The sequence below is a fragment of the Streptomyces sp. NPDC057137 genome (assembly GCF_042670825.1).
In the GTDB taxonomy this organism is placed as follows: domain Bacteria; phylum Actinomycetota; class Actinomycetes; order Streptomycetales; family Streptomycetaceae; genus Streptomyces.
On record NZ_JBHUUW010000039.1, the window covers coordinates 1 to 56,978 of the forward strand.

A 56,978-nucleotide genomic window follows, 5' to 3' on the forward strand; every position below is an offset into this window, starting at 1 on the left:
CTCCGGCGCCGGCGGCGTCCCCTCCTCCGGCTCCCACGCCAGGAACGCCTCGCACGAAGCGCAGAACTCCCGCCCCGGCGCGTTCCGATGGCCGCACGTCTCGCAGATCACTCCTCAGCACCTCCCGTGCCCGGCGGCAGCAGTTCCAGCGTGAACCCGACGTGCGCGGGGACCTCCGTGGCGATCAGCTCCTCCAGCCGCACCCGGTCGAGCCGCTGCCCCTCACCCGCCCTGACCCGGATCGTCACCCATGGCACGGCCTGGCCCGGCAGGGGTGTGTTCGGGGTCGTCGACCAGATGGTGCCGCCGCTCTCGACGATCTCCGGCTCCGCGCCGCCGGTCTCCAGCCGGACCGCTTCGGTCAGTCCGCCGAGGGTCCCGCGCCGCGCGTGTCTGGCCACGGCTCCGCGTACCTCGGCCCGCCGTTGGTCGGCGGGGCTGTCCTCGTGCGGCTCCACCGCCACCCATCCGGCCAGCCAGTCCAGGAAGTCGTCGGGCGCGCTGCGGTGGTCCAGATACGCGGGCACGTTGTCGATCGTCAGCAGCACCGGGGCCAGGACGTCGTCGAGCGCCGCGAGGAAGCGCCGCAGGAAGTCCTGTTCCAGGTAGACGGCGGGCAGTTGCTCGATCAGGGGGTGCGGGGTCGGCAGACCGGGGACGTCGGCACGCATCGGCTCAGGCTCCTCTCACCCGGAGCTGGTGTTCGTAGCTGAAGACGAGCGCGTGGCGGTCGAGCGGGATCTTCGTGGTCGCGTCGGTGCGTTCCCCGGTGACCGGGTCCGCGCGGTAGAGCCGTACGTCCTCCACCAGGTCCACCCCCGGCACCCGTTGGAGTACGGCGAACGCCTCACCCGACTGCACCGGCCGGCCGAACGGCCAGCCCTGTCCGCCCGGCCCGCCGGTGAGCGGGTTGAAGTACCCGTACAGGGCGGCCAGCGCCGTCTCCCGTACCTTCTCCGCGACCGCCCCGCGCTCGGTCTGGACCGACGCGACGACGGTGACGCCTTGGTAGAAAGGCGGCTGCACGGCGAGTCGGGTACCGATCGGCCGCCGGGCGTCCAGATGTTCGGCGATCAGGGCGAGCGTGTGCTCGGGCGGGACGAGTTCGTCGAACTCGATCCGTCCCCGAGCGTCGCCGCGCCCGGCGGGCACGATGAGCAACCGCACTCCGCCCGCGTCGACCCCACTCGTATCGCCACTCGTATCGCCGCCAGTACTGCCGCGCGCACTGCTCCCCGTATCTCCTCCGGACTCGGCCGAGGCATCGGCGCCGGCGCCGGACCCGCCGTCCGAACCGGCCCTGATGCAGTGCACGCGCGCCGCGTCCGGGGCGATCTCGCGCGCGAGGAGTTCGTAGTCGTGCGGAACGACCGCCCGGTGCAGGGTCCGCAGCGTCATCGGCCCGCGCACCCGCGCGCTGTCGACGCTCTCGCCGTCGACCCCGCCCAGCGCGGGCCGGCGGTTCTCGACCCGGGCCACGTACGGGATCGCACCGCGCAGGACCCGCAACGTCGAGCGGGCGACGTTGCCGCGCAGCCCGCCGCCGGTGCGGTAGGAACGCACCCGGACGGTGGCGCCCTTGGCCGGGACGCGGCCGTAGTAGCGGATTCCGCCGTCCCGCTCGCGTACGGCGGGACCGAACTCGACCCGCCCGGAGTTCGCGTCCAGGGTGACGTGCCGGTCCTCGGGACCGGAGTGCGCGAAGTCGTCGACGCGGGACCACCGTTCGGCGTCCGCCCCCGACCCGGGACCGGTCACCTCGACCACGAACTCACCCGGTACGACGGGCGGTCGGGCCAGCGTGAACGCCTGGCCGGGCACCCCCTCCGCCTGTCCCAGCACCTCGTCAGTGACGGTCTCCGCGTGCTCGGCCCGGACGGTCGCGCCGATCGTGAACGCCGTGATCCGGCGGACCACGGGAGGCGCCATGTACGTCGGCTGGCCCGGCTCCGCCTCGATCAGGCGGCAGCGCAGCCAGCCGCCGTTCTGCCGTACAACTGCCGCCGGGGAGTGGGTCTTCGGCAGGTGCAGGATCAGTTCGCCGGACCGGTTGAAGCCGCCGGTGTCGTCCTTCTCGATCTCGCAGACCGTCCAGGCACCGCCGTCCCACGCCTCCCACAGCACCGGTGGCCGCCGCGGGTCGACACCGACGCCGTCCACCGTGCAGTCCAGCCGCAGTACGAGAACGCCCGCCGGTACGGCGGCGGACAGGCCCACGTACAGACAGTCGCCGACGGCGGGAGTGGCCCCGAAGCACGGCACCTCCCGGCCGAGCGCCAGCTCCTCGGTCCGGTCGGCGGCCTCCCCGGACGACGGCCGGGTGGCGAGGTGGGCGAAGGCGCACGGCACGATCGACAGCGGTTCGGAGGTCGTGAAGACGACCGCCTCCTCCGTCTCCGTACGGACCGTGGCGACCTCCGTCCCGGCGCGCACCACCACCGGGTCCGGGCGGGGCGCGGACAGCCGGAACGTCACGTCGGTGTGCGCGGCCGTGGGCGGGTGGAGTCGTACGCCGATCAGGTCGAGGAAGGCGAGATAGTTCTTCTCCGGCACCCGGTTCACCCGGTAGACGAGCTGGTCGACCATGGTCGCGAACGCCTCGATCAGCGTCACCCCGGGATCCGAGACATTGTGGTCGGTCCACTCCGGGCAGCGCTGCTGCACCCGGCGTTTGGCCTCGTCCACCAAGCCCTGGAAGGTGCGGTCGTCCAGATGCGGACCGGGCAGCGTCACGCGCCCGCCTCCTCGTCGTCGGCCGATTCCTCGGCGTGCTGCGGGATCACGTAGAACGGGAAGACGAGGTTGCGCGGGTCGTTCGCGCCCCGCACGGTGTAGCCGATGTCGATGTAGAGCACCCCGTTGTCGGCCTCGTCGAACCGGACGACGACCTCGGTGACGTCGATCCGCGGCTCCCAGCGCTCCAGCGCCAGCCGTACCTCGTAAGCGAGTTGACCGGCCGTGCCCGCGTCGGCGGGCGCGAACACGTAGTCGTTGATGGCGCAGCCGAACTCCGGCCGCATCGGCCGCTCACCCGGCGACGTCGCCAGGATCAGCCGGATCGACTCCTCCAGGGCATGCCGGCCGCGCACCAGGGCGATGGACCCGGTGGCGTCCGTACGCGGCGGGAACGCCCAGCCCGCACCGATGAATTGCTGTCCCATCCGGCCGCTCACCCCCCGATCAGTACGGTCGCGCAGCCCGACACCACCGGTGAGCCGCAGCCCGCCAGGTCGCCGACCCGGGCGGCCGGTCTGCCGCCGATCAGCACGCTCGAACTGCCGGGCGGCGCGATCGTTGACGGCGGATGGGCGGTGGGCGACGCGCAGTTGTGTACGGTGCCGACCGTCGCGGCCGGCTTTCCGCCGATCAGCACGGACGGCACACCGGGCGGCCCGACCGTGCCGGGGTGCCCGGTGGGGTCGCCGACCCGGGCGGCCGCTGCTGCTGCCGACATGCGGTGCACTCCTGTTCGTCGCCTGTGACGCTTCGTCAGTTGAGCTTGATCATTGGGGCGTTGACCGACACCGAGCTGCCGCTCTTGATGTCCGTGCGCCGCGTGCCGTCGACCGTGACCTGGCCGCCGCGCAGCTCCACCGAACCGCCGCTGGAGAGTGCGACCTTGCCGTTCCCGCCGTCGACCGCGACACCGCTGCGGGACGTCAACGTGACGCTGTCCCCGGCGAGTTCGAGGGCCCCGCGCCCGGCGTCGAGTGCGACGCCGCCGGGCGCCTTGATGGAGACCCGCTCCTTGGCCTCGATCGTGACGCTGCCGTCGCTGTTGATGACGATGGCGGTCTCGGTGCGGTCGAGGTCGATCGTGAGCTTGCCGTCGCCGGTGCGGAGTCGTACTCCTTGCGGGCCGTTCGCCGCGTCCAGCAGCTCCAGTTGGTTCCCGCTCCTGGAGGCGAAGGCGCGGCGGTTCACGGCGCCGCTGGTCGGGTCGACGAGTTCGTCACCGCCGCCTGGAGCACCGGGAGCACCGGGAGCGCCTGGAGTACCTGCAGCACCTGGGGCGCCGGCTCCTCCAGCCGCCCCGCCTCCACCGGAACCACCGCCACCCGGCCGGTCCTTCCCGTTGTACAGCCCCGCCAGGACGTACGGCCGGTCCAGATGCCCGTGCTCGAAGCCGACCAGCACCTCGTCCCCGACCTCAGGGATGAACGCCTCGCCGCCGCCCGTCCCGCCCGACTGCGCCGTGCGCGCCCAGTCGCTCGCGTACTCGTCCGACAGCCACGGGAAGCGGACCTTCACCCGCCCCGAGCCCTCCGGGTCCTGAGTGTCCGTCACCGTCCCGCTGACCAGCCCCGCACACCGTCCGCCCCCACCCGAGCCTCCCGAGCCGCCCGGTCCCGGAGCGCCGCCGGTCAGCCCGAACAGCGAGCGCTCCTGCTGCCCGGAGACCGTGATCCACGTCTCGTACCCGCGTACGGCGTCGAAGACATGGCGCGACGACGTCACGGTGTACCGGCCCTCGAACGGGGCGCCCACCGCGTTCAACGCCACCGCGCTGCCCGCCCGGACCGCCGGATTCCCCCGGATCACCGCCTCCAGCTCCGCGAACGACCCGGCGATGCGTTCCGCCAGGGCCTTGGCCGCCTGGTCCACCTGGGCCTGCGTGCCGTACGCCGCGTCGGTCACGACGAACCGAGCCTCGCCGAACGGGGCCGAGACCTCCGCGGCCGACACCCCCAGCTCCAGCGTCGACGAGGTCCCCGCCGGCGCCTTTCCCACGAGCGGCTCCTTGGCCTGGACGTCCCAGCCGCGCACCTCCACCTCGGAGACCTGCTCGGCGGCGGACACCCCGGCCCGGCAGCGGAGCAGATTGCCGCCCAGTTCCAGGACGAGGGGATTGCGGTCGGCGCGCGCCGAGCCGTCCGGTGCCGAACTCGCCTCGGCGGGGCGGGTGATGTGCAGCTGCCCGTCGCGTACGTACGCCTGGGCCCCGGCCTCCTCGGCGAGCCCGCGTACGAACTCCCAGTCGGTCACGTTGGGTTGGGCGATGTGTTCCAGTACGGGTCCGGCGACGTCCACCGTCCCCGGCTTCAGCCCGGCGCGCTGGGCGACCTGGCCGCAGATGTCGGCGAGCGTCATGTTCTGGTAGCTGGCCACCCGCCGCCCCCGGAACAGCCGGTGCGACTCGTCGAGCCCCCGTACGACGGTGAACGTGCCCGTCTCGTCCAGCTCCACCTCCAAGGCGGTGACCACGCCGTCGAGCAGCGGTTTCGGTGCCGAGTCGCCGCCGGCGCGAGCCAGCAGCCGGGCCTCGCCGCCGATCTTCAGTCCGGTCTGCTCCAGCAGCACCCGGTCGGGGTCCCGGAACCGCAGCAGGAACAGGTCCGGCAGCGTACGGCTGTCGTCCACGTACCCCTCGACCAAGGTGTTCGCGAACTTCGGCGGCAACGGTATGCCGCCGAACTCGACCACCAGCGCGGTGGCGACGCCCTGTTGGGACATCAGCCCCGCCTCCCGACGCCGTCGGCTACGGCGATGTCGTAACCGCCAGGGCCCCGGTCCGCCCCGTCCCGCAGCCGGTTCAGCTCGTCCAGGGCGGGCAGCAGGAGTTGGGTGCCTGGGGTGAGGCGCATCGGGTCGTCGATACCGTTCGCCTCGGCGATCACGCGCCAGGCGCCGGCGTCCCCGTACTCCCGGTGCGCCAGCGACGGCAGCGAGTCCCCGGCATCGACGCGGTGCACACGGCGTGCGGCGAGCGCGCCGGAGGTCGGGTTCTGCCCCGGCGTCTCCCCGCTGATCTCCTCCATCGCGACCTGGCAGACCGCCCGGATCGGCACCCCGGAGGTGGTGAACAGGGTGTATTTCGCGGCCACTTGGCTGACATAGCCGGGAAATCCCGTGAGCCCGCCCCAGTGGAAGACCACCCACGGCGGCGAGGCCCGCTGCTGCTGCCGCGTCTCGTTCGTCGGCACGCAGCACGCGAACAACTGCTCGACCGAGGTCACCACGCGGGTGTCCTGGGTGTCGCTGGCGTCGAAGAACATCTCGACGGTGAGCTTGCTGGGCTGCGAGCCCTGGTACTCCGGCGGGCCCGAACTCTTCGCCCCCTTGGCGGGAGTCCGCTTCCACGACGCGGCCTTGGTGAGGCTCAACTCCTTCGGGTTGAACTGGAAATCGATCCGGCCGCACGGGCCCCCGGGTGTCAGACCACCGCCGGTGGGCGGCGTCCGCAGCTCCAGATAGGCGTGCTCCAGCTTGGGCCGGGCCGATCCGCCCTTCGCGGCCGAGGCCACCCCTGACGTACCGGCGGCGCTGAAGGCGATCGGTCCCGCCGCGCACATGCCGCTCAGCCCTCCATCACATAGCCGTGATGGGCGATCTCGATCGTCTCCATCGCGACCTTCGGCGACTCGGGTGTGAACGAGGGCCCTGTCCAGCGCACGGGTACGACCTCCAGCAGCCCCCACTGGGCCACCTTCCGTCCGTCACCGGTGCGCGCCTCGATGTGCGCCGTCTTGCGGCTGAACCCGGTCGTCATCGTGGCGAACCAGCGCGCCACCTTCTCGGTCTCCCGGGTGAGCGGCCGGGACAGCTTCACGTTGGAGTACTTCAGGCGGGTCGGCAGCTGCCACACATGCCCGTTGTTGCCGCCCTCCTCCCTGGTTTCGAGCACCACTTCACAGCCCAGGCCGTCACAGGTGTTGAACGATCCGAGTTCGATGTCGTCGATCGTCACGACGAAGCAGACGCTGACGGCGGGATCGCTGTCCGGGGCGGTGGCCATGACACGTACCTCTCAGTGGCGGGTGTTGATGAGGAATCCGGCGCGTTCGCGTTCCAGCCGGAGGTCGGCCTTGAGGAGTCGGCTGAGCGGTGCGTACAGGGCCCGGACGAGTTCGTCGGTGACGGCGGGCGCGCCGGGCCGGCCGGGTGCGGCACCGGGGTGGGGCGGCGCTGGACTGCCGCCGTCGTCGGCGGAGGCGGAGGCGGTCTCGGAGGTGGGTTCGGGCTCGGGCTCCGGTCCGCCGGCTAGTGCGGAGTCGGGCGGCGGTGGCTCCTCGCTGAGTTCGGCGTCTCGCTGGATGACGGGCCGCGAAGTACCGGAGGAGGACGGGGGCGACGGTGCTGACGGGGCTGACGGGGCTGACGGGGCCGGCGAGGAGCCGAAGACGACGCTTCCGTCGGGCATCCGCTGGGCCACCCCGGCGGCCACGGCGAAGGCACCGGCTGTGGGAAGCCGGGCGCCACTGTCGGTACGAGCCAGGGACCCCGGCACCGGCGGCCCACCGACTGCTTGCCGTTGTACGGGGACGGCGGCCGACCGTTGTAGGGGCACGGGTACGGAGGCCGACGGCGACGGCGTCGCCGATGAGAGCGGACCGGACGTGGTCCACCGCACGGGTACGGGTACGGGTACGGGCCGGGGCGCAGGCGGGGGCTCCGTCTGCGGAGGTTCCCCGCCACCCCGCGTGGCACGCTGGACGGTGGTGGTACGGGGGGTCAACGGCCGGTCGCCGAGTAACGGGACGGTGGGCGCGGGTACGGCGGTCGGCGGAGGTACGAGAAGCGAGGTAGGCCGCGTCGCGGAGCCGACGAACCGCTGAACAGGCGCCTCGACGTCGCCCGCGCTTTCGCCTTCGGGCGCCGAACCCACCAACGGATCGTCGCCAAGCAACGGAGCGACCGGCGGCGGCACGCTCTCCACCTCGGGTGGACGCACGACCGGACCTGACGAAGCCTCCGGCGTACCGCTCCCCGGCACGGCCGCGGCAGCCTGCCGCTGAGCCGTCGGCGGCAGCCCGGCCAGCGGCGCCCCGAGTCCGGGCGTGCGCCGGGGCGGCGGTGCCGGCTCGGACGAAGGCGGCGCGGATTCCTGCGGGGGAGGGGTAGGGGGAGTGGGCATGGGTACGAGGGGCTGCTCGCCTACGAGTTGACGTACAGGCAGGTCGGCAACGGCCGACGTACCGGCGGAGGTCATGGACGAGGACGCGCGCTGTACGGGAACGGCCTCAGGTACGGACCCGGCCTCGGGCACGGACACGGGTGCTACGGCAGGCACCGCGGCAGGCACTGCGGCAGAAGGCCCACCCCATCCCGCAACCGTGGCCTTCCCGCCCGACGTCCCGCCCGACGTCCTCCGTGAAGGCATCTCGACCGACCGCTGAGCCGACGGCATGGGGCTCCCCGGCGCGGGACTGGTGATCCCGTGCAGCACTCCGGTAGGCGCGTCAGGGCTGACCAGATGCCCGAGCGGCGTACCGAGCGCGGTCGCTTGCCGGGTGGACAACGCCCCTTGGAACGCCACGGGGTTGATGACGAGGTCCTGCTCGGGCACGGTCCGCTGCATGGGCACCAGCCGATGCACATTGACCCGGTCGCCCAGGTCACCCCGCCCATCTGTCTCCCCGCGCCCAGCCGGAGCGTCACTGTCACTCTCCGAACGACCACCGCGCAGCCAGGACATCAACCCCATGGATCTCCCGCCCTCCCCGTGTCGTCAGTGCCCGTTGAGGCGAGCGACCTGCGCGACGAACTTCAGACGTTCCGGATGTTCCAGATCCAGCAGGTCGTCCAGCGGCCAGTGGAAGTGATAGGCGAGGTACGCGACTTCCTCGTACAGCAGGTCGGCCGCGTACGTCACGATTCCCCCAGGCGGCCACCGGCGAGATCCACCGTGAACTCCTCTTGGCAGGAAGGGCAGTTGACGGCGGCGCGGGTGTGCCCCTCCGCGTTGATCCGGCGGTAGAAGTCCTGGAGGAACGCCAGGTCGGAGGCGAACAGGTCCTCGATGACGCCCGGGTGGATGTCCTCGACGGTCCCGATTCTGGTCACGACCCGGGAGATGAGGACGACCGACAGGTACGCGGAGTTCTCGCGCACCCGGTCGTCCCGCAAGGGCACCAGTTCGTCCCGCGCGGTCGCGAGCCGCATCACGCCGTTACGGTGCACGGTGCCCGACTTGTCCACGTACCCGCGCGGCAGCTCGAAGCCGAACTCGGTCCGCAGCGGCTCGGGTTGGCGCGCCTGCCCCTGCCCCTGACCCGGCTGTGGCCCGCCCGTCCCGGGCGCGGCCCGGTCGGGTGCCTGGAAGTGAACGGTGCGGCGCATCAGCCGAGTTCCATGCTCTCGTACGTGATCGCCAGCTTCTCCGTCAGGACCGAGGTGTCACCGGCCTTGAGCGTCCCGATCTCCAGCGACTTCGGCCAGGCGTTGATGAGCGTGTAGCGCTTGATGGGAATGCCCTCGTAGTCGTAGACGATGACCGCGCCGTTGCGACGGGCGTCCGTCATACGGCCGAACCGGGAGTCCCTGATCCAGCGTTCGAAGCTGTTGTCCTCCGTGAGCCCTCGGGTCACGGTGACCTCCCCGGCCTTCGGGCGGCCCGGCAGCTTCTTGATGGCGTACTTGCCGTCGGCGGTGTTCTGCTTCAGCTCGATGACGTCCTGCTCCATCTTCAGACCGCTGACCTCGGTGATCTGCTTGATGATGACGCTGTCGAATTCGAGGCCGAAGGAATGCCCGACGGAACTGTCGAGATCGGGAAGTGGCACAACAGACTCCTTACGCCGTACTCAGAAACGGACCGGACTGCCGTCGGTGGACCACTCGGCTCATTCGTCGATCCCGCCGCTGCCGCCGGTCAGTTGGGCGAGCCGGAACACCACGAACTCGGCCGGCTTGACCGGCGCGACCCCGATCTCGCAGACGATCTGACCGGCGTCGATGCTCTCGGGCGGGTTCGTCTCGCGGTCGCACTTCACGTAGAACGCCTCGTCCGGAGTCAGCCCGAACAGTGACCCCTTCCGCCATTCGTTCACCAGGAAGGCCGAGACCGTGCGCCGGACCCGGGCCCACAGCGCGTCGTCGTTCGGCTCGAAGACGACCCATTGCGTACCGGCGAGGATCGACTCCTCCAGGTAGTTGAAGAGTCGCCGCACATTCAGGTAACGCCAGGCCGGATCCGACGCGAGCGTCCGCGCGCCCCACACCCGGATGCCCCGGCCGGGGAAGGAGCGGATGCAGTTCAGCCCGATCGGGTTGAGCAAATCGTGCTCGCCCTTGGTGAGTTGGGTCTGGAGCGCGACCGCGCCCCGTACGACCTCGTTCGCCGGAGCCTTGTGCACCCCACGCGTGTCGTCGTTGCGCGCCCAGACGCCGGCGATGTGCCCGCTCGGCGGTACGAGGGTGGCGCGGCCGGAAGCCGGGTCCGCGACGCTGATCCACGGGTAGTAGAGCGTGGCGTACTTCGAGTCGAAGTTCGCCCGGTCCGTACGCCAACTCCGGGCCTGCTGAGGCGACAGGCCCGGCGGTGGATCCAGGATCGCGACTCGGTCACCCATCAACTCGCAGTGGGATATGACCCCTTGCTGAACGGCGATCACCGACTCCAGGTCCAGCAGGCCGCGTTGGTACGCGCTCATCAGGTCGGGCACGGCGATCATGGTGATCTCGTCGACCGCCTCCAGCCCGCCCAGCCCCGTCCGGCGGTCGGCGTCACCCACGTACACCTCGGGGGCGAGCGCACCGGCGCTGCCGGCGTCGGGGGCCGCGGGCGCGGCGGGTGCGAGGGCCACCGTCTGCGGCTCGGGCCGGGCGGGGGCGGCGCCGCGCCCCGGGTCGCGTATCTCGATCAGCTCCGACTTGGCGTTGACCCGGGTGGCGACGTTCTCCTTGCTGCGTTTCGTCGTCACGGAGGGGTACGTCTCCGTGACCTGTCCGTCGCGGCGCACGATGAGCTGGAAGGTGTCGGAGGGGGGATCGTCGCCCTCGGCCCCGGTCACCTCGACGCTGATCTCGCCGGCCACACCCGGCCGGGGCTTCACGGCGTAGGGCCCGACCTGCACTTCGGCTCCGGCCGCCAACTCCCCGGTCTCGCCGTCGCCGCCCACCGAGGTGCCGTCGCCGATCCGTACGACGTAACAGATGCCGCCGCCGTTGGAGAAGAAGCCGTAGACGGACGAGGCGAGGTACGTACCGTCGACGAAGTCGCCGAAGGTACTCACGTACTGGCTCCAGTTCGTGATCAGCGTCGGCTCGTCGAACGGGCCCTTCTGGGCGAAGCCGACGAAGGCGGCTATCGAGGTGCCCACCCCTTCGATCGGCCGGGACCCGGACTCGACCTCTTCGACGTAGACGCCGGGGGACAGGTACGACGGCATAGGTGCCTCTCTTCGACGCGCTCCTGGACTCGCCACTTCGGCTCGCTGCTCGGGCTCGCTGCTCGGGCTCGCTCCTCGACCGGGGAACGCCGGCCATTCTCGCCACTGAGCGGATCACCCGGAACGGATACTCGGCCGCCCTGCCGTGCACGGACGACTGCCCGAAGAGGCAACGCGACCCCTCCCGCCGTGCCGGCGAGGTCTGCCCCCACCCCGGTCCGCGCACCCTGCGCACCACGGGCGGGGGCGCCGCACCCTGACAAGTCACGTCCGAGAGCGCGGCCGAGGGCCGAAGGGGAGGGGCGAACGGATGAAGGCGGTCCCGGAGAAGGGCGACAGCCCCACCCGGCCCGGTTCACCCACCGCCTCCCGGGTGGACGTGTCCCGTACGCGGACGGCCCCCCCGCGTCCGGACCGCCGTAGCCTCCAACGTCTTCAGGGCGCGGTGGGGAACGCGGCGGTGTCCCGCCTCGTGGCCCAGCGCTATACGGCTCCGGTGAAGCCGTCGCCGGCCCAGGCGGCCGGTTTCCGCAAGGTCAAGGCGGACGTGGCGGCGAAGAAGACGAAGATCGCCGTCCACCCGCCGGCGGTGGGTGAGGCGAAGGCGTCGCAGGACGCGGCGGTGGCGCCGCCGGACGACAAGGAAGCCCAGGGCAAGGCCGCGAACGCCGAGAAGATGAACGCGGCGAAGCCGGGCGAGTTCGACAAGGAAGCCTTCGTCGACGCGGTGAACAAGGCGATCGACGCGCAGGCGCCGAAGAACCTCGACGAGGCGGACAAGTTCTCCAAGTCGGGCAAGGCGGACCAGGTCAAGGCGGAGGTCGACGGAAAGGTCACGGACGGCAAGGAGTCCTCGGCCGAGGACATCGACACCGCGACGAAGGCACCGCCGGACACATCGGCGGCCAAGGACAAAGAGGTCACCCCTCTCACCCCGGACCAGGCCCCCGGCAACCCGGGCGCCCCGTCGGCGGCGGACGCGATCCCGGAGAAACAGCCCGCCGCCGTCACCGACTTCTCGGAAGGTCCGGCGCAGAACGATCAGGCGATGGCGGACGCGGAGGTCACCGAGGAGCAGCTGGCGAAGGGCAACGAGCCGGAGTTCAACGAGGCGCTGTCCGCGAAGAAGACCTCCGAGGCCGATGCCGCGAAGGCCCCGGCGAAGGGCAAGGCGGCCGAGGACCAGCAGCTGTCCACGGCGAAGGAGGGCGCGGCGGCGTCCGGCGCCCAGGCGATGACGGCGCTGACCGCGACGCGGTGTGCGGCCGGGAAGCAGGTGGACGGCGGCAAGGGCGACACCAGGACGAAGGACGAGAAGAAGCGCGCCGAGGTCACGGCGAAGCTCCAGAAGGTCTACGACGGCACGAAGAAGGACGTCGAGGAGACGCTGTCCGGCCTGGACAAGAAGGTCGACACGGCGTTCACGTCGGGGGAGAAGGCGGCGCGGGACGCGTTCACGGCGGACCACAAGCGCCGGATGAAGAAGTACAAGGACAAGCGCTACTCGGGCTGGACCGGTAAGGCCCGCTGGGTGAAGGACAAGTTCACCGGGCTGCCGAAGGAGGCGAACGCCCTCTACCAGGAGGCCCGCAAGCTCTACGTCTCCCAGATGCGGACGGTCATCTCGTCGGTGGCGGACATCATCGGCGCCGAGCTGGGCCGGGCGAAGGCGCGTATCGCCAAGGGCCGCGCCGAGTTGAAGGCGGAGGTCGACAAACTCCCCGCGGATCTGAAGGAGTTCGGCGAGGAGGCGGCGAAGGACTTCGCGGGCAAGTTCGACGACCTGGAAGCCACGGTCGACGAGAAGTCGGAGCAGTTGGTCCAGGACCTGGCGTCGAAGTACACAGCGGCGCTGAACAAGATCGACGAGGAGATCAAGAAGCTCCAGGAAGCCAACCGGGGGCTGATCGACAAGGCGAAGGACGCGATCGTCGGCGCGATCAAGACGATCAACGAGCTGAAGAACCTGCTCCTCGGGATCCTCGCGAAGGCCGCCTCCGCGATCATGAAGATCATCAAGGACCCGATCGGTTTCCTCGGCAACCTGGTCAGGGCGGTCGGCGCAGGCCTGAACCTCTTCATCTCCAACATCGCCGACCACCTCAAGACGGGCGTCGTCTCCTGGCTGCTGGGCACGGCGGTCAAGGCGGGCTTGGAGCTCCCGGCGAGGTTCGACCTCAAGGGCATCATCCAGATCATCGGCTCACTGCTGGGCCTGACCTGGGACAACATCCGCACCCGCGTGACCCGCAAGGGCGTCCCGGACGAGGCGATGTCGGCGGTCGAAACGTCGGTCCCGGTGGCCCAGAGCCTCGCCCGCGAGGGCCCGGCCGGCGCGGCGAAGGAAATCCAGGCGGAGACGGGCGACCTGAAGGCGACGATCCTCTCCAAGCTGACGACCTACCTGATCCCGACGGTGATCGTCGCGGGGATCACCTGGATCCTCTCCCTGCTGAACCCGGCGTCCGCGTTCGTCCGGGCGGTCAAGGGAATCATCGACATCGTCACGTTCATCGTGACGCAGGGCGCGCAGATCATCGACTTCGTCAACGCGGTCCTGGACGCGGTGATCCAAATAGCCAACGGCGGCCAGGCGGGCGTCCCCAAACTGGTAGAAGCGGCCCTCGCGGCCAGCGTCCCACTCCTGATCGGCTTCCTCGCGGCGCTCCTGGGCATCGGCGGCCTGGCGAACAAGGTCAAGTCGGTCTTCCAGTCGGTCTCCCGCCCGGTGACCCGGGCCATCGACAAGATCGTCGACTTCATCGCCAGGAAGGGCAAAGCCCTCTGGGGCAAGCTCAAGAAGAAGTCCAGCAGCAAGACACCGAAGTCGACGTCGCAGGACAACAAGCACTCGGCCGGCGCTTCCAGGAAGGGAGATCTGGACGGAGGTATGCGCGCCGCACATCAAATAATTAAGCGGGGAGTTGATGAGCGTGAAATAAAGGAAAAATTCACATCCATTAGATCGAAATACGGGTTGGCTGGACTCCGGCTGGTGGTTGACCGTAGGGAATCCCTTTACGAATATGCTCATGCAGAAGGAACGGTGCAGCGGGCCCGTACCCCAGAGGAGCCGATTGAGCCGACTGACGAGGAAGTAATTGCTGAACTCCCAAGGGATGTGGAGGTAAAGTCGGATGGAGGTAAGGGGCAGTACTCGCACGAAGCGGGAGCGGCAGGGCGCCTCCTGAGCAAGCTACTCTCGTTCAGGGCAAGGATAAGCGAAGGAGTGAAGGCGGGGTGCCGCCTTCTGATTGCGACACTTCCAGGCAAGGCAAGTATCACCTTCAGGGAGCGTTCGCAACCGCCGGAGCTGCGTCAACACCTGGCCCATTTGGCGCAGATAATCGATAAAAAGGGCGCGTCCAGAGAAGAGCGCAGTGAAGTGATAAATGAACTACGCACACCAGATAATCAGTCTCGTGGAGAACTTGAAGGTTATGCGCTCGACAGCGTTTTGGCGGAGAATCAAAAAGCGGTAGCTCAGTTGATCGAGCAACTAGAAAGAGAGAATCATGACGTGATTGTCGGCATGGAAAGAGGGGGTGCGTTCGTGGGGGACGTGCTGGCGGCCGGGAGTCGACAGCTCGCTCCGAAGATCCAGAAGATCCCGGTTCATCGGGCTCCCAAAGGTGAAAAGAAGCGCAAGTTTGACCGTGAGGGCTTAATGCAGGGCGAGTTCAACAAGCTTATCGAGGGTGGCGCTCGAAGCATTGCGGTGGTAGATGTCTATATGGGGGGAAGAACCGCATCCTCGTTGCGGGATGAGATCTTTAAGCCGATCTTGACAGCCAAGCCGGATGTCTCATTTCGTATGTATTGGATACGTGAGACGTTGGGGTTCGAGGAGAAGAGCGAAGCTGGCGGTATTGTGTTGAAGCCGGAGCGAGGGGAGCTGAAGCAGAATAGCCCGCTTGCCGATCGGCTGAGCACCGTGACGCAATATGTGAGGCTCGCCCTGGGGGACGATATGGAGATTGCTTTCGATCCTGACTCGCGCACTCCGATTACCATATTCGACCGACAAGGGAAAATAGTTCGTAAGTGGACTCCAGGGCCAGGTCAGACTACTCGCGATCTCTTGGTGGATCTACTCAATCGGTCTGACTAGGATAGGTGAGAGCGAGCGTCATGCCCGCCCTGGAAAAGAGTGAGTTCAGCTCGGCATCTTGAATCTTTGGCCTTCCCGTGAAGTACGTCAGATTTACGTAGATTGCTGGTAGTCGGCCCAGCGTCACAGATTCAACAAGCTCGCGGTCGACATCCTCGTCCTCGAAATCGCCTGAATCGGTAAGGGCGACGACTTGGTACCCGGCAAGGGCTTCTTCCGCTTGCAGTACAGACAGCCGGGAGCCAAGATTCCTCATGAGGGCTACAGTCTCATCTTTGGTGTCGAATTCTCTTTCTGAAATGAAGATTTCGCAAGAAAGATTCATTCATTCCTCCAATGTCAATACCGCAAGCGTGAAGGACATCACTCATGGCAACCACAGTCAAGGTTGGACGGAGGTCGACACGTGCGTCAGGCGCGGTCGGTGGGAGTCGTCTCGTTTGCACGCTGTCATCCCACGGAATCAGGCTCGACCAGTGCAATGCCCGATCGGGAGCCGACCATGCTTGGTCTGGGTGCGAGAGTCGTCACGGATCCGCAACGGCCGGATGTTCCCGAGCGGTGATCCGTCGGCCGCCACGGTGTGCTGCTGGCCTTCCCGCGCGTCACTCATAGAACTTTTGTTAGAATCGCTTCGTGACAAATTCCGGCTATGCCCCCGGCGAGGGGCCTACTAAGTCCGTGTCCGTGTCCGTCCACGAGGGCACCATCGAGGCGGTGCGGGCCCGCGTGGGCAAGCGTGGAATCTCCGGGTACGTCGAGGCCGCCATACAGCGCCAGATCGAGCGCGACGGCCTCGCCGAGTTGATCGCCTCCAACGAGGCGATTCATGGCCCTCTTACACCTGAGGACGTTCAGGCGGCCGAGGAGAAGTTGTTCGGTCCCACCGACAGGGGCAGTGGCACCGCCGGGGCTGCGGCATGAGTGGAACGTGGGTGCTCGACAGTGAGGCTCTGTCCCGATACTTGCGCGCTGACAAGGAGATGACGGCGCTCTTGGCCGTGGCGGTCAAGCGGGACATCCGTGTCGTTGTCAGCGCGGTCACCATCGTGGAGGCTGACCCGAACGCCGCACACAAGGCCCGCATGTCCTGGGCTCTCTCCCGGCTCGTCGTAGAGCCTGTGACGAAGGAGACCGCTGCCCGCGCCGTCGAGATCCTCCGTGACGCGGGAGGGCTCGCGGGTCACAAGTACGCCATCGACGCGATGGTCGTGGCTACTGCTCTCCGTGAGCCCGGACCGGTAACCATCCTCACCTCGGATACGGAGGACATACTCATGTTGGGTAGCGCGGCTGTGGCAGTCATCAAGGTCTGACCTGACGGCGCGGCGCTCAGCCCTGCACCAGCCCCAGATACGGCCCGAACTCCGACGCCAGCGTCAGCCGGCCCAGCTTCTGGTACTCCCGTTGGATCGCGTGGATCAGCGTTGCCATCGTTACCGCCTCCCCCGTGTCCGCTGCCAAGTACGCCGAAGTCACCGCTATCGAGCGGATGTTGCCGCCCGCCAACTCGAAGTTGGACGCGCAGAAGTCCAGGTCCAGGTCCGTGCCCCGCGGCAGCAGTGGGCCCAGGCAGCGTTCCCACAGCAGTAGGCGTTGGTCCGGAGCCGGGATCGGGAAGTCGATTACCAGGTCCAGGCGGCGGGTGAAAGCGTCGTCCAGGTTGGCGCGGAGGTTTGTGGCCAGGATGGCCAGGCCGTCGAAGGACTCCATCCGCTGCAACAAGTACGCGCTCTCCACGTTCGCGTAGCGGTCGTGCGCGTCCTTCACGTCCGAGCGTTTGCCGAAGATCGCGTCCGCCTCGTCGAAGAGCAGCACGCCGTTCACGCCCGCCGCCTCCGTGAAGATCCGCTCCAGGTTCTTCTCCGTCTCGCCCACGTACTTGTCGATCACCGTCGCCAGATCGACCGTGTAGAGGTCCAGGCCCAGATCCGCCGCGATCACCTCCGCCGACATCGTTTTGCCCGTGCCCGAGTCGCCGGCGAACAGGGCCGATACGCCCCGGCCCCGGCCACCTCCCGGGCGCATGCCCCACTCGCCGAGCACCCGGTCGCGGTGGCGGGCGCGGGCGGTGAGTTCGCGGAGTTGGGCTTGGGTGTCGGTGGGGAGGACCAGGTCGGTCCAGGTCACCGTGGGTTCGATGCGGCGGGCCAGGCGGTCCAGGCCCGCCGCGTTCTGGGCGCGAGCCCCCTGGCGTACATGGTCGGGGGTGAGCACGCCACCCGCCAGGCGCGCCGTCTGGGCGGCGGAGCGGGCCGCGCCCGTGACCTGTTCGGGGGTGAGGAGGAACGGGGCCAGCAGGCGGTCCGCGTCGATCGCGGGCGGGAGCCGCGTCGGGGCCCACTGCTTGTACGCGTCCGTCCACAGCGCCCCGCGCGCCGACGGCTCCACCCGTGGGGCGTGCAGCAGCAGCGGGGGAGAGACGGACCACGACGCGTCCCACGGGGCCCGGCCCACCAGGATCGTGGGGACTTGAGTGGCCGTCAGAAGGCGTAGCAGGTGCGGGTGTTCGCGGAAGACCGCGTCCAGCGGGGCGCACACCAGGCCCGCGTTCGTCAGACGGGCCTCGCGGACCAGGGCACGTACCGCATCCGCCGGCGCCGGATCCTCGGCCAGCCGTGCCAGGTCCAGGCCCAGCACGCCCAGGCCCGCCAGCGCGAGCGCCGACGCGGCCAGCGCCGTACCCGCGCCGCCTTGGTCCTCGCTCAGGTACGCCAGTTGGACACCGTCGGCCAGCACCCCGGCGAGCGGGGCCGGGTCGCCGACGCCGCGTACCGCGTGCCACGGGGCCAGCAGGTCCGCCAGGCGCGGATCGGGGGTGTCGTCGCCCAGGAGGTGAGCCGTCACCCGGTCCGGGACCCGTAACGCGCGGCTCAGGAAAGGCCGTTCCAGGTCCTCGACCAGCAGCAGTCCACCGGCCCGCAGTGTGGATCGGGCCGCCAGCCGGGCACGGGCCGCGTGGTCCGCCGGGGGCGAGCCGCACAGGCCCAGGGCCAGGCCGATGGACGGGCGGCGGCGGGTCACGTCGTCGTTCAAGTAGCCGTAGAACGCCTCGAACCGGTCGTCCAGATCCGGCACGAGCGCGATGAGCAGGATCTCGACGTCGAGCGCGGTGAGGCCGAACTCCGTTGCCAGGGTGGTGAGTCGGGAGTCCGGCACCTCATCGATCAGCTGTCCGTCGAGGGGTGGGAAGGAACGGGCCCCCTCCTCGTCCAGCAGCCTCGCGACGTTCTCCTCCGTCAGATACAGGCCCCTGAACGCGTCGTCCGGGTCGGGGTCGACGCGTTGCCTCGCCTCCACCGCACGGCGGACACGCTGCTCCACCGTGACCGCCCTGGCGAGCAGGTGTCGCAAGCTCGTCATACGTCGGTTTCCTCCGGTGCCGTGCCGCGCGTCTCCGTGATGCGGACGGCGCCGGACGACCGCGGCGGCGCCGGGTCCCGGTGCGGCCGGCCGGGCCGCGACCCGTACACCGGCAGCCCCTTACGGCCCGGCTGGCCCTGTGTCTCGCCCTCGTCCCGCGCGGGTACGTCCCCGAACCGAGCCCGGAGCCCGTCGTCGCCCACCGGCGGTCCCGCCTCGTAGACCGGCGACGATGTCACCGGGACGCTGATCACCAGGTCCAGCGAGGGCTTCAACTCCCCGCCCAGCGCGCTCCACACATCGGCGAACGAGCGGTCCTCCGGCGGCGGCAGCGCGATCGACAGCGGTACCGCCGCCCCGATCTCCGCCAGGGACCCCGTCAGCCGTTCCGGCGGCAGCGCCTCGTACCGCAGCAGGCACGCCAACAGCGAGGACAGCAGCCGGTGTTCGTCCTCCGGACGCTTCGTCCACGCCGTGATCAGATACGACAACTTGAAGAAACGCGGCGGGCGGCGGCGTGCGACGATCGCGCCACGCTCGTCGTACTCGTTGTGCAGACCGCGCTCCCGCCGGCGCATGTCCTCGCGGATGTCGTAGAGATAGAGGTTGACCATCGGCGCGTTGACCTTGGCGGCCCACTCCCTCGTCGGCGCGTCGAACACCACCGCGATCTGGCCGCCTTCGAGGACCTCCGCCCGAATGAGGGCCCGCAGGACATCGTCCACCTCATGGATCATCCGGAGGCCACTCCCGTCGTCGGCGCTCCGCTCATGACCGGCCCGCGAAGTCCGGTGGCTGCAGGTTGCGTTGGACCACCAGGACCGGTTTCTGGAGCCGGGGCAGGTCGGTGGCGTCGGCCCGCAGCACGCGCGGACCGAGCGTGTCCTTGCGCAGCACCAGCATCTGCACCTCGAAGGTGCCGTCGCGGCCCACCCGGATACCGGACCTGTCGGCCGTGATGCCGAGGGACCAGGTGAGACGTACGGTCTCGCCGGGCGGATAGTCCTTGCCCCGCGCCAGCACGGGCTGGCCCGGTTTGGCGACCAGCGGGGTCACTTCGAGCGAGGGCTTCAGGACGCGCAGCCGGTCGGTGTCCCTGTTGTCGGCCGTACGGCGGTCGGGCAGCGTGCCGCGCACCGTGGCCCGTACGTCGCCCGTGATCGCCGCGCGGTACGTCGCCGTCTGCGTCACCTCGATACGGCCTCCGGCGAGGATCGTGCACGGCCGGGCCGCCGTACAGCGGTTCAGGGCCGGCAGCGTCCGGTCGGCGCTGCGGGACGGCGTCGGCCAGGTCGCCGCCAGCACGACACCCGTCGCCGCGTCCGGTCCCGCGTTCGTGACCGTGAACCGGGCGCGGGCCGGGCGGCCGACGTACGTACGGTCCGGGCTTACGTCGGCCCGCACCGCGAGGTCCGACGTCGGCGGCACGGGGGGCGCGGGCGGCACAGGGAGTTCGAGCACCTCGAACTGGGCAGTGTCCGTACCGGTGTTGCCCGCCAAGTCCGTGGCCGAGCAGGTGACCGACGTCGTCCCGACCGGGAAGAGCGCACCGGATCCGGGGTCGCATGTCACCGGCAGCGCGCCGTCCTGGGCGTCCGTGGCCGTGGCCGTGAAGGTGATACGCGCTCCGTCGTCGCCCGTCGCCCTCACCGTGCGGTCGTCCACCGTGACGACCGGGTCGTTGATGTCGTTCACGGCGATGCTGATCTTCTGCTGGAAGTCGGGATCCGGTACGGCGGCGGGGCCGAGCTTCTCCGTCCCCGGTACCTGGGCGCCGAGTTGGAGGAACTGCACCGTGCAGGTCAGGGTCGTGCCCTGGGGGGCGTCGGCCGACACATCGACGTTCTCGGTGAACTGCGCGGTTCCGCCGCTGCTGAGCTGCCTCGTCGGCGGGTCCAGTGTGACGCTGAGATGCGGGTCGCAGTCGTCGAGTCGGTGGCCGACGGTGGTGGGCAGATTGTCGAAGCCGTCGATGATCGCCTGGGCCGTCGCGTCCGGCTGGATGCCTTCCAGCAGTTGGCCACCGGTGGCCTGGATGATCCGGTTGGCCTGGCCGGGAGTTGTCGGCGGATCTTCGATCTGGCCCGGGAAATCAGGGTTGTTGGCGTTCCCGTTGCCGTTCAGGCCGTCCCCCCGGTCGCTGTCCACCTCGATACCGATCACCCGGACCCCCTTGTCCTGAAGGTCGGCGATCGTGTCGTCGATGGTGTGGCCGTTGCTCGGTGCGTGACTGGAGGCATCGCTGACCAGGACGACGACCGGGCTCGCGCCCTCACGGAACACCGTCTTGCCGTCCGCGCCGTTGGCGATCTCCCACAGGCCGTTGATCCAGTCCTCCGACGGGCCCATGCTGAATCCGCCGAGGTCTGTTCGTAGCCCGTTGACACCGGTCTGGACCAGCTCGATGTCTTCCGTCAGCTCCTGGAGTACCCGGAAGCCCGCGTTCGGCTCATCCACCTGCTGGTCACCGAAGGTCGCGACCGCGAAACGTGAATCAGGCTCCTCGGCCCGGATCTTGTCGGTGATGTCGGGCAGATTGTCCTGGACGCTCGTGATCGGCTCCTCCATGCTGGCCGTGCCGTCCACCAGCAGCACCACATCGGGCCTCGGCGGGATCGCCGGAGTTCGCACCTGTTTGGTCACACCCGTCGAACCGCCCGGGTCGAGCGCCTCGTCGAGCGTCGCCGGCGTGACCCACGGTTCGGGAGGTACGGGCACGGCCGCAGCGGTCCCGATTTCCGTAGCCGTAGCCGTAGCCGTAGCCGTAGCCGTCGCCGTCGCCGAAACCGCCGACGCGGGCGCGAGACCGGTGGCCAGGAGGAGCAGGACGAGACCCGCCGCGCGCCCGGCGCCGCCGTGCCGGGTCCGCGCGCGTGACCGCTCCCGAAGCCCCGGCTGAATCCACCGCACAGTGTTCCTCCCCGTCCCCGCGAACCGCCTCCGCGAGCCGCCTCCGCGAACCGTCTCGTACGTGCCGTCTCGTACGGCCCCGGACATGCCGCCGCGCCTGTACGGTCCCGTACAACCCCCGTACGCACAGCGGAAGTCGAGCCACTTCAACGGGAAGGCGCGGCTGCCCTTTGGGGCAATCCGCGTAGATCGATAAAGGCCCTGGAGATCAAATAAGGCCCTGGCGCATCGCGTACGCCACCGCGTGCGAGCGATTGCGCAATTGCAGCCGGGTCATCACGGAATGCAGCACGTTCTTGATCGTGCGCTCCGAATAGGCCAGCTTCGTCGCGATATCCGCGGTGTCATAACCCTCGGCGACCAGCCGCAGCACATCCACCTCACGCGCCGCCAGACCCGTGAAGTGCAGCCCGCGCGGCCCGAGCACCTGACCCTGCAGCCTGCCGACCTCTTCGAGGAGGCGTCCGAGCAGGTCGGAGGGGAGATGCCCCTCACCCCGCGCCACCGTCCCGATGACATGCACCAGATGCTCCGGCGTCGACTCCGACCGTCTGACCACGCCGGCGACGCCGCACTCCGCCGCGCTCACCAGCTTCTGCTCGTCGATGTCCGTCGTGACCAGAACGGTGCGGCAGTCGGCGGTGCGTTGGATGTGCCGCAGCGTTCTCAGCGCGTCCTCGTCGACCGCGTCCACGACGATGACCACGACCTGCGGCGAGACGTCCTCGTCGTCCCATTCCATGACACTGACCTCGGGACGGGCCCTCAACTGGCTGGCCACGCCCGCCTGCGATATCGGATCCTGGGCCCATAACGCGACAGTGGTGCGCTCCATGCGAATGCTCCCCCTGGGCAACAGCCGTAGGCGTCACAGGAAGGCACAAGCCTCACAGCTGTAATTGACTGCCCCATCCGTTGTGAGGCTGACTGAAGATTCCCGCGTTGCCGGACAAGGAAACGGAAAGGTTGCCACGGGCAGCGAATCTGCCCGAAAGTGTTCCTTCCCGGCCGATGTCACACCCGCTCACCGACTCTACGGTCCGCCTTATGAGTCTCACCGCAAGCCTCGACGAAACGTCCGTCGCCGCCGAGCCGGGCGAGGAGACGGCCCTTCCTCTGCAGGTCCTGAACTCAGGCCGGACCGTTGAGGAGTACCGCTTCGAGGTGGTCGGCGCGTGCGCCGCCTGGTCGGCGGTGGAGCCCGCCGTCCTGTCCCTCTATCCGGGTGACTCCGGGACCGTGTCACTCATGCTGCGCCCGCCCCGCGACTCGACGGTGCCGGCGGGCGAGACACCGTTCGGCGTCCGCGTGGTGCCGACCGGTGACCAGGGCGGGACCGTCGTGCCCGAGGGCCGGGTGACCGTCCTGCCGTTCACGGAGACGACGGCCGAACTCGTACCGCGCAGCTCGCACGGGTCACGGAGCGGAAGGCACCGGTTCGCCGTCGACAACAGGGGCAACACACCCGTCACCGTACGGCTCGGGGCCCAGCCCGGTACCGAACTGGCGCGGGTGGACTTCGCCGTACCCGAACTCCGGATCGAGCCGGGCCGCGCCGAGTTCGGGAAGGTGCGCGTACGGCCGGCCAAGCGCATGTGGCGCGGCGCGCCGGTCACGCACCCCTTCCAGGTCTCCGCCGCCCCGCAAGCGGCGGCCGAGGGCCAGGAGGCCCCGGAACCCGTCCTGGTGGACGGCTCCTACCAGCAGGAACCTCTCCTGCCGAGCTGGCTGCCCCGGGCACTCGTCGTGGCCGCCGTGGTGCTGATCGCGCTGGTCGGCCTCTGGTACGCGCTGCTGCGCCCGGCGGTGAAATCGGCGGCGCGGGAGGCGGTCACACCCGAGGCGGTACGGTCGGCGGTCGAGGCCGACCCGAGCCGGTCGGCGGACGGGGGAGACCCGGGCGGCGCGGACTCGGCGGGCGGCGACTCCGCGGGCGGCGACTCCGCCGGGGCGGGCACGGACGGCGGGCCCGGGGCCAGTACGTCACCGAGCCCCGGCCCCTCGGCGGACGACGCCGCCGCGAACGCCCCGACCAGCGCGCAGGTACGGGTCAGCGACTCGGTGGGCGGCGGTGCGAACACCGGGACGGCCCTGCGGGTACCGGCGGGCCAGACGTTCCAGCTGACGGACCTCGTCGTGCAGAACCCGCAGGGTGACGCGGGAACGGTCGTCGTCTCGGCCGGGCCCGAGACCCGCGTGCTCAGCCTGGGGCTGGAGAACTTCCGCGACTCCGACTACCACTTCGTGACCCCCATCGTGGTGCCCGCGGGAGGCACGGTCACGATGACCATCGACTGCCGGAGGATCGGCAGGCCGGTGGGGGCGCCTGCTCCCTCGCGGTGCACGGAGTCGCTGTTCCTGGGCGGGACGATGAGGCCGGCGACGGGAGGCTGAGGGAGCGGGCCGACGGTCCCGGCCGAGGGCAGGCGTCGCCCCCGAGCCAACGACGCTCTCACGGCATCACGCAGTCGGCGCCTCTTCCTCCTCCTCCGGGCCTTTCGTCTCGGCCCGCTGCACGAACGAGCCCTGGACGTCGGCCGGTTGCTCCTCCTCGTCCTCGGTGGCCGCTCGCTGTACGGCGGGAGCCGCCGGGGCGGGGGTCGGCGCGGCGACGGGCGGTTGGGCCGACGCCGGTGCCGGGTCGGTCAGTACCCGGTCCGCGTTCGCGACGGCCTCCCGCTCGAACCGGTCCGAGGGGTCGCTGACCCGGATGCCGCCGGGCGCCTCCGTGCCCTCCACCGGCCCCTCGCGCTGCTGGATCACATGGGTCAGCTCATGCGCGAGCGTGGTACGGCCCTGGGGCGAGGACGGGTCGTACGCGTCGCGCTGGAAGACCACGTTGTTGCCCACGGTGTACGCGTGCGCGCCGACACCCTTCGCCGACTCGTGGGCGGCCGAGTCGTTGTGGATACGTACGTCGGAGAAGTCCGCGCCCATCCGGCTCTCCAGATCCGTACGGGTCTCCGTGTCGAGGGGCGAGCCGCCGGACGACACGACATCGTGCACCGGCGAACGACGCTCCTCCTCGGCCTGGTCCGGCGCACCGCTGCGGGCCCGCTGGATCACCGGGCCGAGCGCGCCGTTGCCGACGGCCCGCTGGAGCACGCCCATCCCGGCGGTGCCGATCACGTCGGTACGCCCGGTGGCCGCCGCGCGGTAGAGATGGTGGGTCCGCTCGTCCGGGGCACCACCCGCCGGCGGACGGTCGTGGCCCCGATCGTGCTCGTGCTCGTGGTTGTGCGCGTTCTCGCGATCGCTCTCGTGATCGTGATCGTGATCGTGTGAGTTCATCACCGTCTCCCTGACCGCACCGGTCGCCCGTCTACCCGGCCGGGCCCGCGCCGCGGCGGTCCCGGCACTTCACCCTGACCGCGCGCCCGTTCCCCGTCCAGGCCGCGCACCGGCCCGACCGGGGCACCCGGCGGTGCCCCTTCGGGCAGCCAGAAGGGGCGGACGGCCGCGAGTTCGTATCCATGTTCTGGCGGTCCATGGTTGAGCGGAACCTGGATCGGGCCGGTCTCTGCGAGGACCCTGGTCACTGGGCGGAAACATGCCGTTGAGCAGGGAGTTCTCTGGTGAAGGCAGTGAAGACAGTGAAAGCGGTGAAGGAAGTGGCGGTACCGGATCTGGGAGGAAAGCTCGCCGTCGTGACCGGGGCGAGCGGCGGCGTCGGACTCGGGCTGGCCGAACGGCTCGCTCGTGCGGGCGCCGAGGTGGTGCTGGCGGCTCGGGACCCGGCCAAGGGCGCTGCCGCGCTTGAGCGGATCCGCGCGGGCGTACCGGGGGCCGAGGTTTCCACGCGCGTCCTCGACCTGGCCTCGCTGGACTCGGTCGAACGGTTCGCGGACACGCTGAACGGGGAAGGCAGACCGCTCGACATCCTGATCAACAACGCGGGGGTGATGGCGCCGGCCACCCGGCATACCACGGCCGACGGCTTCGAGCTGCAGTTCGGCACGAACCATCTCGGTCACCTGGCCCTCACCGGGCGGCTCCTGCCGCTGCTGCGCGCGGGCCGGGCCCGGGTCGTCACCCTGACGAGCAGCGCCGCGCGTGGCGGCGGCATCCACTGGGACGACCTTCAGGCCAAGAGGAAGTATGCCCCGGTACGGGCGTACAGTTTCTCCAAGCTGGCCAACCTGCTGTTCGCGCTCGAACTGGACCGCCGGAGCGCCGCGGCCGGGTGGCACATCGCCAGCATGGCAGCTCATCCGGGCAGCACGTTGACGAATCTCTACGCCTCCGGGCCCAACATGGGCCGTACGCGCCCCGCCCGCTACGAGGCGCTCGTCAAGCGGCTCGCCCGCTGGGGTGTGTTCGTGCAGCCCGTCGACGCGGGGCTGCTCCCGCCGCTGTACGCGGCCACGAGCCCGGCGGCGAAGGGCGGTCGGCTGTACGGCCCCGACGGCCCAGGTCAGTTCACCGGTGGCCCGAAGGAACTGACCGTCTACAAGTCGGCGCGCGGCGAGGCGGACGCCGCGCGGCTCTGGGAGATCTCGGAGAAGTTGACAGGGGTCTCGTACGGGGGAGCCTGACGTCCGCGAACTGGCGACCGGGCAGGCGAGTGAGCGGGCGAGCGGGCGGGCGCGCAAGTGACGGAAAGGGATCGAGGATCATGGACAGAGCCGGACTGGCCGCCTTTCTTCGGGCGCGGCGTGAGGTCCTCCAGCCGGAGGATGTCGGGCTGCCGCGTGGGCGTCGGCGGCGTACCGGCGGGTTGCGCCGGGAAGAGGTCGCCGCGCTGTGCGACATGTCGGCCGACTACTACGGCCGGATCGAGCAGCCGCGCGGGCCGAATCCGTCCGAGCAGATGCTCGCCGCGCTCGCGCGCGGGCTGCGGCTGTCCATCGAGGAGCGCGACCATCTGTTCCGGCTCGGTGGCTATGCCCTTCCCCGAAGGGTTCCGGGCGGTGACCACATCAACCCCGGCATCATGCGCGTCCTCGACCGGCTCGAAGACACCCCCGCCCAGGTCGTCAACAACCGTGGGGAGACACTGAGGCAGACCCGGATGGCTGTCGCGCTGCTGGGCGACGAGACGGCGTTCACCGGCCCGGCCCGGAGTCTGCACTACCGGTGGTTCACCGACCCGGCATCCCGGCTGCTCCGTCCCGAGAGCGACCACGCGGCGCACAGCCGCCTCCTCGCGGCGGACCTCCATGGGGCCTACACGCGCGACGGCAAGGACTCGCCGGTGGCCGAACTGGTGGAGGCGCTGCTGACGGCCAGCCCCGAGTTCGCGTCGCTCTGGCGCGAGCGCCCGGTGCTGGGGCCGTACTGTGCCCCGAAGCGCTTCGGACACCCACGACTTGGACTGCTTGAGCTGCACTGCCAGACCTTGGTGGACCCCGACCAGTCACAGACACTCCTGGTCTTCACCGCGGCGCCGGGCAGCGAGAGCCACGACAAGCTGCAGCTCCTCTCCGTCATCGGGGACCAGCTCGGGTGAGTGAGTGAGTGAGCGAGGGAGTGGGTGGGTGGGTGGGCGAGGGGCGCGGGCGTTCGGAACGTGCGCCGGGTGACGGCGGGAATGGCGTCGTGACGGGCCTCGGTGGGGGCTTTGCCTGGCGCGTGGGCGCATCCTGAGGGGGACGATCCACCACGGAGCCGGTCGGCCGTCGAGCGTCCGGCAAGCCCCTCGCCATCCCTCATCTGACCTGGCCTTTTGCTTAGACCGACCGTAGCGTCCTCATATCGGGAAGGGGATGTGATGGACCGGAACATACGTACCGTCGACGACGTGCTGAAGCTCCTGGACGGCCTGTTCGCGCCGGAGGCCGATCGATGGACGGCGGGTGCCGCCGACTGGTGGGACGGCTTCTACGGCGACCGCTCGAAATCCGTGCCGTTCTTCGTCGCGAAGCCCGACGAGAACCTGGTCTCCTATCTCGACCGGGGGCTGGTCGCTCCGCCGGGCCGGGCTCTCGACCTGGGCTGCGGGCCGGGGCGCAATGCCATCGAACTGGCCCGCGCGGGCTTCCAGGTGGACGCCGTCGACCTCTCCCCGACGGCCGTCGAATGGGCGGAGGAGCGTGCCAGTGAGGCCGGTGTCGAGGTCCGGTTCCGCTGTGGTGACGCCTTCGACCTCGTCGGCGGTACGGAGGCGGCGGGCCCGTACGACCTGATCCACGACTCGGGCTGCTTCCACCACCTGCCGCCCCACCGCCGTATCAGCTACCTCACCCTGGTCGAACGCGCCCTCGCCCCCGGCGGGCACCTCGCACTCACCTGCTTCGCGTCCGGAGGGATGGGCTCCGAACTCCCCGACTCCGACTTCTACCGCCGGTCCGGCCTGCACGGCGGTCTCGCCTACACCCCGGAGTCGCTGCGCTGGATCTTCTCGGACCTGACCGAGATCGAACTGCGCCGCATGCACGACGAACCGCCGGAGTCCCCTCACTTCGGCGAGCCCTTCCTGTGGACGGCGCTCTTCCAGGACCGTCGTCCGGCTGTCAGATGTGCGCCATGACCTGACGCACCGGTCGGCCGAGCGCGTCGGCCAGCGCGGTCAGTTCCTCATCGGTGAACCAGCCGCGTCCCGGATTCCAGACCGCGATCTCGAACCGGGCGAAGCCGCACGGCCAGTCGTACGTCAGTGTGTCGAGGGCCAACTCCCTTCCGCAGCAGGGGACTTGGGTCAGCAGCGTGGCCAGGCCGTCGTCCGCCCGCGTTTCCAGGAGGTCCGTCCACCAGCCGAGGTCGACCGATCCGCCGCAGCGCGGACACCCGATCGCCATCAGGTTCGCTCCGCAGTCCACGATCGTGATCGCGTCGTGCCAGCTGACTTCGACCTCGGGCTCGATGCCGTCCGGCGGCCCCGGGGCCAGCTCGGCCGCGATCGCGGCCGCTCGGTCGGCCGCCTCCGGGTCCGGCTGCCAGTGCGGGTCGGTCGGTATGACCGACAGGATGTTGTCGCTCACGTACAGGCTCGATTCGTCAGCGGAGTCAGCGGAGTTGGCGGAGTCAGCCAGGCCGACGGAGTCAGACGACGCAGAACTCGTGACCCTCCGGGTCGGCCATCTCCACATGGTCCGGCCGGCCGTTCAGCTCGTGCTCGCGCACCACCGTCGCGCCCGCCGCCGTCAGCCGCTCGACCTCGGCCAGCACCCGTGGCCACCGCGTCTCCCAAGGGATCTCCCGGCCGCCGCCGACCCGGAGGTCCAGATGCAGGCGGTTCTTCACCACCTTCGACTCCGGGACCTTGAGGAAGGACAGGCTGGGCCCGACGCCGTCCGGATCCGAGAGATATGCCCCGTCGTCCCACTCCTCCTCAGGAAGTCCCCAGTCGATGAACTGGGCCTCCCAGGAGGCGAAACCGGCAGGCGGGGGCGGCTCGGCATACCCCAGGGCGAGCGCCCAGAACTTCGCCAGCTTCCCGGGGTGCGCGCAGTCGATCGTCAGACTCCACTTGGTGGACACCGTGCCTCCTAGGTCGTGTCCACGAACCGTATCGGGCACCACTGACAACGCCGGAAAACCAGTACCGCCCCGCTCGCCCGGCCCGATAGCCTCACGCCCCATGAAGTGATCTCTCCGCCCACGACCGCGACCGCACGAATCCTCGCGAGGAGAGATCACCATGCCCCAACGCACCACCGAGCGCTCCGACTTCACGTCCTTCACCGACTTCGTCGCCCTGGCGTCCGCGTCCCCGGACGTGGTCGGTCTCGTCCTGAGCGGATCCCAGGCCCGCCAGGGCATAGCGACCGCCCGCTCCGACCACGACGTCTACGTGATCACCGCCGACGACCGCCCGGCCCTGCCGCCGGCCCTCACCGAGGGCCGGCGGTCGGCCGCGCTGGACGTCATGGCCCTCTCCCTGTCGGCGTTCCGCACCCACGGCCTGCCCGGGGACACGTACGCCTGGGACCGTTACGCCTTCGTCCACAGTCAGGTGCTCCTCGACCGGCTCGACGGCACGATCACGCAACTGGTCGAAGAGAAGGCCGTCCTCGAAGGTCTTGAGGCGCACCATCTGGTCCGCTCCGAACTCGACGCGTACATGAACTCCCTCTACCGGTCGGTCAAGAGCCACCGCGACGCCCGCCCCGCCGTCGCGCACCTCGACGCGGCGGAGAGTGTCCCGTATCTGCTGACGGTCGTGTTCGCCCTGCACCAGCGGGTCAGGCCGTACAACAAGTACTTGCTGTGGGAGCTGGAACACCATCCGCTGGGCGCTCCCCAATGGGCCGCGGACGTGCTGTTCCCGCAGCTCCGGCGCATCGTCGCCGACGGCGACCTCGCCACGCAGCGCGCCCTCTTCGCGACCGTGGAACGCGCCGCCCGACAGGCAGGCCACGCCACCGTCCTCGACTCCTGGGGCAGCGACATCGACCTCCTGCGCCCGAGCGCCTGAACCGGACGGACACCGTCAGCGCGCCTGACCGGACGGACACCGTCAGTCGAAGTCCACCGAGCGCCCCAGCTCCGCCCAGCGCGCGTCGCTGTCCGTCAGTGACTTCATCTTGTCGGCGACGTAGTCGACGGCGTCGCGGCCCAGCACGAGGTGGAGCGGCGGCTCGTCCAGCCGCGCGACGTCGAGCAGCACGCGCGCCACCTTCGCCGGGTCGATGGGCTCGTTGCCCGTCGTGGTCCGCAGGCGCTTGGCCATCGCGCCGACGGTCGCCTCGTACTCGGGCGCGATCTCCGGGATGTCCATCGACGAGCCCGCCCAGTCCGTCCGCATCGCGCCCGGCTCGGCGAGTGTCACCTTGATCCCGAGCGGCCCCACCTCGTCGTTGAGCACCCCGGAGAAGCCCTCGACCGCGAACTTGGCCGACTGGTAGGCGCCGACGCCCGGCGCGGTGCCGCGCCCGCCGATCGAGGTCACCTGGATGAAGTGCCCGGCGCGCCGCTCCACGAAGTGGGGCAGGACCGCCTTCGTCACATACACCGTGCCGTAGAAGACGGCGTCGACCTGCGCGCGGAAGTCGTCGAGGCCGATCTGAGCGAGCGGTACGAGGTTGGCGTAGCCGGCGTTGTTGACGACGACATCGATACGGCCGAAGGTCCCGACGGCCGTCTCGACCGTCGTCCGTGCCTGCTCCGGATCCGTGACGTCGAGACGGAGCGCGAGCAGCCGGTCGCCGTACTTCTCGGCGGGATCGGCGAACGCCTCCGGTCGGCGGGCGGTGGCGACGACGCGGTTGCCGTCGACGCCGCCCGGACGCTCGCGCTGCGTGAGGGGGGGTGCGGGCCGTCACGCTCAACGAGATCGCGGCGACCGCGGGCGTGCACGCCTCGGCCGTGCGCCGGTACTTCGAGTCGCGCGAAGAGATCTATCTACGGCTCGCCGCCACCGAGTGGGACGGCTGGGCGACGACGCTGGAGGACGAGCTGGACCGGGCGGGCGCCCTGTCCGCGCGGGACCTCGCCGCCGTACTCGCGCGGACACTCGCCGACCGGCCGCTGTTCTGCGACCTTCTCGCGCACGCCCCGCTGAGTCTCGAACGCTCCGTGTCCGCCGAGTCCGTCCGCACCTACAAATTCCGCGCGCTGGACGCGGTGGATTCCGCCGTCGCCGCGATCCGGCGTGCCGTCCCGGAACTGGACGAACGCGACGGGGTCGACCTGATCGCGGCCCTGACATCCATGGTCGGCACGCTCTGGCAGATCGCCAACCCGTCGGAGACCATGGCGCGCGTGTACGCGGAGGACCCCAGGCTCGCCCACACCGCCTCCGACTTCCTGCCCCGGCTCACGCGACTCGCCGAGGCGTTCGTCCTCGGACTGCTCGCGGACGACCCGGGCCGCCGCCGCCCGGACGCCCATGAGCGCCCCACCGGCCGTGAGCGCCCCGACAGCACTAGGTGACCGCCGGGTCTCCACCGTGCGCGGGGTCGCGTATCCGACTTCTGCCACCTCGGCATGTCCGTCTCCAACAGCCCTGCCCAGTCGATGAGTTCACGTCGCGGAGACTTCGACGTCCTGCACAGGCTCGGTGTGGCCAAGGCCCAACTGCGCGCGACCGCCGCCACCCTCGTACCGGCGCGAGTGCCGCTGCGGACCACCGGCCGGCGTGGTGGGGGAGCGGCAGGGGAAAGTAGGGGTTGATCGACGCGGACACGTACATATCCTTGTTCAATGCGCTACTTGCGGGCCCGTCGAGTTCGGAGCGATTGCCGGTGACCTATGAGATACGCGGCGCGACGCCACCCTCGCCCGCCGACCCGCCCCCGGCGAAGCCCGGACGACTTGTCGCGACGAGCGATCTGCATATCCGTTACGCGGAGAACAGGAAGATCGCGGACTCCTTGTGGCCCGAGTCGGAGCACGACTGGATCCTGGTGGCCGGTGACATCGGCGAGTTGGTGTCCGACATCGAGTGGACCCTGCGCACGCTGAGCGAGCGGTTCGCGAAGGTCATCTGGGTGCCGGGCAACCACGAGCTGTGGACCGCCCCGGACGACCCGATCCAGCTCCGGGGTGACGCCAAGTACCGCCACCTCGTGGAGATGTGCCGTGGGCTCGGCGTCGTCACGCCGGAGGATCCCTATCCCATCTGGGAGGGCGAGGGCGGCCCCGCCGTCATCGCGCCGCTGTTCCTCCTCTACGACTACTCCTTCCGGCCCCCCGGCACGGACTCCAAGGAATCGGCCCTCGCGGTCGCCGAGGCCGCCGGTGTCGTCTGCACCGACGAGTTCCTGCTACACCCCGACCCGTATCCCAGCAGGGAGGCGTGGTGCCGCGCCCGGCTCACGGCCACCGAGCGCCGGCTGGCCGAGATCCCGCCCGAGCTGCCCACCGTGCTGATCAACCACTGGCCGCTGGTGCGCGAACCCACGAACGTCCTGTGGCGCCCGGAGTTCGCGCTGTGGTGCGGCACGAAGGGCTCGGCCGACTGGCCGCAGAGATTCCGGGCCGCCTCGGTCGTGTACGGGCATCTGCACATCCCCCGGCTGATGTGGTGCGACGGGGTGCCGCATCAGGAGGTCTCCCTGGGCTATCCGAGGGAGTGGGGACGGCGCACGCAGGAGCCGGGCCGCCCCGTACAGATCCTGCCGTTGCCGGTCCGTGAGGAAGCGGGGCAGCCGCGGTGATCGAACGCATCGTGCCCGCCGGTACGGAGACGGCCGAGGCGTACGGAGACCTGCCCGGGGCCACGCTCCTCCCCGAGGAGGAACTGCTCGTGAAGTCCGCCGTGGCCAAGCGCCGCGGCGAGTTCACCACCGCCCGGCACTGCGCGCGGCAGGCCCTGACACGGCTGGGCGCGCCGGCGGGGGCGATCCTCACCGGCGAGCGCGGCGCGCCGCTGTGGCCCGAGGGGGTGGTCGGCAGCATCACGCACTGCGACGGCTACCGCGCGGCCGTCGTCGCCCGCCCCGCGCGGGTCACCTCGATCGGTATCGACGCGGAGCCCGCGCTGCCGCTGCCCTCCGGGGTCCTGGACGCGGTGGCCCTGGCCGACGAGCGGATCGCGGTCAAGGAACTCCTGGATTCCGCGCCGGGCGTGCCGTGGGACCGGCTGCTGTTCAGCGCCAAGGAGTCCGTCTACAAGGCGTGGTTCCCGCTGATGAGACGCTTCCTGGAGTTCGAGGGGGCCCGGCTCGTCTTCGACCCGGTGGACGGGACCGACCCGGTGGGCGGGACGTTCACGGCGCACCTCCTCGCGGGGCCGGCGAAGGCCGGGAGTCGCACCCTGCACACGTTCGACGGACGCTGGCTCGCGGAGAACGGCATCGTGCTGACGTCCGTCACCGTCCCCGCGTAGTGGTGTGACCGGGCCGTCCAAGTCCGAGGACGGACAACCCGGTCACACGCCACCGCGCGCGTCGCGCACCGCTCAGGCGATCGACGCCGACACGATCGCCGCCACAGCGATGTTGCACGACGCCGTGACCCACACCGCGGGGTGCGGCTCCGCCTCGACCAGCGTCGCGCCCAGCTTGCCCGGCGTCACCAGATCCACCACCAGGAACGCCACCGCCATCATCACGAGGCCGAGCACCCCGAACGCGGCCGTCGACGCCAGGCCCTTGCCGAAGTCGTCGTACGTCGTCCAGATGGACGTGAAGACGATGCCGCCGATACCCAGGAGCGCCGAGCTGAGCAGGAGCGCGGCGTTGCGGTTGCGCTCCTCCCAGATCTGCTTGCCGAGCTTCCCCGGTGTCAGCACGTCGACGAGGACGATACCGAGGATCAGAAGGACCACACCGAGCGCGCCGTAGGCGCCCGCTCGGCCAAGTCCGTTGACTATGTCGTTCATTGGGAAGCTCGTCTCCGGTGCTGAAGATGATCGTGGCAAAGGCGTCGCAAAATGTATCGCACGGTGTGCGAGCTGCGAGGGGGAGCCGGAAACCGCAGCCGAACCGCGTCCCGACCGTGGCCGGAAGCTCGTGTTCCCCGCCCGGATTATCGATCAACGTGCCTAAGCTCCTGCTTTGTCCGACTGTACGGAGCGCACAGAACAGGCACAGACATGCACCTCATGAGGCGGCGCACCCTGCTCACTACGATCGGTGTGACCGCCGTCGCGGCAGGCGCGCCGGCACGCGCGTCCGCCACCGGCGGCGGTCCCGCGCCCGCCACCGAAAGGACCCCAGTCGTGCAAGCCGCCACCCCGGCCAGCCAGACGGACAGCGCACGTGACAGCGCACCGGTCGACTCACCGGCCGACCCGCCGGCCAGGAACGATCCGTACGACCGGCCCGTCGCCGAACTGCTGGCGAAGATGACCGACGACGAGAAGCTCGGCCAGCTCCAGCAGTTCGCCTGGGCGGGTGCCACCGGCCCCGGCGGCACCCAGACCCGGGAGGCCGAAGAGGCAGCCCGCGCGGGCCTGTTGGGCTCCGTACTGAACATCCACGGCGCCAAGGAGAGCAACGCCCTCCAGCGGATCGCGGTCGAGGAGTCCCGGCTCGGCATCCCGCTGATCTTCGGCCTCGACATCATCCACGGCTTCTGGACCACCTTCCCGATCCCGCTCGCCCAGGCGGCGAGCTTCGACCCGGCGGTCTCCGAGCTGGACGCGTCGGTCTCGGCGGCCGAGGCGCGGTCCAACGGTGTGCACTGGACGTTCGCGCCGATGATGGACGTCACCAGCGAGCCGCGCTGGGGCCGGATCGCGGAGTCCGGCGGTGAAGACCCGTATCTGAACGCGGTGTTGGCGGCGGCCAAGGTGCGCGGCTACCAGGGCGGCGATCTGAAGGCGAAGGACCGTATCGCCGCCTGCGCCAAGCACTACGTCGCGTACGGCGGCGCCGAGGGCGGCCGGGACTACAACACCGTCGACGTGTCCGAGGCGCGGCTGCGCAATCACTACCTGCCGCCCTTCAAGGTGGCCGTGGACGCCCAAGTGGCCACCGTCATGGCCTCGTTCAACACCATCAGCGGCGTCCCCGCGCACGGCAACGCGCACACCCTCACCCGGATCCTCAAGCAGGACTGGGGATTTGACGGTTTCGTCGTCAGCGACTGGACCGGAGTCCAGGAACTCATCCCGCACGGCTTCGCCGCCGACGGCGAGGACGCGGCCCGCCTCGCGCTGGGCGCCGGTGTCGACATGGAGATGGTCAGCACCCATGTCGCCGACCACGGGCGGAAGTTGCTGCGCGAGGGACGGATCGACGCCGCGCGGCTGGACGACGCGGTGACGCGCGTCCTGCGCGTCAAGTTCCGCCTCGGCCTCTTCGACGAGCCGTACGTCCCCGAGAAGGCCGAGATCACCGGCCCGACGGAGCAGGCCCGGTCGGCCGCCCGCACGGCCGCCGCGCGCTCCATGGTGCTGCTCAGGAACGAGGGCGGTGCGCTGCCGCTCGCGAAGAGCGTCCGCTCCGTCGCCGTCGTCGGGCCGTTCGCCGACTCCGACGACCTCCAGGGCACCTGGGCGGGGCCCGGCGCGGAGAAGTTCCGCTCCGTCACGGTGCTCGACGCCGTACGGGCCGCCCTGCCGGACACCGAGGTGACCCACGCCCTGGGCATCGACGCCGCGGGCCAGGACACCGGCACACTCCCCGACGCGGTCGCCGCGGCGCGGGCCGCCGACGTCACCGTCGTCGTGGTGGGCGAGAGCCCCGCCATCAGCGGCGAGGCGAACTCCCGCAGCGACATCGGACTGCCGGGCCGCCAGGACGAGTTGATCGAAGCGGTCGCGGCGACGGGCAAGCCGTACGTCGTCGTCCTCGTGAACGGCCGCCCGCTCGCCCTCGGCGACTGGGCCGACCGCGCCCCCGCCGTACTGGAGGCGTGGCACCCCGGCATGGAGGCCGGGAACGCGATCGCCGACGTGCTGTTCGGCGACGTCGACCCCGGTGGCCGCCTCCCGGCGTCCTTCCCCCGTACGGTCGGCCAGCTCCCCGTCAACTACAACCACGAACGGACCGGCCGCCCCTACGACCCCGCCGTCCCGGACCAGCGCTACGTCTCCCGGTACCTGGACGTGCCGGACGGCCCGCGCTACCCGTTCGGCCACGGCCTGAGCTACACCACCTGCACCCTCACCGAGCCCTCGCTCAGCCGGAACACGATCGCCGCCGCGTCCCTGCGCGAGGGCGACACGGTCGAGGTCGCCGTCACCGTACGCAACACGGGCGAGCGCGACGGCGACGAGGTCGTCCAGCTGTATCTCCACGACCCGGTCGCGAGCATCGTGCAGCCGGTACGGCGCCTGCGCGGGTTCCGCCGGGTGAGTCTCACGGCCGGGGAGTCCACCACGGTGCGCTTCAGCCTCGGCGCCGAGGACTTCGGCTTCTGGACCAACGATCCGGACGGCCGGTTCGTGGTGGAGGAGGGCACGGTCGACATCTTCGTCGGCACCAGTTCGACGGCCACGGCCAAGGACACCCTGACGATCACCTGAGGACGGGCCCGGGGGCCGGGCCCACTTGCCCCACGAAGAGGCCCGCCGGATGATTCCGGCGGGCCTCTTCCTTGTACGGAGAGCACCCGGAGAGCGATTTCTCCGACGACCAGGGAGACGAACCCGCCATGGCAGAGATCGACATCCGCGACAACCGCGCGCAGGGCCGGCTGGAGGCGTACGAGGGCGACCAGCTCGTCGGCGTCGTCGGCTATTTCGTGATGGCCGGCGCCCCCGCCGCGCTCGTGGCCGTCCACACGGTGGTGGAGCAGGGCCACGAGGGCAAGGGCATCGCGGGCACGCTGGTGAAGGAGTTCTACGAGACGGCGGCCCGCGAGGGCGTGCCCGTCGTACCACTGTGCCCGTACGCGGCCAGGTGGGCGCAGCGGCACCCGGACGAGGTCGCCGTGGCACCGGCGGCCGACGAGGACACGGTGCGCGCCGCGGAGGCACAACTGAAGGCGGACTCCGGGCGCTGGTGAGGCCGGCGGGGGCGGAGCGCCGCGCCCGGGAACAGTGCGCCGGGCCGATCATGAGTGGACCCGGCGCGCGTGGGCACGCGCATCGGGAGACATTGGGAACGCACGAGTCCGTACTTTTGGAGGACTGGCATGACCCATCCGTATCCCGACCCCGTACCGCCGTCGCCCACCCCGACGCCGGGGCCGCCCGGACCCGAGCCGGGCCCCGCGCCCGGACCGCTGCCCGGCCCGGCGCCCGTTCCCGCGCCGCCGCCCGCGCCGTCACCGGACCCGATCCCCAGCCCGCCGGGCCCCGACCCGGTCCCGGACCCGGAGCCCCAGCCGGGACCGCTCGGGTGAGGCCACACGCGTGAACGGCCGGCGTGCGCGACCGGCGTGACGATCGGCACGAACCACACGCCTGAACCACCGCCGCGAACCACCGGACGCCGACGGGTCGACCCGTCGGCGTCCGGTCGTTCAGTGCGCTCCGGTCAGCCGGAGACCTCGGAGCGGTCGCCGCCCCACAGGGTGTGGAACGACCCCTCGCGGTCCGTACGCCGGTACGTGTGCGCACCGAAGAAGTCCCGCTGGCCCTGCGTGAGCGCGGCCGGCAGCCGCTCCGCGCGCAGCGCGTCGTAGTAGGAGAGCGCCGCCGCGAAGCCCGGTGTCGGCACACCCTGCCGCACCGCCGTCGCGATCACCTCGCGCCAGTCGTCCTGCGCCGCGCCGATCTCCTCGGCGAACTGCTTGTCGGCCAGCAGACTCGGCAGATCGCGCTGCGCGTCGTACGCGCCCCGGATCCGGTCCAGGAACGCCGCCCGGATGATGCAGCCCGCACGCCAGATCGCGGCGACGGACCCGAGGTCGATGTTCCAGCCGTACTCCTCGCTGCCCGCCTGGATCTGGTGGAAGCCCTGCGTGTACGACACGATCTTCGACGCGTACAGCGCCTGCTCGACCTGGTCCGCGAAGCGCGCGGCCTCGTCCTCGCTCAGCGCCGTCGCCGTCGGGCCCGGCAGCGTCTGCGAGACGTCCCGCAGCGCGGCGTGCCCGGAGAGCGAGCGCGCGAAGACCGCCTCGGCGATGCCGGAGACCGGCACACCGAGATCGAGGGCGATCTGCACCGTCCAGCGGCCGGTGCCCTTCTGCTCGGCCTGGTCGACCACGACGTCGACGAAGGGCTTGCCCGTCGCGGCGTCCTGGTGGGCCAGCACCTCGGCCGTGATCTCGATCAGATACGAGTCGAGCCGCCCGGTGTTCCACGTCCGGAACGTCTCGGCGATCTTCTCGGGGGAGTAGCCGGCGACCGAGCGCAGCAGGTGGTACGCCTCGGCGATCAGCTGCATGTCGGCGTACTCGATGCCGTTGTGCACCATCTTCACGAAGTGCCCGGCGCCGTCGGGGCCGATGTGGGCCACCGTCGGGGTGCCGTCCGGCGCCTTCGCGGCGATGCGCTCCAGCAGCGGGCCGAGCGACTCGTAACTCTCCTTCGAACCGCCCGGCATGATGCTCGGTCCGTGCAGCGCGCCCTCCTCGCCGCCGGAGATGCCCACGCCGACGAAGTGGATGCCGCGCTCGCGCAGCTCCTTCTCGCGACGCCTGGTGTCGGCGAAGTGCGCGTTGCCGCCGTCGATGATGACGTCGCCCTCTTCGAGCAGCGGGGCGAACTCCTGGATCACGGCGTCGGTCGCGTCGCCGGCCTTCACCATGATGACGAGGCGGCGCGGGCGCTCCAGCGCGGCGACGAACTCCTCCGCGGAGTCCGCGGGAACGAAGACGCCCTCCTCGCCGAACTCCTCGACCAGAGCGTGGGTCTTCGACGCTGTGCGGTTGTGCAGGGCGACGGCGAAGCCGTTGCGGGCGAAGTTCCGGGCGAGATTGCGGCCCATCACCGCGAGCCCGGTGACGCCGATCTGGGCAGTACCACTCATGCGTGTGCTCCTGGGTCTCCGTCGGATGTACCTCGTCCGGCGGTAGGGGTACGTACCGCCGGACAGGGCTGTTCATCGATCTTCAAGCCGCCCGCATTCTTCCGCATTCCGGGTCGGTCGCGTCGGGTCCGTTCATTTCTTGGTCAGAGGCGGCGTCCGTACGGACCGTCGTTCACCAACTCTTGACACTCTCTCAGCGTCGGCGTAACACTGGCCTGGCTTTGGAGAGCGCTCTCCCACAGTGATCCCGGTGTTCCTGACGGTCCCGGATCCAGGAACCGTTCTCCGCGGTGCACCGTCCAGTACCACTCTCTCCCCCCACCGCATACGGTCCGTATGCGGACGAAGAGCGGCATGGAGGTCCGCATGGCCGAAAGACTCCGCAGAACCACCCTGGTGTCCGCGTTGCTCGTGTTCACCGCCCTGGCCCTGGTGGCCATGGGTCTGACCGCGATCACGGACACCGCTACCGCCGACCCCAAGAACGACCGCGGCACCACGGCCGCGTCCCACGTGGGACACAAGATGCCCCCGGCCGTCCCCGTGCCCTCGGGCGACGACCCCGACGGCGACGGCTACATACCGGCGAACCCGCCGGTCACCGGCGTCGTACCGTCGGCCGAGATACCGCCGCACCGCTACTTCCACGAGTTCCAGGCGAACTGCGAGGTCACCCACACCAGGCCGGACGACCCGATCGTCTACCCCGGCCAGTCGGGCGCGTCGCACGACCACACCTTCATGGGCAACAGGACCACCGACGCCAACAGCACCACGGCGTCGCTGGACGCCGGCACCACGGCGTGCAAGGCGCCGGGCGACCGGTCCGCGTACTGGATGCCGACCCTGCTCAACGGGGACCAGCCGGTACGGCCCATCGGCCCGCAGGTCATCTACTACAAGGCGGGAGTCACCGACTACCGGACCGTCCGGCCGTTCCCGAAGGGCCTGCGGTTCGTGGTCGGCAGTCCCACCCAGACGGCCGAGCAGTTCCGTAACCACCCGGGCTGGGTGGAGGGCTGGGAGTGCGGCAATTCGTTCAACAACACCGAGATCCCGGCCAGTTGCCCGGCCACCCCTGATGTCCAGCTCAACCTCCGCTTCCAGGCCCCCAGTTGCTGGGACGGAAAGTATCTGGACACCCCGGACCACAAGAGTCACATGGCCTATCCGCTCGTCCAGGGCGCCAACCAGGACGTCTGCCCGACGTCGCACCCGGTGGCGCTGCCGATGGTCGAGTTCAAGATGGCATGGCCGGTGAACGGAGACATGTCCAAGGTGAGACTCGCGAGTGGGACGGGGCACTCCTTCCACTACGACTTCTTCAACGCCTGGGACAACGCCACGCTGGGCGCCATGGTCAACCACTGCGTCGTCGGTGGCCTCCAGTGCGACGCGCGCGGCTACGACCAGAACAATCCCGGGGCCGGTGCGGCCCTGAACGAGGACTACGAACTGCCATGACCGGGACCGCTCTCCCGTCGGGGTGTACTCCGCCCTGACGGGAGAGCGCTCTCCCAGCTGCTCCGCCGTGCTGCTCGCTCCCGCTTTCCATATCCCCGCCCGCACTCTCCCCACAGGTGACTCATGAGCGATACGAAACTCCTCCCAAGACTCGCCACCGGCCGGCTGCGCACGATGGCGTCGGTCGCCGCCACCGCGCTCCTCACCGCCTTCGCCGTGACCGTCCCGGCCGCCGCCCCCGCGCAAGCGGCCGGCAGCGTCGTCAAGGTCACCGGCTCCCAAGGCGCCTGGCAGCTGACCGTCGACGGGGCGCCGTACCAGGTCAAGGGCCTGACCTGGGGGCCGTCCGTCGCCGACGCCGGCACCTACATGCCCGACGTGGCCTCCATGGGCGTCAATACCATCCGGACCTGGGGCACCGACGGCACCACCAAGCCCCTCCTCGACTCGGCCGCCGCCAACGGCATCAAGGTCATCGCCGGCTTCTGGCTCCAGCCCGGCGGCGGCCCCGGCAGCGGTGGCTGCGTCAACTACCTCACCGACACGCAGTACAAGAACGACATGCTCGCCGAGTTCCCCAGGTGGGTGGAGACCTACAAGGACCACGCGGGCGTACTGATGTGGAACGTCGGCAACGAGTCCGTCCTCGGCCTGCAGAACTGCTACAGCGGTGACGCCCTGGAGCAGCAGCGCAACGCGTACACGACCTTCGTCAACGACATCGCCAAGAAGATCCACGCCGTCGACCCGAACCACCCGGTGACCTCGACCGACGCGTGGACCGGGGCCTGGCCGTACTACCAGCGCAACTCGCCCGACCTCGACCTGTACGCGGTCAACTCCTACGCCGACGTGTGCAACATCGAGGAGACCTGGAACGCCGGCGGCTACACGAAGCCCTACATCGTCACCGAGGGCGGCCCGGCCGGTGAGTGGGAGGTCGACGACGACGTCAACGGCGTGGCGTCGGAGCCCACCGACGTGGCGAAGGCCCAGGGCTACAAGGAGGCGTGGAACTGCGTCACGGGCCACGAGGGCGTCGCGCTCGGCGCGACGCTCTTCCACTACGGCACCGAGTACGACTTCGGCGGCGTCTGGTTCAACCTGCTGCCCGCGGGCCAGAAGCGCCTCTCGTACTACGCGGTGAAGGAGGCGTACGGCAGGAGCACCGCCGGCGACAACAAGCCGCCGGTGATCTCGAACATGGCCGTCGACGGCGCCACGGCCGTACCCGCCGGACGTCCGTTCAAGGTCACGTCGGACGTGACGGACCCGAACGGTGACGCCCTGAGCTACGAGGTGCTGGTCAACAGCAAGTACATAGACAACGGGGGCCAGTTGACCCCGGCGCAGTTCACCGCCGAGGGCAACGGGGACTTCACCGTGACCGCGCCGGACAAGCTCGGTGTGTGGAAGGTGTACATCAAGGCGTCCGACGGCAAGGGCAACGTGGGGATCGAGACCAAGTCCTTCAAGGTCGTGCCGCCGCCCGTCGACGGCACCAACGTGGCCAAGGGGAAGCCGGCCTCGGCGTCGTCCTTCCAGCCCGACAGCGTCGGCTGCCCCTGCCCGGCGTCCAACGCCGTCGACGGTGACTTCGGCAGCCGCTGGGCCAGTGACTGGGCCGACCCGCAGTGGATCCAGGTCGACCTGGGCGCGCGTACCGACTTCCGGCACGTACAGCTCGCCTGGGAGGCCGCGTACGCCAAGAGCTACACCGTCCAGACGTCCGACAACGGACAGGACTGGAACACCCTGAAGACCGTCACGGGGGGCAACGGAGGCATCGACGACATCGAGGTAACCGGCGCGGCCCGGTATGTACGGGTGAACGCGACCGAACGCGGCACCGCGTGGGGCTACTCGCTCTACGAGTTCGGGGTCTACAGCTGATTCGGGGTCCACAGCCGACCGTGCCCGACCGGGCCGACCCGGTCGCGACCGGCGGCTGATCGCTCCTGCCGCGCCGTGCCCACCCCGCCGGCGGCGCGGTGGTCCCGCGGCGGGTCACGGAAGATCCGTGACCCGCCGCGGGCTTCGGCGCGCCCGCCCGCGATCCCCCTCCGCCCGCCCGCATTCCCCGTCCGCGCGCCCGTATGTCGCCCGCGTTTCGGTCGCGTTCTGGTCGCGATTCGTACGTGGTCCGTACATGTTTAGTGCCCGTTTCGCTGACCGTTTTGGGGGGCCGGACGGGACGCAGCTCACGTTTAGACGGCCGATCCACGGAAGCCCGCCCACCGCTTCGGGCGCCGTTCGGTCATCGATCAGCGTCAATCGGTCACCGAACCGGGCGCCGAAGGGGGTTACACCCCGTGCGACCAGCACGTACGCTGCTGAGCAAACGGGCATGAACGGGCACACTCAAAGCTGCGTAGAGCCTGGCAGAGCCGGGGCTCTTGCTTGTACAAACGACCCATGAGCCCGAACGGGTGCTGAGCCGCAGCAGAGCAGGGAAGTGTGAGCCGTGGACACGGACGAGCGCCGACGAGAGATCCTTGAGATAGCCCGACGTGACGGGTCGGTGGAAGTCACCGCGCTCGCGACGAAGTTGAGCGTCGCCAAGGAGACCGTCCGGCGTGACCTGCACGCCCTGGAGGAGCACGGCCTGGTACGGCGTACCCACGGCGGCGCCTACCCCGTCGAGAGCGCCGGTTACGAGACGACCCTCGCGGTGCGGACCACCCGCCTCGTCCCGCAGAAGTCGCGCATCGCGGCAGCCGCCGCCGACCTCCTCGGCGACGCCGAGACGGTCTTCATCGACGAGGGCTTCACCCCCCAGCTCGTCGCCGAGGCCCTGCCCAGGGACCGGCCGTTGACCGTCGTCACCGCGTCACTGGCGATCGCCACCGGACTCGCCGACGCAGACAAGATCGCCGTACTGCTGCTCGGCGGCCGGGTGCGCGGCGGCACCCTCGCCACCGTCGACCACTGGGCGACCCGGATGCTCTCCGACTTCGTCATCGACCTGGCGTACGTCGGCGCGAACGGCATCTCGCGCGAGTACGGGCTGACCACCCCCGACCCGGCCGTCAGCGAGGTGAAGGCCCAGGCCATGCGCAGCGCGCGCCGCAAGGTGTTCGCCGGGATCCACACCAAGTTCGGCGCCGTGAGCTTCTGCCGGTTCGCCGATGTCGGCGACTTCGAGACGATCGTCACCGACGTCGGACTCCCGTCGGCGGAGGCGCAACGCTATTCGCTGCTCGGCCCCCAGGTCATCCGCGTCTGACGCGACGAACCCAACTCCCGGACCCCCGCCGCACCGGCCAGGGGGTGGGATCCGTACGGCCCCGAGACACCCCCGAGATCCTTTCCACCCCCCACAACCACCCAGCCGACAGTTACCGCAACCGAATGATCAGGAGATTCTCATGCCCCTCCAGCAGCGACGACGTGGAATAGGCGTACGTGTGGGCGCGGGAGCGGCCTTGACCGCACTCCTCGCCGGGTGCAGCGGCGCGGGAGGCACCACCTCCGACAGCGGTGACACGATCAACGTACTGATGGTCAACAACCCGCAGATGGTCGAACTCCAGAAGCTGACCGCCGCGAACTTCACCAAGGACACCGGCATCAAGGTCAACTTCTCGGTGCTGCCGGAGAACGACGTACGCGACAAGATCAGCCAGGACTTCTCCAACCAGGCCGGCCAGTACGACGTCGCCACCATCAGCAACTTCGAGGTGCCCTTCTTCGCGAAGAACGGCTGGCTGCACGCGCTCGACGACTACGCGCAGAAGGACAAGGCGTTCGACCAGGGCGACATCCTCAAGCCGCTCCAGGAGTCGCTGACGGCCGAGGACGGCAAGCTCTACGGCCAGCCGTTCTACGGCGAGTCCTCCTTCCTGATGTACCGCAAGGACATCTTCGAGAAGGAGAGCCTGAAGATGCCCGACAACCCCACCTGGCAGCAGGTCGCCGACCTCGCCGCCAAGACCGACGGTGCCGAGAAGGGCATGAAGGGCATCTGTCTGCGCGGTCTGCCGGGCTGGGGCGAGGTCATCGCCCCGCTGACGACCGTCGTCAACACCATGGGCGGCACCTGGTTCACCGAGGACTGGAAGCCGCAGCTGACCTCGCCCGAGTTCAAGAAGGCCACCAAGTTCTACGTCGACCTGGTGCGCGAGCACGGCGAGGCGGGCGCCCCGCAGGCCGGTTACGCCGAGTGCCTGAACAACATGACGCAGGGCAAGACGTCCATGTGGTACGACGCCACGGCGGGCGCGGGCTCGCTGGAGGCCAAGGACTCCCCGGTCAAGGGCAAGATCGGCTACGTGCCGGCGCCCGTCGACAAGACGGACAGCTCCGGCTGGCTCTACACCTGGGCCTGGGGCATGCAGAAGGCGTCCAAGAACACGGACAGCGCCTGGAAGTTCATCTCCTGGGCGTCCAGCAAGGAGTACGAGGAGCTGGTCGGCAAGGAGATCGGCTGGGCCAACGTCCCGGCGGGCAAGCGCGCTTCGACCTACATGAACGCCGACTACCGCAAGGAGGCCGGAGCGTTCGCCGACGTCACGTCGGAGGCGATCTCCAGTGCCAACCCGCGTGACCCCGGCACCCAGCCCCGCCCGACCGTCGGCATCCAGTTCGTCGGCATCCCCGAGTTCACCGACCTCGGCACGAAGGTCTCCCAGGAGATCAGCGAGGCCATCGCCGGCCGCCAGTCGGTCGACGACGCCCTCGAAGCCTCGCAGAAGCTGGCCGAGAAGGTAGCCGAGGAGTACCGGTGAGCACTTCTGTCAGCGACGCGCCGGCAGCCCCGTCGGACCCGTCCCCACCGGCCAAGTCCCGCCCCCCGGCGGCACCCCGGTCGGGGCGGGCCCGCGCCTGGGCCACCCGGGCGCCCCTTCTGCCGGCCCTCATCTTCCTGATCGCCGTCACCCAACTCCCCTTCGTGGCAACGCTGTTCATCTCGTTGTTCGACTGGAACTCGCTCAACCCGGACGCCCGTAGCTTCTCCGGACTTTCCAACTACGGCTCCGTCTTCACCGACGCGGACCTGCGTGACTCGGTCCTCACGACGATGCTGCTCACCGCGACCGTGGTGATCGCCAGCGTCGTGTTCGGACTGCTGCTCGCGCTGCTGCTCGACCGCAAGTTCATGGGCCGCGGCTTCGTCCGTACGCTGCTCATCACGCCGTTCCTGCTGGTGCCCGTCTCGGCCGCGCTGCTGTGGAAGCACGTGCTCTACAACCCCGAGTACGGTCTGCTGAACGGCGGTTGGGCCTGGTTCACCGGACTGTTCGGCGTGGAGAACGCGTCGCAGCCCGACTGGATCTCGGACATGCCGCTGCTCGCCGTCGAGGCGTCACTCGTCTGGCAGTGGACGCCGTTCATGATGCTCATCCTGCTGGCCGGGCTGCAGAGCAGGCCCATCGACATGATGGAGGCGGCGCGCCTCGACGGCGCCAACGCCTGGCAGATGTTCGCCTTCCTGACCCTGCCGCATCTGCGCCGCTACCTCGAACTCGGTGTCCTGCTCGGCTCGATCTACATCGTGCAGAACTTCGACGCCGTGTTCACCATCACCGCCGGCGGCCTCGGCACCGCCAACCTCCCCTACACCATCTACCAGACCTTCTACCAGGCTCACGAGTACGGACTGGCCTCCGCGGCAGGCGTGGTCGTCGTGATCGGCACCATCGTGATCGCGACCTTCGCCCTGCGCGTCGTCTCGTCCCTCTTCAGTGAGGAGGCGAAGCGCGCATGAGCACACTCTCCGCACCGAAGACCGACGGCGCCCCCGGCAAGGCGGCCAAGCCCGTACAGCACCAGGACAAGTACGGCCCCGCGGCCCGGCGCGCCAAGCGGCGCTCCACCGCGCTGGGTGTGCTGGCCTGGGTGGTCGGTGTCGTCTTCTGCTTCCCGGCGCTGTGGATGTTCCTGACGTCCCTGCACTCTGAGTCGGACGCGGCGACCAACCCGCCGTCCCTCACCGCGCCGCTCACCTTCGACAACTACAGCACGTTCTTCGGCACCGAAGGCGGGGCGAGCCCCTGGCCGCCGCTCATCAACTCGGTGACGGCGTCCCTGTTCTCGACCCTGTTCGTCCTCGTGCTGGCGCTGCCGGCGGCGTACGCGCTGTCGATCAAGCCCGTCCGCAAATGGACGGACGTGATGTTCTTCTTCCTCTCCACGAAGATGCTGCCGGTCGTCGCCGGACTGCTGCCGGTGTATCTCTTCGCCAAGAACGTGGGGATGCTGGACAACATCTGGCTGCTCGTCATCCTCTACACCTCGATGAATCTGCCGATCGCGGTCTGGATGATGCAGTCCTTCCTCGCGGACGTGCCGGTCTCCATCATCGAGGCCGCACAGGTGGACGGCGCTCGGCTGCCCACCGTCCTGATGCGGGTCGTGGCGCCGGTCGCCGCGCCCGGCATCGCGGCGACCGCGCTGATCTGTTTCATCTTCAGCTGGAACGAACTGCTCTTCGCCCGGGTCCTGACCGGCGTGACAGCGCAGACAGCGCCCGTCTTCCTGACCGGATTCGTCACCAGCCAGGGCCTCTTCCTCGCCCAGCTGTGCGCCGCTTCCGTCGTCGTGTCTCTGCCGGTGCTCGCCGCCGGCTTCGCCGCCCAGGACAAGCTTGTCCAGGGCCTTTCTCTTGGAGCCGTCAAATGAGGGCAGCGATCGTCGAAGGTGTCGGCAAGGTGTCCGTCACCACGGTCCCCGACCCGACCCCGGGCCCGCGCGACGTCGTCGTGTCCGTCTCTGCCTGCGGTATCTGCGGTACCGATCTGCACATCCTCCAGGGCGAGTTCGCACCGACGCTGCCGATCGTGCCCGGTCACGAGTTCGCCGGTGAGATCGTGGGCATCGGTTCCGACGTCACGGAGTTGGTGGTGGGCGACAAGGTCGCCGTCGACCCGTCCCTGTACTGCCACGAGTGCCGTTACTGCCGGGCCGGTCGCGGCAACCTCTGCGACCGGTGGAACGCGATCGGGGTCAGTGTCCCCGGCGGCGCCGCCGAGTTCGCCGTGGCGCCCGTGGCCAACTGCGTCAAGCTTCCCGACCATGTGGACGTACGGGACGCGGCGCTCATCGAGCCGCTGTCCTGCGCCGTACGCGGCTACGACGTGCTGAGCAGCACGCTCGGCGCCGATGTGCTGATCTACGGCTCGGGCACGATGGGCCTGATGATGCTGGAGCTGGCCAAGCGCACCGGCGCCGCCGGCGTCGACATCCTGGACATCAACCCCGAGCGCCTGGCCACCGCGTCCAAGCTCGGCTGTTCCCGGGCGGCCGCCTCGGCCGAGGAGTTCGAGCGGCCCGGCGGCTGGGACGTCGTCATCGACGCGACCGGCAACGCCGGTGCCATCCAGGACGGCCTCGGCCGGGTGGCCAAGGGCGGAACGTTCCTTCAGTTCGGCGTCTCCGACTACGCGACGACGGCGGTCATCGAGCCGTACAAGATCTACAACCAGGAGATCACCATCACCGGCTCGATGGCGGTGCTGCACAGCTACGAGCGGGCCGCCGCGCTGTTCGCCACCGGGGTCCTGGACCCCGCGGTGTTCATCAGCGACCGGCTGCCGCTGGAGCAGTACCCGCAGGCCATCGAGCGGTTCAAGGCGGGCCAGGGCCGCAAGATCGTGGTGGAGCCGTGACCGACGCTCCCGGCGCGGCACCGGACCCCGCACCGGGGCCCGGCGCCGTCCTGGTGCTGGGTGAGGCGCTGATCGACCTGGTGCCCACGGCCGACGACGCGGAGGCGCACCTGGCCCAGCCCGGTGGCGCCCCCGCGAACGTGGCCACCGGACTGGCCCGGCTGTCCACGCCGAGCTGGTTTGCCGGTGCCCTCGGGAACGACGGGTTCGCCCGGTCGATCGAGCGGCGGCTGGTCTCGGCGGGAGTCGAGCTCGGCCTCTGCGCCCGGCCGGACCTCCCCACGGCCCTGGCCGTCGCGGACCCGGGCCCCGAGGGCACCGGCTACCACTTCCACCTCCAGTCCACGGCGACCTTCCAACTGCCCCGGCGCACGGACGTCGAGCGCTTCGCCGCCGTGTACGTGGGCGGCCTCGCCGCCGTCGTTGAACCCGCGGCCTCGGCCGTGGCGGCGACGGCGCGCGCGGCGGCGGCCGGGAGCCCGCTGCTGGTGGTGGACCCGAACGTGCGCGAGGATCGCACGCTCGACGCGGAGAGCGGCCTGGGTCGGCTGCGCGAACTGTGCGAACTGGGCCAGGTCGTCAAGGCCAGCGACGAGGACCTGGCACGGCTGTGGCCGGACTCGACGCCGGACGAGACCTGCCGCAGGCTCGCCGCCGGCGGCCGGCTGGTCGTTCTGACCAGGGGATCGCGGGGGAGTACGGCCTACTCGGCGGGCTCCGGCGAGCCGGTGTCCGTGCCCGCCGAGCCGGTCGAGGTGGTCAACACCATCGGTGCGGGTGACGCCTTCACGGCTGCCGTGATCACCTGGCTGGTCTCGCGGGGCGTCCACACCGGCCAGGTACCGGAGTTCACCCCCGCGCCGCTCCAGGACATGCTGGGCTTCGCCTCACGGGTGGCGGCCTCCGTGGTCGCCCAGGCGGGCACCGAGCCGTCACTTCCGGCACCCGTCTGACACATCATCAGTTCGACTGAACACCTGTCCCCGGCAACGGCGTCGACCGCTGCCGGGGACACGTGCGTTCGGCTCAGGCCGCCTTGTGGTTCCGGGCCGCCGACTGCCGGATGATCTCCGCGTACCGGTGGCCGCTCGACTTGATCGTCCGCCGCTGCGACGCGTAGTCGACATGGACGAGGCCGAACCGCTTGTCGTAGCCGTAGGCCCATTCGAAGTTGTCCAGCAGCGACCACGCGAAGTACCCGGCGAGCGGCACCCCCTTGCGTACGGCACGCGCGCAGGCCTCCAGATGTTCCTCCAGATAGCGGGTGCGCTCCGGGTCGTCGACCGTGCCGTCGTCCCGCAGGACGTCCGGGTAGGCCGACCCGTTCTCCGTGACGTAGAGGCGCTGCGCGCCGTACTCCCTGGTGAGCCGGAGCAGCAGTTCCTCCAGGCCGTCCGCGTGCACCTCCCAGTCCATGCCCGTGTGGCGTACGCCGGGCAGATAGACCTGCTTGGCGTACGGCGCGGGCCCGGCCGGGTCGTCGGCGACGACCTGGCGGAAGTAGTAGTTCAGCCCCAGCCAGTCCAGCGGCGCGGCGATGGTCTCCAGATCGCCGGGGCGCTCCGGCAGCGCCACCCCGTACAGGTCGAGCATGTCCTGCGGGTAGCCGCGCCCGTGGATCGGGTCGAGCCACCAGCGGTTGGTGTGGCCGTCGGCCCGTACGGCCGCCGCCCGGTCCGCCTCGCGGTCGGTGGCCGCCTCGATCGGGCTGAGGTTGTTGACGATGCCGATCCGGGCGTCGGAGGAGGCCGCGCGGATGGCCTGGACGGCGAGTCCGTGACCGAGGTGCAGATGGTACGAGGCGTGCACGGCGGCCTTGAGATCGGTGAGCCCCGGCGCCATCCGGCCCTCCAGATGGCCGATCCACGCGGAGCACAGCGGCTCGTTGAGGGTCGCCCAGTCCTTCACGCGGTCGCCCAGGCGCTCGGCGACGACGGAGGCGTAGGCGGCGAAGTGCTCGGCCGTCTCGCGGGCCGGCCAGCCGCCCCGGTCCTGGAGCGTCTGCGGAAGGTCCCAGTGGTAGAGGGTGGCGAACGGGGTGATGCCCGCCTCCAGCAGGCTGTCCACCAGCCGGTCGTAGAAGCCGATCCCGGCCTCGTTGACCGGCCCGTCGCCGCCGGGCACGACACGCGGCCAGGCCAGCGAGAAGCGGTACGAGCCGGCCCCGAGGCGCTTCATCAGGGCGATGTCCTCGGGCACCCGGTGGTAGTGGTCGCAGGCGATGTCCCCGGTGTCACCGTTGTCGACCTTGCCGGGGGTGTGGGAGAAGGTGTCCCAGATGGAGGGTGAGCGGCCGTCCTCGGCGACGGCGCCCTCGATCTGGTAGGCGGCGGTGGCGACGCCCCAGACGAAATCGTGGGGGAGGGCGTTGAGGTCGTTCACTGACTGCCTTTCCGCAGAGGGCACTTGGGGAACGGGCTGACGGTGGATCACTTGACGGTGCGTCACTTCACCGCTCCCGCCGTCAGACCGGCCACGAGGTAGCGCTGGAGGAGCAGGAATCCGGCGACGACGGGCACGCTGACGACGAGCGAGGCGGCCATGATCTGGTTCCAGTACACGTCGTTCTGGGTGGCGTAGCCCTGGAGACCGACGGCGAGTGTGCGCGTCTCGTCGTTCGTCATCACGGACGCGAAGAGGACTTCTCCCCAGGCCGTCATGAAGGCGTAGACGGACACGGCCACGATGCCGGGGATCGCGGCCGGCACGACCACCCGGAACAGGGCGCCGAACGGGCCGCAGCCGTCCACCATCGCCGCCTCGTCCAGATCCCTCGGGATGGAGTCGAAGTACCCGATCAGCATCCAGATGGAGAAGGGCAGCGAGAAGGTCAGATAGGTGAGGATGAGCCCGCCCCGCGACCCGTACAGGGCGACGCCCGTGCTGTTGCCGATGTTGACGAAGATCAGGAACAGCGGGAGCAGGAAGAGGATGCCCGGGAACATCTGCGTGGAGAGCACCGTGACGGTGAAGACCCGCTTGCCCTTGAACCGGTAGCGGCTCACGGCGTACGCGGAGAACACCGCGATCGTCACCGACAGCACCGTCGCGGCGCCCGCCACCATCAATGAGTTCATGAAGTAGTGCGCGAGCGGGACGGTGTCCCAGATGTCGAAGTACGGGCGGATGGTGATCTCGGACGGGATCCACTGGAACTTGCCCGTCACGTCCTCCAGCGGCTTCAGCGAGCTGCTGACCATGACATAGACGGGCAGCAGGGCGAAGGCGGTGAGGAACGCCAGGATGATCCGGCGGGTCCAGAGGAAGGACGCCGGGGGAGCGAGTGGAGATCCGGCCTTGCCGGCCAGGGCCTTATGCGGCACCGGAACCCTTCCTTCCGCGCGAGGTGACCACCAGGTAGACCGCCGTCACCAGCAGCAGGAAGAGCAGCAGCAGGACGGACATCGCGGAGCCCGTACCGAAGTTCCAGGTGACGAACGACGACTGGTAGATATGGATCGAGATGAGGTCGGCCGCCTCGGGCGCCGAGTCGCCGAACAGGACGTACGGCGTGTTGAAGTCGTTGAACGTCCACAGGAACAGCACCAGCACCAGCACCTGGTTGACCGGGCGCAGCGACGGCAGGGTGATCTTGCGGATCTGCTGCCAGATGCCCGCACCGTCGATGGAGGCCGCCTCGTACAGCTCACGCGGGATGTTCTGGAGCCCCGCCATCAGCATGAGGAAGGCGAACGGCCAGGACTTCCAGACGGCCACGACGACGAGCGCGATGAAGCTGTTGTCGCCGATCAGCCAGAAGGACGGCTCGTCGGTGAGGCCGAGCTGGTCGTGCAGGACGTGGTTGATGATGCCGTTGTCGCGCTGGAACATGAACGCCCAGGTGATGACGGCGGCGTACACCGGCAGCGCGTACGGCGTGAGGAAGATGGCGCGCAGCAGACCCCGGCCGCGGAAGTTCTCCTGGAGCATGATCGCCGCGGCCATGCCGAACAGCCAGGACAGGCCGACCGTGATGACCGTGAAGACACAGGTGACGTAGAAGGAGTGGAGCAGCGACTCGCCGAGCGGGGCGTCGAAGTCGACGACGAGCTTGTAGTTGTCGAACGCCCGCCACGGCGCCTTGCCCCAGTTGTTGATGTAGAACTGCGTCAGTTCGCGGAAGCTCATGACGATCCCGATCACCATCGGGACGATGTGCACGAGCAGTTCGAGCAGAACGGCGGGAAGCAGCAGCAGGTACGGCAGCCCGCCCTGGCGGATCCGGTCGGGGATGCGCGGCAGACGTCGCCGCCGCGCACCCCCGTCGCCCTGGTCCGCACCGCTGCCCGACTTGGCGACGGGGGGAGTCACGGTGGACGTCATGGGCGGTGCCTCACTGCTGCATCTGCTGCTGGGCCTTGTCCAGCCGCTTCTTGACGGACTCGGTCGTCACGGGGGTCCCTGAGGCGGCGTCCGCCCACAGGTCCTTCACGGCGGTGCCGACGGCGGTCTCGAACTGCGACTCCTCGGGCACCTGGGGGAGCGGCGCCGCGCTGCCCGCGAGGGTGTCGCGCAGGACCTTCAGGTCGGGCGCGGCGAACGCCGGGTCGGCCTGGGCCGCGGCGACGGGCGGGATGGAGCCGTAGGTCTTGTTGAGCAGCTTCTGCTCGGCGTCGCTCGTCATGAACTTGACGAACTTCTTTGCGCCGTCGACGTTCTTGGTGTTCTTGAAGACGGCGATGTTGATGCCGGCGACCATGGAGTTGACCTGCTTGTCGGCGCCGGGCGCGCCGGACGGCACGGGCACCGGCGCCGCGCCCCAGTCCTCGGGCTTCATGCCCTGGGAGGCGAACGTCGAGGCGGCGGCCTGCCACAGCACCATCGCCGTCCTGCCCTTGGCGAAGTCGGTCAGCGACTGGTTCTGGGCGTACTCCGCGTTGCCCGGAGCGATGATCTTGTCCTTGGCCATGAAGTCGACGTACTGCTTCACGGCGGCCACGTTGGCGTCGGTGGTGAAGGTCGGCTTGCCGGACTTGTCGAAGAAGTCGTCGCCGTGCTGCTGGCCGAGCGCGAAGACCTGGTGGATGTTGTTCGACAGGTTGCCGCCCTCGGCGCCCAGCGCCCACTTGCCGTCCTTGGACAGCTTCTTGCCGTCGGCGACCAGCTCGTCCCAGGTGGCGGGCGGTCCGTCGATACCGGCGTCCGCGAACATCTGCTTGTTGTAGTAGAGCGCGTACGCGAGCGAGTACAGCGGTACGGCCGCCGGAGGCTGGCCCTCCGCGCCGGCCGAGGCGACCGCCGAGTCGACGAAGCGGTCCCGGCCGCCTATCGCCTCGAAGTTCTTGTCGTCCCACGGCAGCAGCGCGCCGGTCGCCTGGAGCGAGGACGACCAGGTGTTGCCGATGTTCAGTACGTCGGGGCCCTGCCCGGAGGTGGTGGCGGCCAGGATCCGGGTGAGCAGGTCGGACCACGGCACCACTTCGAGCTTGACCTTGATCCCCGTCTCCTTCTCGAACTTCTTCAGCTCGGGAGTGAGGATCTTCTTGTCGGCCTCGATGTTGGGGCCCTGGTTGGACGCCCAGTAGGTGAGCGTCTTCGGTGAGTCGTTGCTGCCGCCCTCGTCGGTGGACGTACCGCCGCCGCATCCGGTGACGGTGGCGGCGAGGGCGGTGGCGAGGGTGACGACTGCTGCGGCTCTGATTCTGCGCATGGATGGCCCCTTTCCGGGGTGGCTGTGTTCGAGAGTCGAACGCTGCCTCACGGCTTAATTTATGTCGTGATTTAAGAGGTGAGAGAAGGTCGCGTCAAGGTCTGGGACCGGGGTATGTTGCCTGCTGGGAAGGAGCACCATGGCCGAACGGGACAGAAGAACAGTGCGTGACCTGCGCAGGGGCAACCGGGCGAGGGTGTTGCAACGGTTGTATTTCGACGGCCCGCTGAGCCGTCAGGAGCTCGGGCCCGCCACCGGCCTGAGTTCAGGTTCCATCAGCAACGTCGTCACCGAACTCGCCGCCGAACGCCTCCTGGAGGAGGCCGGAGTGGTCGATTCCGACGGCGGCAGGCCGCGCACGCTGCTGCGCGTCGCGCCCGGCGGCGCGCTCCTCATCGGCATCGACATCGGGGAGACCCGCGTCCGCGTCGAACTCTTCGACCTGTCCCTCACCGAACTCGCCCGTACCGAAAGGCTGCTGGCCCAGCACGGCCACGACGTCGAACGCATCGTCGCGCACGTCCGCACCGGCGTCGCCCACGTCCTGCGGGACGCCGGGGCCGACCCGCGCGAACTCCTCGGCATCGGCATCGGCGTCCCCGGCATCATCGAGCGCCACGGCCCCGAGGGCGCGGTCGTCCACGGACAGACCATGGGCTGGGCCGCCGTGCCCTTCGAGAAACTGCTGCGCGCCGCCGTCGACGTACCCGCCCAGGTCCCGCTCTTCATCGACAACGGCGCCAAGACGCTGGGCCAGGCCGAGATGTGGTTCGGCGGCGGCCGGGGCGTCGGCACCGCGGCCATCGCCCTCATCGGCTCGGGAGTCGGCGCCAGCGTGATTCACGGTGGCGAAGGCGGCACGCTCGACGAGAACCACCGGGGCAGCGCCCTCGAATGGGGCCACACCACCGTGCAGATGCGCGGCCGCCGCTGCCGCTGCGGCTCCATCGGCTGTCTGGAGGCCTACGCGGGCGCCGAGGCGATGCGCGAACGCTGGCAGGAGGCGGGAGGGCCGCTGCCCGCCGACGCGGACGACGAGACGGCCCTCGCGGCCCTGCTGTCCGCCGCCTTCCCACCGCCCGGCGGACCCGCGCCCGACCCGGTCGCCGTGGCACTGCTCGACGAGACGGCGGAATGCCTCGGCGCGGCCGTCGCCGACCTGATCAACCTGTTCCTGCCCGAACGGGTGCTGCTCGGCGGCTGGGCCGGACTCCAGATCGGCCCGCACCTGCTGCCGGACATCCGCCGCTACGCCCGCGAGTACGCGCTGAAGCACACGGCGGCGCGGGCGACCGTGGAGATGGGCCGCCTGGGCCCGGACGCGGTCACGGTCGGCGCGGCGACGCTGCCGCTGTCGGACTTCCTGGCCCGCGGTGGGACCCGGCCCCTGCCACCGGCCCCGGCCGTCGGCAGGGACCAGGCCCCGCCACGGTGGGCGCCGACGCCGACGTAGCCCCCGGCCGGTGGGTGGGTTGTCCTCAATCGCCGGGCGGGCTGGATTGGGACGGACGTGCCTTTCAAGGCCGTCCGCAGCACCCAACCCCGTCCGGCGATTGAGGACAGAGGCCGGTCCGCAGGGCCTGTGTTCCACGGGGCCGGGTGGGCCTATTCAGCCCGTCCGGCGTTTGAGGACAAAGCCTGTCCGGCGATTGAGGACCGCACCGCTCAGGCCGAAGCCCGCCGCACCAGCGTGGGTTCGAAGATCACTGACGTCACCGGGCGGTCCGGCCGCGCCAGCCGGTCCAGCAGCAGCCGCGCCATCTCCGCCGCCATGTCCTCCACCGGCTGCCGCACCGTCGTCAGCGGCGGGCGGCAGGACGCGGCCGCGCGGCTGTCGTCGAAGCCGATCACCGCGACGTCGTCCGGCACCCGCCGCCCGCGCTCGCGCAGCACCTGGCACGCGCCCACGGCCATCAGGTCGTTCGCCGCGAACACCCCGTCCAGGTCCGGGTGTTCGGCGAGCAGCCGCTCCATGGCCGCCGCACCGCTCTCCTCGGTGAACTCGCCCCCGGCGACCGGGATGTACGGATGTCCGTGCCGGGCCATCGTGTCCCGGAACCCCGCCAGCCGGTCCTGTCCCGCCGGTACGTCGAGCGGCCCCGCGATCGTGGCGATCCGGCGGCAGCCGCGGGCGAGCAGCCGCTCGGCGGCCAGCCGGGCGCCGTCCTGGTGGGCGAGGTCGACGTAGCTGATGCGTACCGGACGGGCGGGGCGCGCGTACAGCACGGCGGGGAGACCGGCGTCCGTGATCAGCGCGGGCAGCGGGTCCTCGGCGTGTGTCGAGACGACCAGTGCGCCGTCGGCACTGCCCTGACGGAGGTACGACACCACCTCGTCCCGCGCCAGCGACGTCTCGGCGAACATCAGCACCGGGTGAATCCCGCGCGGGCGAAGGAAGTTGACGACGCCCGTCACCACCCGGCCGAAGAACGGGTCGGCGAAGACCTCGGTCATGAAGGACCCCACGCCGCCGTCGAATCCGGCGCCCTGCCGGCCACCGTTACGGCCCCCGCCCGCCGAATCGGTGGCGGACGCGGCGGACGCGGCGGACGCGGTCGATCCCGCCGTCGCCGCGACCGGTGGCGGATCGTCCCCGGCGCCCGACACCACCAGGGCGATCGAGTCGGCCTTGCGGGTGACCAGCGAGCGGGCGGCGCGGTTCGGCGTGTACCCGGTGACGGCCACCGCGTCCCGCACGGCCGCCTGGATCACCGGGTCGACGTTGCGCACGCCGTTGATGACACGAGAGACGGTGGCGCGCGAGACTCCGGCCGCCTTGGCGACGTCCTCCAGCGTGGGCGCGCCGGCCGCTCGTGAATCCTCCGTCATGAGCGCATTTATAGCATCAGCGGAGAGCGCTCTCCATCGACGGACCCGCCGTGCGCGGCCCCGTCGCCGGCACCGTGAGTGTCGTGCGCAGCGGCAGCTCTCCCGCCGAGGAACCTGCCAGGAGTGTGAACTCGCCCGGCTCCGTCTCCCAGCGCCGACGGTCCGTCGACCAGTGCGACAGTGCCCGCGCCGCGAGCCGTACCGTCGCCACGGCCTCCTCGCCGGGCCCGGCCTCCACCGCCGCGTAACCCGCGAGCGCCCGCACCGGCCGGTCGACCGCCGTGTCCGTGCGGGCGACATAGACCTGGACGACCTCACGGCCCCCGCGCGGGCCGGTGTTGCGCAGCCGTACGCGTACCTCCACGGCCGCGTCGGACCCGCCCGCCACGGTGGCGGGCGCCGCCTCCATCCCCTCGTACGTCCACGTCGTGTAGCCGAGCCCGTGTCCGAACCAGTACGCGGGCTCCCGGCCCGCGCGCAGCCACGCCCGGTGGCCGATGTGGATGCCCTCGTCATAAGGAAGACGGCCGTCGCGCGGCCGTGTGTCGAGCACGGGGACGTCCTCCTGGGCCAGCGCCCAGGTCGTCGGCAGCCGCCCGCCGGGCTCGGCGCGGCCGAACAGCACGTCGGCCAGGCCGTGTCCGGCCTCCTGGCCGGGGAACCAGGCGAGCAGCAGCGCGGGTACGTCGCGGTGCCAGGGCAGCGCGACCGGGCCGCCCGAGTTCACCAGCACCACCGTGC

The 56,978-nt window shown here is 70.0% G+C and carries 51 protein-coding genes and 1 pseudogene (1 of these 52 running past the window's edge); 23 read left to right on the forward strand and 29 right to left on the reverse strand.

Features of this window, described 5'->3' with window-relative positions:
* Window positions 1-107: 107 nt before the first annotated feature.
* From ACFT9I_RS26295 to ACFT9I_RS26350, 12 genes are all read right to left on the reverse strand, one after another.
* The gene (locus ACFT9I_RS26295; protein WP_382568101.1) at window positions 108-671 is read right to left on the reverse strand and encodes a phage tail protein; all 564 of its coding nucleotides are present in this window, start codon (window positions 669-671) and stop codon (window positions 108-110) included.
* A gap of 4 nt (window positions 672-675) precedes the next feature.
* Entirely contained in the window at window positions 676-2,733 is a 2,058-nt protein-coding gene (locus ACFT9I_RS26300; protein ID WP_382568103.1) for a putative baseplate assembly protein, read from the reverse strand.
* Complete coding sequence (locus tag ACFT9I_RS26305) at window positions 2,730-3,161, reverse strand: GPW/gp25 family protein (protein ID WP_023537129.1); 432 nt, start codon at window positions 3,159-3,161, stop codon at window positions 2,730-2,732. The genes ACFT9I_RS26300 and ACFT9I_RS26305 overlap by 4 nt, the downstream gene beginning before the upstream one ends.
* Before the next feature lie 8 nt (window positions 3,162-3,169).
* Complete coding sequence (locus tag ACFT9I_RS26310; RefSeq protein WP_382568105.1) at window positions 3,170-3,454, reverse strand: PAAR domain-containing protein; 285 nt, start codon at window positions 3,452-3,454, stop codon at window positions 3,170-3,172.
* A 35-nt stretch (window positions 3,455-3,489) separates the two neighbouring features.
* Window positions 3,490-5,454, reverse strand: a complete 1,965-nt coding sequence (locus tag ACFT9I_RS26315) for a VgrG-related protein (protein ID WP_382568107.1) — start codon at window positions 5,452-5,454, stop codon at window positions 3,490-3,492.
* Complete coding sequence (locus tag ACFT9I_RS26320; protein WP_382568109.1) at window positions 5,454-6,293, reverse strand: peptidase M23; 840 nt, start codon at window positions 6,291-6,293, stop codon at window positions 5,454-5,456. The genes ACFT9I_RS26315 and ACFT9I_RS26320 overlap by 1 nt, the downstream gene beginning before the upstream one ends.
* 5 nt (window positions 6,294-6,298) lie before the next feature.
* The gene (locus ACFT9I_RS26325; protein ID WP_329378434.1) at window positions 6,299-6,736 is read right to left on the reverse strand and encodes a phage tail protein; all 438 of its coding nucleotides are present in this window, start codon (window positions 6,734-6,736) and stop codon (window positions 6,299-6,301) included.
* Between the two features lie 12 nt (window positions 6,737-6,748).
* On the reverse strand, window positions 6,749-7,141 hold the full coding sequence (locus tag ACFT9I_RS26330) for a hypothetical protein (protein WP_382568112.1): 393 nt from the start codon (window positions 7,139-7,141) through the stop codon (window positions 6,749-6,751).
* A 1,308-nt stretch (window positions 7,142-8,449) separates the two neighbouring features.
* Window positions 8,450-8,593 carry a DUF6760 family protein gene (locus tag ACFT9I_RS26335; RefSeq protein WP_007457431.1) on the reverse strand — a complete coding sequence of 48 codons (144 nt, stop codon included), beginning with the start codon at window positions 8,591-8,593 and terminating at the stop codon, window positions 8,450-8,452.
* A complete protein-coding gene (locus tag ACFT9I_RS26340) occupies window positions 8,590-9,060 on the reverse strand; it encodes a hypothetical protein (RefSeq protein WP_382568114.1) in 471 nt (156 codons plus the stop codon). The genes ACFT9I_RS26335 and ACFT9I_RS26340 overlap by 4 nt, the downstream gene beginning before the upstream one ends.
* Complete coding sequence (locus ACFT9I_RS26345; protein WP_189108417.1) at window positions 9,060-9,503, reverse strand: phage tail protein; 444 nt, start codon at window positions 9,501-9,503, stop codon at window positions 9,060-9,062. The genes ACFT9I_RS26340 and ACFT9I_RS26345 overlap by 1 nt, the downstream gene beginning before the upstream one ends.
* Window positions 9,504-9,563: 60 nt before the next feature.
* Window positions 9,564-11,111, reverse strand: coding sequence for a phage tail sheath family protein (locus ACFT9I_RS26350; RefSeq protein WP_382568116.1), 1,548 nt, complete (start codon window positions 11,109-11,111; stop codon window positions 9,564-9,566).
* Between the two features lie 472 nt (window positions 11,112-11,583).
* Between ACFT9I_RS26350 and ACFT9I_RS26355 the strand changes: the two genes are divergently transcribed.
* Entirely contained in the window at window positions 11,584-15,222 is a 3,639-nt protein-coding gene (locus ACFT9I_RS26355) for a hypothetical protein (RefSeq protein WP_382568119.1), read from the forward strand.
* Here ACFT9I_RS26355 and ACFT9I_RS26360 read toward each other — a convergent pair.
* Window positions 15,206-15,547 carry a hypothetical protein gene (locus ACFT9I_RS26360; RefSeq protein ID WP_382568121.1) on the reverse strand — a complete coding sequence of 114 codons (342 nt, stop codon included), beginning with the start codon at window positions 15,545-15,547 and terminating at the stop codon, window positions 15,206-15,208. The genes ACFT9I_RS26355 and ACFT9I_RS26360 overlap by 17 nt on opposite strands.
* 311 nt (window positions 15,548-15,858) lie before the next feature.
* Between ACFT9I_RS26360 and ACFT9I_RS26365 the strand changes: the two genes are divergently transcribed.
* Together ACFT9I_RS26365 and ACFT9I_RS26370 are read left to right on the forward strand one after the other, a co-directional pair.
* On the forward strand, window positions 15,859-16,146 hold the full coding sequence (locus tag ACFT9I_RS26365; protein WP_382568123.1) for a hypothetical protein: 288 nt from the start codon (window positions 15,859-15,861) through the stop codon (window positions 16,144-16,146).
* Window positions 16,147-16,157: 11 nt separating this feature from the next.
* Window positions 16,158-16,538: a PIN domain-containing protein gene (locus tag ACFT9I_RS26370; RefSeq protein ID WP_382568125.1), complete on the forward strand. Its 381-nt coding sequence runs from the start codon at window positions 16,158-16,160 to the stop codon at window positions 16,536-16,538.
* 16 nt (window positions 16,539-16,554) lie between these two features.
* Here the strand turns inward: ACFT9I_RS26370 and ACFT9I_RS26375 are convergent, their stop codons facing one another.
* The 4 genes from ACFT9I_RS26375 to ACFT9I_RS26390 all read right to left on the reverse strand — a co-directional run bounded on the left by ACFT9I_RS26375 (window position 16,555) and on the right by ACFT9I_RS26390 (window position 22,330).
* Window positions 16,555-18,585 (reverse strand): ATP-binding protein, encoded by a 2,031-nt coding sequence (locus tag ACFT9I_RS26375; protein ID WP_382568126.1) that lies wholly within the window; start codon window positions 18,583-18,585, stop codon window positions 16,555-16,557.
* Entirely contained in the window at window positions 18,582-19,322 is a 741-nt protein-coding gene (locus tag ACFT9I_RS26380; protein ID WP_382568128.1) for a DUF4255 domain-containing protein, read from the reverse strand. The genes ACFT9I_RS26375 and ACFT9I_RS26380 overlap by 4 nt, the downstream gene beginning before the upstream one ends.
* 31 nt (window positions 19,323-19,353) lie before the next feature.
* Window positions 19,354-21,495 carry a VWA domain-containing protein gene (locus tag ACFT9I_RS26385; RefSeq protein WP_382568130.1) on the reverse strand — a complete coding sequence of 714 codons (2,142 nt, stop codon included), beginning with the start codon at window positions 21,493-21,495 and terminating at the stop codon, window positions 19,354-19,356.
* 208 nt (window positions 21,496-21,703) lie between these two features.
* Window positions 21,704-22,330, reverse strand: coding sequence for a response regulator transcription factor (locus tag ACFT9I_RS26390; RefSeq protein ID WP_382568131.1), 627 nt, complete (start codon window positions 22,328-22,330; stop codon window positions 21,704-21,706).
* Window positions 22,331-22,542: 212 nt separating this feature from the next.
* Between ACFT9I_RS26390 and ACFT9I_RS26395 the strand changes: the two genes are divergently transcribed.
* On the forward strand, window positions 22,543-23,889 hold the full coding sequence (locus ACFT9I_RS26395) for a hypothetical protein (protein ID WP_382568133.1): 1,347 nt from the start codon (window positions 22,543-22,545) through the stop codon (window positions 23,887-23,889).
* A gap of 66 nt (window positions 23,890-23,955) precedes the next feature.
* Here the strand turns inward: ACFT9I_RS26395 and ACFT9I_RS26400 are convergent, their stop codons facing one another.
* The gene (locus ACFT9I_RS26400; protein ID WP_382568134.1) at window positions 23,956-24,786 is read right to left on the reverse strand and encodes a DUF4157 domain-containing protein; all 831 of its coding nucleotides are present in this window, start codon (window positions 24,784-24,786) and stop codon (window positions 23,956-23,958) included.
* 293 nt (window positions 24,787-25,079) lie between these two features.
* On the opposite strand from ACFT9I_RS26400, the gene ACFT9I_RS26405 reads away from it, so the two are divergent.
* The 3 genes from ACFT9I_RS26405 to ACFT9I_RS26415 all read left to right on the forward strand — a co-directional run bounded on the left by ACFT9I_RS26405 (window position 25,080) and on the right by ACFT9I_RS26415 (window position 27,964).
* On the forward strand, window positions 25,080-26,030 hold the full coding sequence (locus ACFT9I_RS26405; RefSeq protein ID WP_382568136.1) for an SDR family oxidoreductase: 951 nt from the start codon (window positions 25,080-25,082) through the stop codon (window positions 26,028-26,030).
* 80 nt (window positions 26,031-26,110) lie between these two features.
* The gene (locus tag ACFT9I_RS26410; protein WP_382568139.1) at window positions 26,111-26,944 is read left to right on the forward strand and encodes a helix-turn-helix transcriptional regulator; all 834 of its coding nucleotides are present in this window, start codon (window positions 26,111-26,113) and stop codon (window positions 26,942-26,944) included.
* Between the two features lie 261 nt (window positions 26,945-27,205).
* Window positions 27,206-27,964, forward strand: a complete 759-nt coding sequence (locus ACFT9I_RS26415; RefSeq protein ID WP_382568142.1) for a class I SAM-dependent methyltransferase — start codon at window positions 27,206-27,208, stop codon at window positions 27,962-27,964.
* On the opposite strand, the gene ACFT9I_RS26420 is transcribed toward ACFT9I_RS26415, so the two are convergent.
* Window positions 27,948-28,415, reverse strand: a complete 468-nt coding sequence (locus ACFT9I_RS26420; protein ID WP_382568144.1) for a hypothetical protein — start codon at window positions 28,413-28,415, stop codon at window positions 27,948-27,950. The two genes, ACFT9I_RS26415 and ACFT9I_RS26420, sit on opposite strands and share 17 nt — an antisense overlap.
* A gap of 61 nt (window positions 28,416-28,476) precedes the next feature.
* A complete protein-coding gene (locus tag ACFT9I_RS26425) occupies window positions 28,477-28,914 on the reverse strand; it encodes a VOC family protein (protein ID WP_382568145.1) in 438 nt (145 codons plus the stop codon).
* Window positions 28,915-29,074: 160 nt separating this feature from the next.
* Between ACFT9I_RS26425 and ACFT9I_RS26430 the strand changes: the two genes are divergently transcribed.
* Entirely contained in the window at window positions 29,075-29,851 is a 777-nt protein-coding gene (locus tag ACFT9I_RS26430; RefSeq protein WP_382568147.1) for a hypothetical protein, read from the forward strand.
* Window positions 29,852-29,893: 42 nt separating this feature from the next.
* Here the strand turns inward: ACFT9I_RS26430 and ACFT9I_RS26435 are convergent.
* A pseudogene (locus ACFT9I_RS26435) lies at window positions 29,894-30,637 on the reverse strand (SDR family NAD(P)-dependent oxidoreductase); the annotation flags it as partial.
* Window positions 30,638-30,684: 47 nt separating this feature from the next.
* Here ACFT9I_RS26435 and ACFT9I_RS26440 point away from each other — a divergent pair.
* From ACFT9I_RS26440 to ACFT9I_RS26450, 3 genes are all read left to right on the forward strand, one after another.
* Window positions 30,685-31,308 carry a TetR family transcriptional regulator gene (locus ACFT9I_RS26440; protein ID WP_382568149.1) on the forward strand — a complete coding sequence of 208 codons (624 nt, stop codon included), beginning with the start codon at window positions 30,685-30,687 and terminating at the stop codon, window positions 31,306-31,308.
* Window positions 31,309-31,619: 311 nt separating this feature from the next.
* The gene (locus ACFT9I_RS26445) at window positions 31,620-32,534 is read left to right on the forward strand and encodes a metallophosphoesterase family protein (RefSeq protein WP_382568150.1); all 915 of its coding nucleotides are present in this window, start codon (window positions 31,620-31,622) and stop codon (window positions 32,532-32,534) included.
* Window positions 32,531-33,205 carry a 4'-phosphopantetheinyl transferase gene (locus tag ACFT9I_RS26450; protein ID WP_382568152.1) on the forward strand — a complete coding sequence of 225 codons (675 nt, stop codon included), beginning with the start codon at window positions 32,531-32,533 and terminating at the stop codon, window positions 33,203-33,205. Before ACFT9I_RS26445 ends, ACFT9I_RS26450 begins: the two co-directional genes overlap by 4 nt.
* Window positions 33,206-33,277: 72 nt before the next feature.
* Here the strand turns inward: ACFT9I_RS26450 and ACFT9I_RS26455 are convergent, their stop codons facing one another.
* Window positions 33,278-33,700, reverse strand: coding sequence for a DUF350 domain-containing protein (locus ACFT9I_RS26455; RefSeq protein ID WP_354606418.1), 423 nt, complete (start codon window positions 33,698-33,700; stop codon window positions 33,278-33,280).
* A 222-nt stretch (window positions 33,701-33,922) separates the two neighbouring features.
* Between ACFT9I_RS26455 and ACFT9I_RS26460 the strand changes: the two genes are divergently transcribed.
* From ACFT9I_RS26460 to ACFT9I_RS26470, 3 genes are all read left to right on the forward strand, one after another.
* Entirely contained in the window at window positions 33,923-36,292 is a 2,370-nt protein-coding gene (locus ACFT9I_RS26460; RefSeq protein ID WP_382568154.1) for a glycoside hydrolase family 3 N-terminal domain-containing protein, read from the forward strand.
* Window positions 36,293-36,363: 71 nt separating this feature from the next.
* The gene (locus ACFT9I_RS26465; protein ID WP_382568156.1) at window positions 36,364-36,774 is read left to right on the forward strand and encodes a GNAT family N-acetyltransferase; all 411 of its coding nucleotides are present in this window, start codon (window positions 36,364-36,366) and stop codon (window positions 36,772-36,774) included.
* 129 nt (window positions 36,775-36,903) lie between these two features.
* Entirely contained in the window at window positions 36,904-37,113 is a 210-nt protein-coding gene (locus ACFT9I_RS26470) for a hypothetical protein (protein WP_382568158.1), read from the forward strand.
* 134 nt (window positions 37,114-37,247) lie between these two features.
* Here the strand turns inward: ACFT9I_RS26470 and gndA are convergent, their stop codons facing one another.
* Window positions 37,248-38,687 (reverse strand): NADP-dependent phosphogluconate dehydrogenase, encoded by a 1,440-nt coding sequence (gene gndA, locus ACFT9I_RS26475; RefSeq protein WP_354605487.1) that lies wholly within the window; start codon window positions 38,685-38,687, stop codon window positions 37,248-37,250.
* A gap of 366 nt (window positions 38,688-39,053) precedes the next feature.
* Here gndA and ACFT9I_RS26480 point away from each other — a divergent pair, with 366 nt between their 5' ends.
* From ACFT9I_RS26480 to ACFT9I_RS26515, 8 genes are all read left to right on the forward strand, one after another.
* Window positions 39,054-40,151 (forward strand): DUF1996 domain-containing protein, encoded by a 1,098-nt coding sequence (locus ACFT9I_RS26480; RefSeq protein ID WP_382568161.1) that lies wholly within the window; start codon window positions 39,054-39,056, stop codon window positions 40,149-40,151.
* A 123-nt stretch (window positions 40,152-40,274) separates the two neighbouring features.
* Window positions 40,275-42,044 (forward strand): discoidin domain-containing protein, encoded by a 1,770-nt coding sequence (locus ACFT9I_RS26485; protein ID WP_382568164.1) that lies wholly within the window; start codon window positions 40,275-40,277, stop codon window positions 42,042-42,044.
* A 571-nt stretch (window positions 42,045-42,615) separates the two neighbouring features.
* The gene (locus tag ACFT9I_RS26490) at window positions 42,616-43,377 is read left to right on the forward strand and encodes a DeoR/GlpR family DNA-binding transcription regulator (RefSeq protein WP_382568166.1); all 762 of its coding nucleotides are present in this window, start codon (window positions 42,616-42,618) and stop codon (window positions 43,375-43,377) included.
* 142 nt (window positions 43,378-43,519) lie between these two features.
* On the forward strand, window positions 43,520-44,878 hold the full coding sequence (locus tag ACFT9I_RS26495) for an ABC transporter substrate-binding protein (protein ID WP_382568169.1): 1,359 nt from the start codon (window positions 43,520-43,522) through the stop codon (window positions 44,876-44,878).
* Entirely contained in the window at window positions 44,875-45,858 is a 984-nt protein-coding gene (locus ACFT9I_RS26500) for a carbohydrate ABC transporter permease (RefSeq protein WP_382568171.1), read from the forward strand. Before ACFT9I_RS26495 ends, ACFT9I_RS26500 begins: the two co-directional genes overlap by 4 nt.
* Window positions 45,855-46,772 (forward strand): carbohydrate ABC transporter permease, encoded by a 918-nt coding sequence (locus tag ACFT9I_RS26505; protein ID WP_382568172.1) that lies wholly within the window; start codon window positions 45,855-45,857, stop codon window positions 46,770-46,772. Before ACFT9I_RS26500 ends, ACFT9I_RS26505 begins: the two co-directional genes overlap by 4 nt.
* A complete protein-coding gene (locus ACFT9I_RS26510) occupies window positions 46,769-47,758 on the forward strand; it encodes a zinc-dependent alcohol dehydrogenase family protein (protein ID WP_382568175.1) in 990 nt (329 codons plus the stop codon). The genes ACFT9I_RS26505 and ACFT9I_RS26510 overlap by 4 nt, the downstream gene beginning before the upstream one ends.
* Window positions 47,755-48,711 carry a PfkB family carbohydrate kinase gene (locus ACFT9I_RS26515; RefSeq protein WP_382568178.1) on the forward strand — a complete coding sequence of 319 codons (957 nt, stop codon included), beginning with the start codon at window positions 47,755-47,757 and terminating at the stop codon, window positions 48,709-48,711. Before ACFT9I_RS26510 ends, ACFT9I_RS26515 begins: the two co-directional genes overlap by 4 nt.
* Before the next feature lie 73 nt (window positions 48,712-48,784).
* Here the strand turns inward: ACFT9I_RS26515 and ACFT9I_RS26520 are convergent, their stop codons facing one another.
* From ACFT9I_RS26520 to ACFT9I_RS26535, 4 genes are all read right to left on the reverse strand, one after another.
* Window positions 48,785-50,140 (reverse strand): GH1 family beta-glucosidase, encoded by a 1,356-nt coding sequence (locus ACFT9I_RS26520; protein WP_382568181.1) that lies wholly within the window; start codon window positions 50,138-50,140, stop codon window positions 48,785-48,787.
* Window positions 50,141-50,202: 62 nt separating this feature from the next.
* Window positions 50,203-51,081, reverse strand: a complete 879-nt coding sequence (locus ACFT9I_RS26525) for a carbohydrate ABC transporter permease (RefSeq protein WP_382568184.1) — start codon at window positions 51,079-51,081, stop codon at window positions 50,203-50,205.
* A complete protein-coding gene (locus ACFT9I_RS26530) occupies window positions 51,071-52,081 on the reverse strand; it encodes a carbohydrate ABC transporter permease (protein WP_382568186.1) in 1,011 nt (336 codons plus the stop codon). The genes ACFT9I_RS26525 and ACFT9I_RS26530 overlap by 11 nt, the downstream gene beginning before the upstream one ends.
* A gap of 10 nt (window positions 52,082-52,091) precedes the next feature.
* Window positions 52,092-53,408, reverse strand: a complete 1,317-nt coding sequence (locus tag ACFT9I_RS26535; protein WP_382568188.1) for an ABC transporter substrate-binding protein — start codon at window positions 53,406-53,408, stop codon at window positions 52,092-52,094.
* A gap of 139 nt (window positions 53,409-53,547) precedes the next feature.
* On the opposite strand from ACFT9I_RS26535, the gene ACFT9I_RS26540 reads away from it, so the two are divergent.
* Window positions 53,548-54,861, forward strand: coding sequence for an ROK family transcriptional regulator (locus tag ACFT9I_RS26540; RefSeq protein WP_382568191.1), 1,314 nt, complete (start codon window positions 53,548-53,550; stop codon window positions 54,859-54,861).
* Window positions 54,862-55,073: 212 nt separating this feature from the next.
* Here the strand turns inward: ACFT9I_RS26540 and ACFT9I_RS26545 are convergent, their stop codons facing one another.
* Both ACFT9I_RS26545 and ACFT9I_RS26550 read right to left on the reverse strand, forming a co-directional pair.
* Complete coding sequence (locus ACFT9I_RS26545; protein ID WP_382568194.1) at window positions 55,074-56,237, reverse strand: LacI family DNA-binding transcriptional regulator; 1,164 nt, start codon at window positions 56,235-56,237, stop codon at window positions 55,074-55,076.
* A gap of 16 nt (window positions 56,238-56,253) precedes the next feature.
* Window positions 56,254-56,978, reverse strand: partial view of a glycoside hydrolase family 3 C-terminal domain-containing protein gene (locus tag ACFT9I_RS26550; RefSeq protein WP_382568197.1) — the 3' portion only. Its footprint extends 1,810 nt past the window's final position; 725 of the gene's 2,535 nt are visible here — the last part of the coding sequence; its start codon lies beyond the right edge, outside the window — the gene reads right to left on this strand; the stop codon is at window positions 56,254-56,256.

Coding starts and splice junctions, on each gene's coding strand:
- ACFT9I_RS26295 (WP_382568101.1), bottom strand. CDS start 671: ATGCGTGCCGACGTCCCCGGTCTGCCGACCCCGCACCCCCTGATCGAG.
- ACFT9I_RS26305 (WP_023537129.1), bottom strand. CDS start 3,161: ATGGGACAGCAATTCATCGGTGCGGGCTGGGCGTTCCCGCCGCGTACG.
- ACFT9I_RS26310 (WP_382568105.1), bottom strand. CDS start 3,454: ATGTCGGCAGCAGCAGCGGCCGCCCGGGTCGGCGACCCCACCGGGCAC.
- ACFT9I_RS26315 (WP_382568107.1), bottom strand. CDS start 5,454: ATGTCCCAACAGGGCGTCGCCACCGCGCTGGTGGTCGAGTTCGGCGGC.
- ACFT9I_RS26320 (WP_382568109.1), bottom strand. CDS start 6,293: ATGTGCGCGGCGGGACCGATCGCCTTCAGCGCCGCCGGTACGTCAGGG.
- ACFT9I_RS26325 (WP_329378434.1), bottom strand. CDS start 6,736: ATGGCCACCGCCCCGGACAGCGATCCCGCCGTCAGCGTCTGCTTCGTC.
- ACFT9I_RS26330 (WP_382568112.1), bottom strand. CDS start 7,141: ATGCCCGACGGAAGCGTCGTCTTCGGCTCCTCGCCGGCCCCGTCAGCC.
- ACFT9I_RS26340 (WP_382568114.1), bottom strand. CDS start 9,060: ATGCGCCGCACCGTTCACTTCCAGGCACCCGACCGGGCCGCGCCCGGG.
- ACFT9I_RS26350 (WP_382568116.1), bottom strand. CDS start 11,111: ATGCCGTCGTACCTGTCCCCCGGCGTCTACGTCGAAGAGGTCGAGTCC.
- ACFT9I_RS26360 (WP_382568121.1), bottom strand. CDS start 15,547: ATGAATCTTTCTTGCGAAATCTTCATTTCAGAAAGAGAATTCGACACC.
- ACFT9I_RS26375 (WP_382568126.1), bottom strand. CDS start 18,585: ATGACGAGCTTGCGACACCTGCTCGCCAGGGCGGTCACGGTGGAGCAG.
- ACFT9I_RS26380 (WP_382568128.1), bottom strand. CDS start 19,322: ATGATCCATGAGGTGGACGATGTCCTGCGGGCCCTCATTCGGGCGGAG.
- ACFT9I_RS26390 (WP_382568131.1), bottom strand. CDS start 22,330: ATGGAGCGCACCACTGTCGCGTTATGGGCCCAGGATCCGATATCGCAG.
- ACFT9I_RS26395 (WP_382568133.1), top strand. CDS start 22,543: ATGAGTCTCACCGCAAGCCTCGACGAAACGTCCGTCGCCGCCGAGCCG.
- ACFT9I_RS26400 (WP_382568134.1), bottom strand. CDS start 24,786: ATGAACTCACACGATCACGATCACGATCACGAGAGCGATCGCGAGAAC.
- ACFT9I_RS26410 (WP_382568139.1), top strand. CDS start 26,111: ATGGACAGAGCCGGACTGGCCGCCTTTCTTCGGGCGCGGCGTGAGGTC.
- ACFT9I_RS26415 (WP_382568142.1), top strand. CDS start 27,206: ATGGACCGGAACATACGTACCGTCGACGACGTGCTGAAGCTCCTGGAC.
- ACFT9I_RS26430 (WP_382568147.1), top strand. CDS start 29,075: ATGCCCCAACGCACCACCGAGCGCTCCGACTTCACGTCCTTCACCGAC.
- ACFT9I_RS26455 (WP_354606418.1), bottom strand. CDS start 33,700: ATGAACGACATAGTCAACGGACTTGGCCGAGCGGGCGCCTACGGCGCG.
- ACFT9I_RS26460 (WP_382568154.1), top strand. CDS start 33,923: ATGAGGCGGCGCACCCTGCTCACTACGATCGGTGTGACCGCCGTCGCG.
- ACFT9I_RS26470 (WP_382568158.1), top strand. CDS start 36,904: ATGACCCATCCGTATCCCGACCCCGTACCGCCGTCGCCCACCCCGACG.
- gndA (WP_354605487.1), bottom strand. CDS start 38,687: ATGAGTGGTACTGCCCAGATCGGCGTCACCGGGCTCGCGGTGATGGGC.
- ACFT9I_RS26480 (WP_382568161.1), top strand. CDS start 39,054: ATGGCCGAAAGACTCCGCAGAACCACCCTGGTGTCCGCGTTGCTCGTG.
- ACFT9I_RS26485 (WP_382568164.1), top strand. CDS start 40,275: ATGAGCGATACGAAACTCCTCCCAAGACTCGCCACCGGCCGGCTGCGC.
- ACFT9I_RS26495 (WP_382568169.1), top strand. CDS start 43,520: ATGCCCCTCCAGCAGCGACGACGTGGAATAGGCGTACGTGTGGGCGCG.
- ACFT9I_RS26505 (WP_382568172.1), top strand. CDS start 45,855: ATGAGCACACTCTCCGCACCGAAGACCGACGGCGCCCCCGGCAAGGCG.
- ACFT9I_RS26510 (WP_382568175.1), top strand. CDS start 46,769: ATGAGGGCAGCGATCGTCGAAGGTGTCGGCAAGGTGTCCGTCACCACG.
- ACFT9I_RS26530 (WP_382568186.1), bottom strand. CDS start 52,081: ATGACGTCCACCGTGACTCCCCCCGTCGCCAAGTCGGGCAGCGGTGCG.
- ACFT9I_RS26535 (WP_382568188.1), bottom strand. CDS start 53,408: ATGCGCAGAATCAGAGCCGCAGCAGTCGTCACCCTCGCCACCGCCCTC.
- ACFT9I_RS26540 (WP_382568191.1), top strand. CDS start 53,548: ATGGCCGAACGGGACAGAAGAACAGTGCGTGACCTGCGCAGGGGCAAC.
- ACFT9I_RS26545 (WP_382568194.1), bottom strand. CDS start 56,237: ATGACGGAGGATTCACGAGCGGCCGGCGCGCCCACGCTGGAGGACGTC.